Consider the following 56321-nt stretch of genomic DNA (forward strand, 5'->3'; position numbering starts at 1 on the left):
CCGCCGCCCATTCGGCAGCGATGGCCTCGGCGAGTGCCCGCGTCGGCACGACCAGGATCGCCTTGGCGGGCGTCCGCATGGGCTTGCCGTCGAGCAGAACGCGAAAGCCGCCCTCCCCTTCATCGACGCCCGTATCCTTGTAGAAGCGCTTCATTCAGCTCCCGGTCATATCACGATGCGGAATTCACCGTTCTCCTGTCGCATCGTGGCGTCGGGATTACACGCGGTGCGAGGCCGCCGACAAGACCGCGGTTAGCGGCCCTGACTGCGCTGCGGACCGGGGGTGCGCGCTGGCGGCCGGGAGGCCCGCTGACGGACGTCAGACGTGGGCGCCGGCATCTGGGCCCGCAGACCGGGCCGCAGGGCCTCCACGCGAGGCGCCAGCACGGCACAGGCGTTGGCGCCGGCCTGCCGGCCCGCCTGCGCGACCTGTGCCACGAGGCTGGGAATCGGGCCGCCGCCGACCAGCAGCTTGGAGAGGTTGGGATCGACCGCACTCGCCGTGGCCTTGCCGGCGCCGCCCTTGATGCGCATCGGCACGGCGAGGGCCGCGTTCTGAGGGTCGCGTGCCTCGGGCGCCAGGATGAACTCCCAGCCGTCGGTGCGCAGGTGGAAATAGCCACCGCCGACCAGCACGCCGCGCGGCGTGTCGACGACCAGGCGCCGGAGGTTGGCGACACCGCTGCTGACCTCGAAACGTCCGGCGATGCAGTTGAACGGCACGCCGGCATCGGTGCCGCCCAGCAGCCGCTGCGTCTCCGGCGGCCAGTTGGCGAGCTGGCTGTGTGGCCACAGCCCCTTGCCCATGGCCACGTCGATCGAGCCATTGGCCGAGTTCAGGGCATCGCGCGTCGTGCGGCCACCGCCGCGCAGGCGAAGGTCGATATCGGCGACACCGTCGCGCAGGCCGAGGTCCAGTCCCAGCAACGTCGAGAGTTCCCCGAGCGAGACCCGATTGGCCGTGGCCGTCAGCGTGGTCTGCCCGACGCGGCCTGCCGGGTCGTAGACGAGATCGACGCCGGCGGAACCGCCGCCGACGGTGGCCGCCGCCCGGAACGTGAAGCGCGTCTCCCCCGATGCCAGCGTCACCGACGCGTTCTGCATCTTGGCGCCGAGGCCCACCACCTCACCCAGCCTGACGGTGACCGTCAGGGCGGAGCGGCCGAGCCAGTTCGCGACGAACGGCAGGGCCGGGATCAGGCGCGGCGGCTGCATGGGGGCCGTCGCGGGCGCGGGCGGCGCTGCCATCGCCGGCGGGGCCTTCAGTTCCGACACGTCGAGGCGCGTCATGTCGGCATTCACGATGATGATCGGGTGGCCCTTGCGGTCGACGCGGAACAGCGCCTCGCCGGCGGCCTCGCTCGAGCCGACCTTCAACGACGTGACCTCGACCTTGAAACCGTTGCGCTGCGTCGAGGCCTTGCTGTTCATCACATAGGGACCGCCCGCCGGAACGGGCAGGCGGATGTACGGCCCGAACACCGAAACGTCGGGGCCTTCCGAGTTGATCTGCAACGAAGTGCCCTTGGCGTTGACGCTGCCCTTGATCGAAATCCTGCCGCCGTCGAAGCCGCCCTGCAGGTCGATGTTGCCGGGCAATCCGGCCATCCAGCCATTGAACGACCCGGCCGTGCCCGTGAGCTCCATCGCCACGCCCTGCGCCACGCCGAACCGTCCCTCGACCTGCAGCGTCTGGTTCGGCGCCGGCGACTTCAGGGTCGCATTCGCAATCTCGAGCACGACGGGAGGCCGGCCCGCGCCTTCCGAGACGGTCAGCACCGAGTCGCGGACCTCGATGTTGCCGATCCAGGGAAAGGCCGGGGAGGTACGAAGCTTGAGCGAACGGTTCTCGCCGGGATGCGGCCCCGATCCATCGGGCGGCGGCAGCATCTCGAGGTTGCTATCGCCCACCTCGTTGCGCTCGACCAGGATGTCGGCGCCCTCGAGCAGGATACGCCCGATCTTGACCTCGCCCAGAAGCAGCGAAAACGGGTCGAGAAACAGCGTCATGCGGCGTACGCGCGCCAGCTCGGGCCGGGATCCCCAGGCCGCATTGGAGAGCGTGACGCCTTCGGCCACCATGGCCGGCTCGCTGCCGAGCTTCACGGAGAGCGGCACGCGGGCCGCCAGTTCGCGCCCGGTGACCTTGCGAACCTGTTCGGTCATGCGCGCCTGATAGCGCGAAAGGTCCCTGGTCGCGGCCCAGACGACTCCGACGACGGCGGCGATCGGCACCGCCACCGCCGCAATCACCGCCACGCGCTTCCAGGGAATCCGCATCCCGACCGATTCTCGCTCAAACCCCGTCCGTCGAAAAGCCAAATGCCTCGACGGTGCGGCGGAAGTGAGGTGGCGGCTCGGCTTGGGCCTTGAGTTCACCCTTGCCCGACGGATGCGGCAGCGAAAGCCGGCGGGCGTGAAGGTGGAGCCGGCGAGAATCGGCGACCGCCGCCAGCAGCGCTTCCTCGCCGCCGTACTTGCGGTCTCCGAGGATCGGGCAACCGATGGCGGCGCAGTGAACGCGAAGCTGATGGGTCCGGCCGGTGCGCGGCCACAGCGCCAGCAAGGCGGCGCGGTGGCCGGCCCGGTCGATCTCGCGGAAGTGCGTGAGCGCCTTCTGGCCGTTCTCCTCGTCAACCTGCATCAGTTCCCTGTCGAAGGCACCCGGCCGCTTGGCCAGGGGCAGGTTGATTGCGCCCTCCTTCTTGGGCGGCACGCCGACGACGATCGCCCAGTAGAGCTTCTCCGTCTCGCGGTCCCGGAACGACTCGGCCAGCCGCTTGGCCGCCTGGCCGGTCCGCGCGATCAGCAACAGCCCGCTCGTATCCTTGTCGAGCCGGTGGACCAGGCGCGGCCGCGGCTCGAAGCCGAATCGAAGCGCGTCCAGCATCCCGTCGATGTGCTTTTCCGTACCGCTGCCGCCCTGCACCGCCAGCCCCGGCGGCTTGTTCAAGACGATCACGTGATCGTCGCGATGGATCACCATGCTCTGGATCTCGGCGGCATCGCGGTCCGAGACGGTCGACGTCGCCGAAGCCTTGGGCTTGGGCGGCGGTGAATTCGTCACACCCGGCGGCAGGCGAACCGACTGCCCGGGTTCGACACGGTCCTTGCCCTCGGTCCGCTTGCCGTCGATCCGGACCTGGCCGGTGCGCAGAAGCTTCTGCAGCGCGCCGTGGCTCAACTCGGGGAAGTGGCGCTGGAACCAGCGGTCGAGGCGCATCCCGGCTTCGTCGTCGGTGACGGCGCGAGTCTGGACCTGGGTCTGTCGGCTACCAGCGGTCGCGGGGCTTTGGCTCATGGCGCACAAACTACGGGACAAGCTACACAGGGTCCATGGAATCGATGTCCTTCGACACGCTGACGTTCGACCATCCGACGGCCTGCCGACCGGCGCGAATCTCCGCGACCCTGCACATTCCCCACGGGAGGTCCGGTCCGGTGCCGTGCATGGTCATCCTGACCAGCAGCGCCGGCGTGCAGCGCCACCGCGAGCACTATTACGCCGAGCTGCTGAACGCCGCCGGCGCCGCGGCGCTGATCGTCGACAGTTTCCGGAGCCGGGGCGTTCGCCGCACCGTGGCCGACCAGAGCCTGGTCTCGGCGGCACAGATGGAGGGCGACGCCTTTGCGGCCCTCGCGCTGCTCCGCGCCGACCGCCGCTTCGATCCGGAGCGGATCGGCATCATGGGCGTCTCGAAGGGCGGCGTGGCGACGCTCAACGCCGCCCTCGCCGTGCGCCAGACGTGGCGACGCGGTTTCCCGCACCTGTTCGACATCCACGTCGCGCTCTGCCCCGGCGCGACCGCCCAGCATCGCGACGCCACCACACACGGAAGGCCGATGTTCCTCATGCTGGCCGCCAGGGACGACTACACGCCGGCCGAACTGGCGATCGAATACGCCGAACGCATGCGCGCGGCCGGCAACGACCGGATCCGGGTGAAGGTCTATGGCGGCGCCCATCACGGATGGGAATCTCTGGGGCCCGTCTTCGACATCAAGGACGCCGAGAACTGGTCGTGCTGCCGCAACATCATCGAGGATGACGGACGTCACTTCGTGCCCGCGCTGGGGCGGTCGATGGAGGAGCCGGAGTTCCAGGCTTGGGCGCGGCGGCACTGTGTCACCCGCGGCGCCCGTGCGGGCGGCGGGACGGCCGATCTGAAGCAGCGTGCCAGCGCCGACCTTATTGCCTTCCTGGCCGTTCACGGATTCGTGCGCTGATGGACGAATCGGCCTATTCTCATTATACTTGAACTGTGAATCGATCGCATTTTGTCGCCGCTTTCCTGGCGTTCGCGCTTTTCTTTTCGGGAGCATCGTCCTCCTACGCTTCGGGCGTCCTGTGGACCGGATCCGGCCCCGCGACGGCACGTGCCGAGGCCCTGCTGAAGGCACTGCGCAGCGCCGGAGATCACGGGCTGGAGCCCGCCTGGTACAACATCTCCGACGTCGAGAGGGCGATGGCGCCGGGCGCCGATCCGGGCGCTGCCGAAGCCATGTTGTCGGCCGCCTTCGTGGCCTATGCCAGCGACGTCTCGACCGGCCGTGTGCGGGCCAACCGGGTCGACAAGGACATCGACATCATCCAGCGCAAGGCCGACAGGGCCGAGCTGCTGCAGGCCGCCGCCGACGCGCCCGATTTCGCGGCCTATCTCGCCGCACTGCCGCCGAAGGGCGACTATCCGGCGCTGCAGAAGGCGCTGGCGGCCTGGCGCGAAAAGAAGACCAGGACGACCTACACCGCGATGCCCGACGGCAGCGCGTTGAAGCCCGGCATGATCGACGCCCGCGTGCCCATCCTGCGAACGCGCCTGGCCGAACTCGACTTCACGGTGCCGGCGGCCGGCGCCGTCGCCGACCTCTACGACGAGCCCCTGGTTGGCGTGGTCAAGTCGTACCAGGAGATGAAGGGCCTGACCGTCGATGGCGTGATCGGCGCCAAGACAGTGCGCTCGCTCAACACCACGATCGACGAGCGCATCCAGCAGATCGTCGCCAATCTCGAGCGCCGGCGCTGGCTGCCGGAAGATCTCGGCAGCCGCTTCGTCTACGTGAACACCGGCGACTATTCGATGATGTTCGTGAACGAGGGCAAGGTCGCCTTCCAGAGCCAGGTCATCGTCGGCACGCCGAAAGACCCGACGCCCGAGATTCAGTCGACCATGCGCGGCTTCCAGACCAACCCCTACTGGACCGTACCGCCGTCGATCGCCGGCGAGGAGTATCTTCCGATGCTGCGGCGTGACCCCAACGCCCTCGCCGGCAACGGCTTCAAGATCTTCGCGAGCTGGAGCCACGACGAGGAGCTCGATCCCAACACGATCGACTGGAGCTCCATCCATCCCAAGGCATTCCCGTATCGCATCCGGCAGGATTCGGGGGCATCGAACGCGCTGGGCTACATCTTCTTCCCGTTCAACAACAAGTACGGGATCTACATGCACGACACGGCGAGCCGCTGGCTGTTCACCGAGGGCAGCCGCAACTTCAGCCATGGCTGCATTCGCTTGCAGAACCCGCTCGACTTCGTCGAAAAGGTCTTCAACGGCAAGAACGGCTTCAGCAAGGAACGGGTCCTGCAGGTGATCAGGGACGGCCAGCAGGCCCACTACGCCTTCCCCGAGCCGATCACGCTCTACGTGACCTACCGGACCGTCAGCGCCAATCCCGACGGCGTGCCCACCTTCCGCGACGACGTCTACGGCCGCGACCGCAGGGTCGTGCGGGCGATGGCCAAGCCCTGAGGCTCAACGTTTCTTGTCCCTGAGCTTCTTCCAGTACTCGAGCCGCTTCACGATCTCGCGCTCGAAGCCGCGCTCGACGGGCTGATAGAACTCCTCGCGCGCCATGCCGTCGGGAAAATAGTTCTGGCCGGAGAAACCGTCGGCGGCATTGTGATCGTACTCGTAGCCCTTGCCGTAGCCGATCTCCTTCATGAGCTTGGTCGGCGCATTCAGGATGTGCATCGGCGGCGTCAACGAACCGTGTGTCTTGGCGGCGCGCTTGGCGGCACCGAAGGCGACATAGGCGGCGTTCGATTTCGGCGCGGTGCCTAGATAGATCACCGCCTGCGCGATCGCCAGCTCGCCTTCGGGGGAGCCCAGCCGCTCGTACGTCTCCCACGCCGCCAGGGTCTGGGTCAGCGCCTGCGGATCGGCCATGCCTATATCCTCGACGGCGAAGCGCACCAGGCGGCGGGCGATGTATTTCGGGTCCTCGCCGCCTTCGAGCATGCGCGCGAACCAGTAGAGCGCGGCATCGACGTCGGACCCGCGCAGCGACTTGTGCAGCGCGCTGATCAGGTTGTAGTGCGCCTCCTGGGCCTTGTCGTAGAGCGGTGCCCGCTTCTGCAGGAGCGTCGCCAGCCGCGCCGGCGGCACCGGCCCCTTGTCCTTCAGCTGCGCGAGCTGTTCGGCGAGGCCGATCATGTAACGGCCGTCGCCGTCGGCCATGGCGAACAGCGCCTGCCGGCCCGTCTCGTCGACCGGCAGCTTACGGCCGATCGCCTCCTCGACCCTCGCCAGCAGCGTCGACAGCGCCGCGTCGTCGAGGCGGCGCAGGACCAGCACCTGACAACGTGACAGGAGCGCGGCGTTCAGTTCGAAGGACGGATTCTCGGTGGTGGCACCGATCAGCGTGACCGTGCCGTCCTCGACATAGGGCAGGAAGCCATCCTGCTGGGCACGGTTGAAGCGATGGATCTCGTCGACGAAAAGCAGGGTGCCCTTGCCGTCCTTGCGGCGCTGGCGGGCCGCCTCGAACACGCGGCGCAGGTCGGCCACGCCGGAGAACACTGCCGACAGCGGCTCGAAATGGAGATCCACGGCCTCGGCGAGCAGCCGGGCGATGGTGGTCTTGCCGCAGCCCGGCGGGCCCCAGAGGATCAGGGAGCCGAGCTTGCGCGCCTCGAGCATCCGGCCGAGGGGCCCTTCAGGGCCGAGCAGGTGATCCTGGCCCAGGATCTCGCCCAGCGCCTTGGGGCGCAGCCGTTCGGCGAGCGGCGTCGGGGCGAGCGAGGCGAAGAGTTCAGCCGGCACGGCCCGACGCTTTCAGGGATTCAGCGGAACTGGACGGGAAACACCACGCCGTCCCGGCCGACGCTGATGCTGTTGATGCCGCTGGCGACGCGCTTCTTGAGCTCGGCGACGTTCTTCACCTCCTGGCCGTTGACCCCCAGGATCATGTCGCCGGGCCGCACGAAGCGACCGGCATAGGCGCCGGGCTTCACTTCGACGATGATGATGCCGGGACGCCATTCGGCCAGGCCCATCTCCTCGGCGACCGCCGGCGACATGTTGACGACCGAGGCGCCCGACAGGGGTTGCCGGCCCTCGAGCAGCGACAGGTCGCGCGGCGGGTCCTCGGGCGGCGCCGCGAGCTTCATGTCCACGACCACTTCCTTGCCGCCGCGCATGACCTTGACCGGCACGACGGTACCGACATTGAGCGTCGACAGCCTGAACCGCAGCGCCGCCTCGTCATCGATCGACTGCTCGCGAATGCCGACGATCACGTCGTTGCGCTTCAGGCCGGCGGCCGCGCCCGGACCGCCGACGAAGACGTCCTTCACGACCAGGCCCGCCGGCCGCGACAGGCCGAATCCCGCGGCGAGGTCGGGAGTTACGCGCTGCATGCTGACGCCCAGCCATGGCCGCACGATGCGGCCGCCCGTCGTACCGGTCGAGATCATGCGCTCGACGATGTTGGAGGGCGTGGCGAAGCCGATTCCCACCGAACCGCCGCTCTGAGAGTAGATCGCCGTATTGATACCGATCAGCCGGCCGTCGAGCGCAACCAGCGCGCCGCCCGAATTGCCCGGATTGATGGCCGCGTCGGTCTGCAGGAAGAAGTTCGAATCGTTGATGCCGCCGGCGCTGCGAGCCACCGCCGACACGATGCCGCTGGTCACGGTCTGGTTCAGGCCGAACGGATTGCCGATCGCCAGCACCATGTCGCCCACTTCGATCGAATCGGAATCGCGCAGCTCGAGGAACGGGAACTTCTCGTCGGAGCCCTCGATGCGCAGCAGGGCCAGGTCGTAGCGTTCGTCCTGGGTGATGAGCTTGGCCTCGAACTCGCGGCGGTCGGCCAGCACGACACGGATCTCGTCGGCGCCCTTCACAACATGAGCGTTGGTGACGATCAGCCCGTCCGCGCCCACCAGTACCCCGGAACCCAGCGAGTTCTGCACCCGCTCGCCGCCCTGCTGGGGCATGCCGGGAAATGGGAACGGGAGACGGCGCTGCACCCGCGCGGTGGTGGTCGTGTAGATGTTGACCACAGCCGGGGAGACGCGCTTGACCAGCGGGGCGAAGGAATAGGCGAGCTCGCTGCGCGAGTTCGGAAGCCCCTGCGCCATGGCGGCCGGCGCCACGGAAGTCGCCGCACCGCATCCCACGAGAACCGCCGCCAGAACCAGCCGCCGCATCATATAGACATCTCCTTGGTCGGCCCGGATTTGCGGACTCTCATGCGGCAAATCAAGGGCGGATATGCGCTGGCATATCGATTGCAAGGCCCGGGCACAACACGCCAGCCATTGGCGCGAGAGGAAACCGGAGCGCTTCATGAAACTGACCCGCCGTACCGTCCTGGCCGCATCGGCCGCCACCCTGGGCTCTTCGCTGGCCGCGCCCACCGTCAAGGCGAGCCCCGGCTGGCCGACCAAGCAGCCGATCAAGCTGATCGCCACCTTCCCGCCCGGCGGCACCGCCGACACGATTTCCCGCATCCTGGCGCCCAAGCTTTCGGTCGCTCTCGGCACCCAGGTGGTCGTCGAGAACCGGCCCGGGGCCGGCGGCACGATCGGCTCGGACCTGGCCGCCAAGGCCGCGCCGGACGGCTACACGCTCGTGATGTCGCACGCCTCGCCGCTCGGCATCGCACCGGGCATCTACCCCAAGCTGCCGTACAATGTGATCACCGACTTCACCCATGTGACCCTGATCGGCCACACGCCCAACGTCCTGATCGTGCCGGGCGATTCGCCCTACAAGACGCTGGCCGACTACATCGCCGCCGCCAAGGCCAAACCCGGCGAAATCGCCTTCGGCAGCTCGGGGATCGGCTCGAACACCCACCTGATGGGCGAGCTGCTCGGAAGCCTCGCCGGCGTCAAACTGAAGCACGTCCCCTACCGCGGCTCTGCGCCGTCGCTGCAGGACATGCTGGCGGGCACGATTCCCTCGATGTTCGACCCGATCACAACCAACGTGCCGCACATCAACACCGGCAAGGTCCGCCTGCTGGCGGTCAGCTCGGGCAAGCGGCTCGACATGTATCCGAACGCGCCAACCTTCGCCGAGCAGGGCTTCCCCAAGCTCACCACCTCGACCTGGGTCGGCATTTCAGGTCCCAAGGGCATGTCGCCGGACATCGTCGCAAGGCTCTATGACGAATTGCAGAAGGCCTACAAGGCGCCCGAGGTGGTGGAGCGCTTCAAGGAAGTGGTGCTGCTGCCCGGCGACAAGCCGATGACCCCGGCCGAATACACGGTCTTCGTCGGCGAGTTCGCCGCCCTGTGGGCCGGCGTCAGCAAGTCGGCGGGGATCGAACTCGAACTGGGGTGATCAGTTCGCCAGCAAGCCTCGGGTTCGCGCGAAAAGACGCGTGAGCCCGAGCAGGGCATCGATGTTCGGCGTGGGCACGCCGGTGCGCCTGCCGAGTTCGTGTACGACCGTCACGATGGCGTCGAGTTCGATCGGCCTGCCCCGCTCGGCGTCGACCAGCATGGACGTCTTGAAGGCGCCGAGCTCGCGGGTGACGGTGTGGCGGGCTTCCGGGTCTTGGTCGATGACGCATCCGATCCGGGCGCCGATGGCCGAGGCTTCCAACATCGCGGCGGAACAGAAGCCGCGCACCAGCGGATCGTCGAGCACGCGATCGCCGGTGGCGCCCGTGATCGCCGACACCGGGTTCATCGTCATGTTGCCCCAGAGCTTGTACCAGATGTCGTGACGGATCGCGGGCGACGAGGTGACTTCGAAGCCGGCCGTCGCCAGCAACGCTTCCACGCGCCCGAGGCGCTGCGAGGCGGAGCCGTCCGGCTCCCCGATGATCAGGCCCATTCCGCTGCGATGCTGGACGCAGCCGGGCTCGGTAGTGGCCGCGCTGAGATGCACGACACAGCCGATCACGTGGTACAGCGGGATCGCCCTCGAGAGGGCGCCGCCGGGATCGACGCTCTCCAGCGGCTGTGCGTCCAAGCCCTCGAGCCCTTGCGAGAACCACCAGGGCACGCCGTTCATGGCGGGCAGCACGATCGTATCCGGCCTGAGCAGAGGGCCGATCTGTGCCGCGATCGTCGCCAGGGCTGGTGCCTTGACGGCAATGACCACGAGATCCTGCGCGCCGAGGTCCCGCGCGGCCGACGACGCGCGAGCCTTGCCCGTGACGAGCTTGTCGCCCTGCCTGAGCCGCCAGCCGTTCGCGTTCAACGCCTCGAGCGTCTCGCCGCGCGCCAGAGCGCTCACGTCGGCCCCCGTATGTGCGGCGAGCCGCGCCCCGATCAAGCCGCCGATCGCGCCCGCGCCAACGATGCAGACCTTCATCTGGCGCTAGCCGCAGCGCGAGTAGCCGCAGTTCAGGCACACGTCGCAGCCCTCCTGGTGGGTGAGGGCTGCGGCGCCACACTGCGGGCACTGTCCCATCGAGGTGGCTGACCCGCCGCCGGCCGCGGGTTCCGGGGAGCCACCAGCGCCACCCGTGGCGAGGCGCATGCGCTCCTCGATCGCGTCGATCAACCGGGGTGATTCGGTGGGTGCCAGAAAGCCGATCTCGACCAGGTGGCGCTCGATCACACCGCCGATCGCTGCCAGCAGCGACGGCACGTAGCGGCCGCCCATCCACTGGCCGCCGCGCGGATCGAACACGGCCTTGAGCTCCTCGACGACGAAAGAGACGTCGCCGCCGCGGCGGAACACCGCCGAGATCATCCGCGTGAGCGCCACCGTCCAGGCATAATGCTCCATGTTCTTCGAGTTGATGAAGATCTCGAAGGGGCGACGTCGCCCGTCCTGCATCACGTCGTTGACGGTGATGTAGATGGCATGGTCGCTGCCCGGCCATTTGATCTTGTAGGTCCGGCCGGGAAGTTCCTCCGGCCGATCGAGCGGCGGGGCGAGGTAGACGACGTCGCTGTCGCGCGGTGCCACCGCCGCGACCGGCTTCTCGGCTTCCGCCGGCTTCACCTCCAGCACCGCACCGGTCACGTCGTTGGGACGGTAGGTCGTGCAGCCCTTGCAGTTCTGCGCATAGGCTTCCTCGTAGACGCCCTTGAAGGCGTCGAAGGAGATGTCGCGGGGCAGGTTGATGGTCTTGGAGATGGAACTGTCGACATAGTCCTGCGCCGCAGCCTGCATCGCCAGATGATCGGCGGGCGTGAGCGTCTGGGCATCGACGAAGACGTCGGACGGCGGCGCCTCGTTGCCCCTCATCTCGCGCCAGACCCGGAACGCGTAGTCGTCAACACTCTCCTCGCGCTTGGATCCGTCCGGCTGCAGGACATGACGTACGTAGCTGAAGGCGAACACCGGCTCGATGCCGGAGGAGACGTTGTCGGCCAGCAGCGAGATGGTGCCGGTGGGCGCGATCGAGTTCAGCAGCGCGTTGCGGATGCCGTAGCGGCCGATCGCCGTCCGGGCCTCCTCGGGCAAGGCCTTGATCGTCTCACCCGCCAGATACTTGCCGCGCTCGTAGAGCGGGAAACTGCCCTTCTCGGCGGCAATGTCAGCCGACGCCATGTAGGAGAGACGCTGCACGGCTCCCAGCCACTCGCGAGTCAGCCGCACCGCCTCGGGCGAGCCGTAGCGCACGCCGCAGAAGATCAGCGCGTCGGCGAGGCCGGTCACGCCAAGACCGATGCGCCGTTTGGCCTTGGCCTCCTTCTCCTGCTGCGGCAGCGGAAAGCGCGAGACGTCGATCACATTGTCGAGCATGCGCACGGCGAGCGGCACCAGCCGCTCCAGCACCTCGGCGTCGAGAGCGGCCTCCGGCGTGAACGGCGCCTTCACCAGCGCCGCGAGATTGATCGATCCCAGCAGGCAAGCGCCGTACGGAGGAAGTGGCTGCTCGCCACAGGGGTTCGTTGCCTGGATGGTCTCGCAGTAGCGCAGGTTGTTGCGCCGGTTCACGCGGTCGATGAAGATGACGCCGGGCTCGGCCACGTCGTAGGTGGCGCGCATGATACGCTCCCACAGCGCTTTGGCCTTCACCGTCCTGAAGGTCCTGCCGCCGAACACCAGCGGCCAGTCGGCCTCCGCCTCGACCGCCTTCATGAAGGCATCGGTGACCAGCACCGAGACGTTGAACATGCGCAGCCGCTTCGGGTCGCGCTTGGCGTCGATGAAGGCCTCGATGTCGGGATGGTCGCAGCGCAGGGTCGCCATCATGGCACCGCGCCGCGAGCCCGCGCTCATGATGGTGCGGCACATCGAGTCCCACACATCCATGAACGACAAGGGGCCCGACGCGTCGGCGCCGACGCCCACCACGGGAGCGCCCTGCGGGCGAAGGCTCGAGAAATCGTGCCCGATGCCGCCGCCCTGCTGCATGGTGAGGGCCGCCTCGCGCAGGTTCTCGAAGATGCCCGACATGTCGTCGGGGATCGTGCCCATCACGAAACAGTTGAAGAGCGTGACCGTCCGCCCGGTGCCGGCGCCCGCCATCACCCGCCCGGCCGGCAGGAACTTGAAGCCCGACAGAGCCTCGTGGAAACGGCCCGCCCAGAGCTCCGGATCGCGCTCCGGCGCCGCAAGCGCCCGGGCGACACGCCACCAGGTCGCGTCGAGGTCGGCGTCCGGAGTCGCGGCCACGCTGCCACCCGGTGCGCTCTTGAAGCGGTATTTCATGTCCCAGATCCGCTGGGAGACGGGAGCCCATTCCATCTCGAAAACCTAGGCCCAAGGCCCGTCGATATCAACAGATCGTTCTATCTTTGTTCGCGCCTGCGGGCTGCAGCAACGAGCCGGTTCGTTGCCCCCTCGATGCGCTCGCGCAGGGTGGCCATGAACACGTCGCGGCCCAGACCCGGCGGGATCGCCGGCAGGATCTCCACGTCGATGACGCCCGGCCATTTGATGAACTTGCGGCGCCCCCAGAACAGGCCGGAGTTCAGCGCGACCGGGACGACGGGTACGCCGAGCTGTCGGTAGAGCGCCGCCGTGCCCACCTGGTAGGACTTCTCGTCCCCGACGGCGACGCGCGTGCCCTCGGGGAAGATCAGGATCGACCGCCCCTCTTGCAGCGTCGCCTTGGCCTGCTTCACCAGCCCGCGCAGCGCCTTGGCGCCGTCGCCGCGCTCGACGGCGATGTTACCGGCCCGCGCCATCGCCCAGCCGACGATCGGGATCAGGACCAACTCGCGCTTCATCACGGTGGCGGCGCCGGGAAACAGGCGCGAGAAAGCCAGCGTCTCCCATGAGGACTGGTGCTTGCAGGCGAAGATGACCGGGCCCGTCGGCATGTTCTCCAGCCCGCCGACGCGATGCGTCAGCCGGCAGGTGATCCGCAGCCACCACAGGCAGAAGTCGATCCACACCAGCGACCAGGCGACCACGAAGCGCCGCGGCATCAGCAGGATCGGCGAACCGGCGATGGCGAGAATCGTGGTGCCGACATACCAGCCGACATTGAAGAAGAACGAGCGCAGCCGGAGGCCAATCATCTCAAAAGTATTCGCGAGCGAGGTGTTGCTTGTATGCCAACTTGTAGTGGCCTAGTGTCGCCGCGCAAAGGACATCTGGTGGGGCATACCCCGCTCATCATGCAGCTTACCTGTTCCAATTGCGGCGCGCGATACGCCGTCGACCCCTTGGCGATCGGCCCGACAGGTCGCACTGTCCAGTGCGTCCGCTGTAGCCATCGCTGGTTCCAGAAGCCCGATGCGCCGCCGGTTGGCGAATCCCCGTCGGAAGCACCGCCCGCGCCGGCCGTCACCGCGCCCGATATCGTGATCCGGCCCTCGACTCCCGGCGCCGGCCTGCCCGCCCTGACCACGCCCGCTGCGGCCAAGAGGAGGAACTGGGGCACCTGGATCGCCTATGCGATCGTTCTGGTCGTGCTGCTGGGGGGCGCGGGCTATGCCTATCGCGACCAGATCAAGGCACGGCTGCCCGCCTCCTGGCGCGCGATGCTCCATCTCGACGTTGCGAACCCGACGGCCAATCCGTCTCGGGTCGCGCGCGCGCATCTCGGAATCGACATGTCGACCACCAAGATCGATCTCATCGACGGGCGTTATGTCGTCCTGGGCGAGTTGATCAATACCGGCACGGCGCCCGGCTCGACCCGCAGCCTGAAGCTGGTCTTCCGCGCTGGTGAGCAGGTCCTGGCCGAGCGCGCGATGCCGCTGGTCGAGGGGCCGATCGCCCCCGGCGCGCGACGGAGCTTCAGCCTGCCGCTTGACGAGCCCCCCTCGGGTGCGACCAACATCGTGCCAACCGTCGACTAGCGCCCACTGACGAGAGTTCACGTTGCCCGACCGCACCACCTCCGACCGTCCGGTCGTTTCGATCCGCTTCTCCGCCGCCGAGATCGCCGCGCGCGTCGAGGAGATGGCTACCGATCTCTCGGAGAAGCTCGCATCCGACACGCTGGTCGTTTCGGTCCTGAAAGGCAGCTTTGTCTTCGCCGCCGACCTGATCCGCGCGCTGAGCCGTGCCGGCGCCGACTGGTCGATGGATTTCCTCACCCTGTCGAGCTACGGCAGCGGCACCGAGACGAGCGGCAACGTCCGCGTCGTGCGCGACATCGTCGACGACGTGCGGGACCGCGACGTGCTGCTGGTCGACGACATCCTCGAGTCGGGCCTGACGCTCAGCTTCGCCAAGAAGCTGTTGGAGGAACGCGGCGCCCGTCGCGTCTCTATCTGCACTCTGCTCGACAAGCCGGCCAAGCGGCGCATCGATCTGGAGGCCGACTTCGTGGGCTTCGAGGCGGGCGACGAATTCCTGGTCGGCTACGGTCTCGACTGGGCCCACCGCTTTCGAGGCCTGCCCTATATCGGCGTGGTCGAGAAGACGGCAGAGTAGCGGCCTGCCCGCACAGCCGAAGACAGAAGTCCTTTCGTACTGAGCGGAGCGCAGCGCCGTCGAGAGATTCGACTGCGCCGCCCTGAGGGCGGCTTCGCTGAGGCGACGGGGATTCTCCCAGTACAGCACTCACGACGTCATGGATCGCCCGAAGTTCAGCTTCCTGGATACTTGAACTTGGATTCCGGCGGGTCAGCAAGAAATGCGCCCACTTGTGCGAAGAAGGCCGTCGATCGTTGCCACGAGACGCCGCTACTCGGAATGAATTCGTCCATCGGGTCGCAGAGCCTTGAAGGCGAAGGCGAAGCTCAGATCGTGTACGACATCGACAAAGCCGCGGGCCTCATACCGCTGCACGACGACATTGCCGATGTCGCGCCCCTCGCTGGTATCCGCTGTATCCAGGGGCGAACTCTGCCCGGCGACCCATGTAAGCACCAAGTCGGCGTGTTCGATGCGGCCCCTGTTACGCAGCAGTTCCAGGGGCCAAGCGTCGTTTCCGACCGACACCACGCGGGCCAAGGCCGGCACCGGGCCGACATAGTCGCCATAGAAGAGAAACGGCCAGTGTTCGGTGTCGTAGCCGGCATAGGGGTTGCGGCCGTACGGCTTGCCGAGCGCCGGGTCTTCCACGAGAACGCGCCCCGTCGGGAACCGGGCAACGAAGCGCGCACGTGATTCCACACGTACCGGCAACGCACGCAACTTCAATCCGGTCATTTCGCCTGCGATTGCCTCGCCGGCAAACTGTTGCCACCAACTCTCGGTCTGGCGATCGTACATGATCATGTCTGAGTGCCGCAGCAGGCCACTGACGCCGAAGTCCAGAACGCCGCGCACGGTCCGACGGTCGAACACCAACGATGAGTTGCACAGCGGACAATAGGTCACGACGACCGGCACGCCTCCCACCGTGTCGTTGACGATTTCGTGCCACAGGAGAGTTCGCAGCGGATAAGCACGCGCATCACTGCCGATCTCCAGCGCGATCACCGGCTCGGTCGGTGCGAGGCCGGCGTCGGCTGCCGGCTCGAAACGCGGATCGTCGATGGCCGGAATGCCATCGCGCGGTGGACCGCCAGAAAAGATCTCGGACGCGGCGACGGCCATCCGACTGAAGTCGGTGCGCGGCCAAGCATGCCGCATCCACTGAGGGACGGCCGCTGGTTGCGCCTGGGAGTGTTGGCTCAGGAGCGCAGGGGCCAAACCAAGCAGGCCGATCGCGGACCGACGTGTGCATGGCCGTGCCACGGAAGTCTCGCCTGGTTTGCGGTACGCATCTGTGGTGCAAGGGCTTCGCATCATCCCATGTTCCAGCGTTAGCCGTTGTCGGGCGGGCGGCGATGGACATGCCAATCCGACGAAAGTGCTCCGGGACCGTACGCCAACAGGACCATCGGCACCGCAACCCGTCTGGAAAAGGCGCGATGTTTCATGCCCTGATCTCCATCATCGCACTCCACCCGAACCGACTCTCTCCAAATAGCCTTTAGTGTTGAAGAGCTTAGCGTTCTGCCGACCGAATACAGACAGGCAGAGCATGCCACGCGAAGCGTGCAGGCCCGTTCGGCCAGCAAGCCGGTCTCTGGAGTAACACTCGACCCGTTCCACGATCCGTCTGCGAAGTGCAGGCTAATATGTCTTCAGCAGCCGATCGATATAGTCGAGTTCTTCCTTCGGACGCAGCTGCTCGCCGGCGCGGCGGCGCAGCTCATCGAGGATCTCGCGGCTGCGCTGGCGCTCCAGTTCGAGCGGCACCCGGTCGGCGCCGGAGTCGATCGCGTCGCCATAGTTTCCATCGGAGCGGCCCAGCGGGTCGCGGTCCTCGCTCCGGCTCTCGCGCTCCTCGATCTCGGCGATATCCTGATTGTTGCCCGGACCGCGTTGCTGGCGCAGCTGCTCGGCCATGTCGCCCATGCCCTGCTGAAGATTGTCCAGTGCCCGGCGCTGGGCGCGGGACGCCTCGCGCGGGTCGCCGCGACGGAGCGCCTCCTCGGCCTCGCGCATCGAGCGCTCCGCCCGGCCCAGCGATTCCGGCATCTGCAGGCCATTCTCGTCGAGCTTCTTCATGAAGTCGCCCAGCCGGCCGCGCAGGCCTTCCTGCTGGCCGCGCTGCTGATCGCCCCACTGGCCCTGCCCCTGACCGGGTTGGCCCTGGCCCTGCTGGCCCTGCTGGCCCTGTTGTCCTTGCTGGCCCTGCTGGCCGCGCTGACCTTGCTGTCCCTGCTGACCGCGCTGGCCCTGCTGCTGGCGGCCTTCGCGCTCGGACTCGCCCAGTAGCTGGTTCTGCCGGCGCGACAGCTGGTCGAGCTGGTTCATCATCTCGCGGCCCTGCTGGTTGCCCTGGCCTTGCTGGCCGCGCTGTCCCTGCTGCTGACGCTGCTGCTGGCCGTTGGGGTTCGCCATCATCGGGGTGGCGTTCTCCATCATCTTGCGCAGCTCCTCGAGCATGCGCTTGGCCTCTTCGCGCTGGCCGTTCTTCGCCATCTCGCGAATCTTGTCGAGCATCTTCTGCAGGTCGTCGCCGGTGATGGTGTTGTTCGGATCCATCTTCTCCGCCTGCTCTTCCATGCGGCGGCGCTCGTCGGGATCCTTCATCTTCTCTGCCAGCTCACGCTGCCACCGCGCCATGGCGTCATAGAGCTGCTGGATCAGCTTCTCGATCTCCTCGTCACCGGCCTGGCGCTGCATGGCCTCCTGCAGTTCCTGGCGGGCCTGCTCGACGGCGCGCTCGGCGTCGGACGTGGCGCCGCCCTCGAGGCGCATGGCGAGGTCCCAGAGGAGTTTCTGCGTGTCGTCGATCGTCTCCTTGTTGTCGTTCTGCGCGAGCCGCACCGAGCCGATCCGCAGGCCGAGTTGGACGACCGGATCCTCGCGATAGCTCGACGGATTGCCGTGGATCATGCGCATGCCGTCGGCGACATCGATCCGGTAGCCCTTGGGATCGCGGGTCAGCGCCTTCCGCAGCACGATCAGGGCGCGCGCCGTCGGGTCGTTGAACACCCGCTCGGGCAGCAGGAAGGTCTCGACCGAGCTGCGGCCCTTCTGGCCGAGCGCGTCGGTGGCGAAAAGCATCACCGTGACCTTGAGGCCGGCCCACGGATGGCTGGTCAGGTCGCGCACGAAGGTGTCGGAAATCTTCTTGGCGTTGCCTGCGACCGGCAGGTCGATGCGCAGCACTTCCGGCTCCTCGTCGCTGCTGAGCGCATCGTCGCCCAGCACGCTGCCGTGCAGGCGCATCTGGAGCTGGACGCCGGTGATGCCGAAATCGTCGCCGGCGAGGTACTCGACCTTGGTCGACCACTTGTCGACGCCGATCGGGCGGGTGAAGTCGATGGTCGGGGCGAGGTCGGGAATGACGTGGAGCTTCCAGCGCGCCTGCTCGTCACCGCGCGCCTGCAGGGTGATCTGTTTACCCTCGGTGATGACCTCCTCGACCTGGTACTTGCCCTTGCTGACGGTCGAGAATTCGGTGGCCTTGCCGTCGATCGAGAGCTGGGGCGGCTTGCGGCCCCGCACATCGTCGACGAAGCCCGCGATCTTGCTGCCGGCGGGAACGCGCAGCACCTTGTCGGGATCGGCCATGTCCAGATAGACCGGCGGCTTGCCGGTATAGGCCGGCGGCGCGATCCAAAGGTTGGCGACGACCGGCGGCGGCGGCGGGAAGGCCGGCGTCACGGCGGCGGCCATGCGGTCGCTGCGCCAGCCGCCCGCCACGGCGATGGCGACGACCAGGGCCAGAAGCGGCACGAAACGCAGGGCCCATTTATCGAGGCTGGCGAGGCCCGGATGGGCCGGCCGGTTGCTCAGGCCGGCGAGGCGCCCGGCCTCGCGGCGGCGATGGGCCTCCCACAGGGCCACGGCCATCGGGTCGGCATTGCCGGCGGCCAGATGGTCCTGCATGGCAACGAGAGGACGATGCGGAATGTCGCTGTCGCGCTCGAGCCGGCGGATCGACGCTTCCCGCGTGGGCCAGGCGAAATCACGCAGGCGCCACCAGGCGAGACCGGCGAAGGCGATCGCGATGGCGGCCAGGATGCCGGTATGCACCCACGGATCCAAGCCGGCGAACAGGTCGAGATGGGCCGAGGCAACGAACAACGCCACGAACGAAAGAAGTGGCACGAAACGCGGCCACAGGCCTTCCCATGCCAGAGCCGCCCGCGCCAAACCGATCTTGCGTCCCAGCCCTGGGGCCTGGATCGTCGGGGTGGTCTGGCTGGCGTCCATCGACGTCCTTTCGTTCAGGCCTTTTTCGGCTCCATCCAGGGCGGGAACCGCTCGGCGGAGATCATCTCTTCGACAGTGGGCCTCGGTCGCGTAACCGCAAACCTCGTGCCATCCACCATCACTTCGGGCGCCAGCGGACGGCTGTTGTAGCTGGAAGCCATCACCGCCCCATATGCACCCGCCGACCGTACCATCACGAGGTCGCCCGCCGCCAGCGGCGGCAGATCACGATTCTGCGCAAGGAAGTCGCCGGATTCACAGATGGGACCGACAATGTCGCAACGGATCGTGGCGGCATCGGGGCGTGGCTGGCGCACCGGCAAGATATCGTGCCAAGCCTCATAGAGGGTGGGCCGGATGAGGTCGTTCATCGCCGCATCCACGATGACGAAAGTCTTGGCGGAGCCGGGCTTCACGAGGATGACCTCGCCGACCAGCACGCCCGCCTCGCCGACCAGCCGGCGCCCCGGCTCGAAAGCCAGTTCGCAGCCCAGCCCTTCGGTCTCGCGCGCCACGACGGCCATGAACTCGGCGATCGAGGGCGGCTTCTCGTCGGCATAAACGATCCCCAGCCCGCCGCCGATATCGAACCGGTCGATCGTATGGCCGTCCTGGCGAAGCTGCGCGATCAGCTCGCGAACCCGCACGATGGCGTCGCGATAGGGCGTGAGCGACGTGAGCTGCGAGCCGATATGCATGGCCACGCCCACGACATTCAGGTTCGGCAGCCGGCCGGCCAGCGCAAATGCCTCGCGCGCCAGGTCGATATCGATGCCGAACTTGTTCTCCTTGCGGCCCGTCGTGATCTTGGCGTGCGTCCTGGCGTCGACGTCGGGATTCACGCGGATGGTGATGTCGGCCTTGAGGCCGAGCTGGCCCGCGACGGCGTTCAGTGTCTCCAGTTCGGCCGAACTCTCGACGTTGATCTGGCCGACGCCCGCTTCCAGCGCCGCCATCAGCTCCGACGGCTTCTTGCCGACGCCGGAATAGATGATGCGCTTTGCCGGAATGCCGGCCGCCAGCGCCCGCTTCATCTCGCCCACCGACACGATGTCGGCACCGGCGCCCATCTCGCCGAACAGACGGATGACGGCCAGGTTGCTGTTGGCCTTCATCGCGTAGGCGACACTGGCGTTCATCCCCTTGATGGCGTCGGCGAACTCCTTCCAGCCGGTGCGCAGCGCCGACGCGGAGTAGCAATAGAACGGCGTGCCGACCTGGGCCGCGATAGTGGCGAGCGCAACGCCCTCGGCGTGCATCTCGCCATCCTTGTAAGCGAAGAAGCTCATACTCAGCGTCCCCCGGCCTTGCCCAGGAAGCGACGCCGCGCTTCGGCCACGGCACGCTCGACATTGGCGGGCGCGGTACCGCCCAGGCTCTTGCGGGCGTTGACCGAGGCCTCGACGGTCAGCACGCGATAGACGCTGCGGTCGATCTTGGGCTCGACCGCCTGCATCTCCTCGAGCGACAGCTTGTCGAGGTCTATCCCCTTGTCCGCAGCGATGCCGACCAGGCGTCCGGTGACGTGATGGGCCTGACGGAACGGCAGGCCGACCTTGCGCACCAGCCAGTCGGCGAGATCGGTCGCCACGGAATAGTCGGCTGAGGCCACGGCGCGCATGCGCTCCGGACTGGCCTTTAGGTCGCGGATCATGCCGGTCATCGCCGCGATGCCGAGCTCCAGCGAATCCGCAGCGTCGAACAGCGGCTCCTTGTCCTCCTGCATGTCCTTGCCGTAGGTCAGCGGCAGGCCCTTCAGGATCGTGCAGAGCGCCACGAAGGCGCCGACGATGCGGCCGACCTTGGCGCGCGTCAGCTCGGCGGCATCGGGGTTGCGCTTCTGCGGCATGATCGAGCTGCCGGTCGTGAAGGCATCCGACAGCGCGATGAAGCGGAAAGGCGCGGAGCACCAGATCACGATTTCCTCGGAGAGGCGCGACAGGTGCACGGCGGTCGTCGAGGCCGCCGAGATGAACTCGATGACGTAGTCGCGGTCGGACACGGCGTCGAGCGAATTGGCCATCGGACGATCGAAGCCCAGCGCCTTCGCCGTCTTGCGCGGATCGATCGGATGCGGCGAGCCCGCCAGGGCCGCGGCGCCCAGCGGCGATTCATTGAGACGCGCGCGGCAGTCGGCGAAGCGGCTGCGGTCGCGACCGAACATCTCGACATAGGCCATCAGGTGATGGCCGAAGGTGATGGGCTGGGCCGTCTGCAGGTGGGTGAAGCCCGGCATGATGGTCGAGGAATACTCGTCGGCACGATCGATCAGCGCGGCCTGCAGGTCCTGCAACATCGCCTCGACCTTGTCGATCGTGTCGCGCACCCAGAGGCGGACATCGAGGGCGATCTGGTCGTTGCGCGAGCGCGCGGTGTGCAGGCGCCCGCCGGCCGGACCGATGATGTCGGTGAGCCGCTGCTCGACGTTGAAATGGATGTCCTCGAGCTTGGTCGAGAACTTGAACTTGCCGCTCTCGATCTCGGCCTTGACCTGGGCCAGCCCGCGCTTGATGTCGCGGCCGTCCTTGGCCGTCAGGATTCCCTGGGCCACCAACATGTCACAGTGCGCCACGGAGCCGGCGATGTCCTGCGCGTAGAGCCGCCGGTCGAAACCGATGGAGGCGTTGATCTTCTCCATGATTTCCGCGGGACCGAGCTTGTAGCGGCCGCCCCACATCGTGTTGGAGCGACGATTGGAGCCACTCTTGGCCGCTCGCGCAGTCGTGTTCTTCCGTGCCATGAATTCAGCCATATATGCTTTTAGGAACGCGGCTTATGGCACATCCTGTCCCCAATTTCCTCCTTGGCCGGCGCTACATTCTTTGCGGCGCTCTGGCGGCGGTCGCGCTCCCCGCCACAGCCACACCGAGCCTGGCGGGCGTGAAACCGGACATGGCCAAGGGCGCCATGGAGCGATTCAAGCTGGCGAAGACACCGAAGGCCCTGCCGGACCTCGAGATCCAGAACGCCGATGACAAGCCGCTGAAGCTCAGCGACTTCAAGGGCAAGGTCGTTCTGCTGAACTTCTGGGCAACCTGGTGCACCCCCTGCGTGAAGGAAATGCCGAGCCTCGACCGGCTGCAGGCCGCGTTCCCGAAGGACAAATTCCTGATCGTGCCGCTGTCCATCGATGGCCCGACCAAGCCGAAGGTCGCGCCCTTCTACAAGGACCAGAAGCTCGCCAATCTCGGCATCTATTTCGACAAGGGGCGCAAGACCATGCAGGGTCTCGACGTCACCCTGCTGCCGACCTCGATCCTGGTCGATGCCCAGGGTCGCGAGCTCGGCCGCATCGAGGGCGACGCCGACTGGGACATGCCCGAATCGATCGCCCTGATGAAGGCAGCGATGGGCAAGGCCAAGGGCTGAAGGGACGCCCGGTCGCGCTGCCTTCGTGCATAATGCGGCCGACATGACGCCGCCTCCCGCGCCCTCCGACGCCGTAGCCATCGAACTCAATGCGGTGCTGGTCGCCCTGACGGCGAACCAGCCGCTGGTGCTCACCCTGGAAGACGGCACGCTCCTGCCGTCGGGACCCTTCGCCACCGAGCATCCGACCCTTCAGAGCGGCCTGCGCGCCTGGGTCGAGCGGCAGACAAATCATCCGCTGGGCTATGTCGAGCAGCTCTACACCTTCGCCGACCGCAACCGTCCAGGCTCCGACGGGCGCCAGCGCGTCGTGTCGATCAGCTATCTCGGCCTGACCCGCGAGCGCCTGTCGGCCGGCGCACGCGATCCGGAATGGCGGAGCTGGTATCGATATTTCCCTTGGGAGGACTGGCGGACTGGCCCCTCGCCGCTGATCGCCCAAACCATCCTGCCGAAACTCGCGACATGGGCAGAGGCCGGCGGCGACGCGGCGAGCCGCCATGAACGGCGGCAGCGGGTCGAGGTGAGCTTCGGCGACGGCGCTGAGAGCTGGAACGAGGATCTTGTCCTGCAGCGCTACGAGCTGCTCTACGAGGCCGGCCTGGTGCCCGAGGCGAAACAGCCGGCGGCCGATCCCGTGCCGGGGATGCCCATGCGCCACGACCATCGCCGGATCCTCGCGACCGGCATCGCGCGGCTGCGGGCCAAGATCAAATACCGACCGGTCTTCTTCGAGCTGATGCCGCCCGAATTCACGCTGCTGCAGCTCCAGCGCACCGTCGAGGCGCTGGCCGGCCGGCCCATGCACAAGCAGAACTTCCGCCGGCTGATCGACGCGCAGGGGCTGGTCGAGCCGACGGGCGCTTCCAGCGCAGAAGCGCGCGGGCGTCCGGCAAAGCTGTTCCGCTTCCGCCGCGAGGTCGTCCTCGAACGCGCCGTGCTGGGCAGCAAGCTCCCCCTCTCCCGCCCCATTTGAAAGCTTGACCGCTGTAATGCTCATTCTTAGTATAAATCATTAATACTCGATATGAGCATATACGAGGTGTAAGATGTCGCTTTCAGCTTCGCCCGGCCTGATGGCCCGCACGGCCCCGCTCTATGATCGCGTGAAGAGCGTCATCCCGTCGATCGAATGGCCGGCCTTCGCCGAGGACATCGACGCCATCCTGGCGCTCAAGCGCGAGCGGGATGCCGTGATCCTCGCGCACAACTACCAGACGCCCGAGATCTTCCATTGCGTGGCCGACATCGTCGGCGACAGCCTGGCGCTGGCCCGCGAGGCCATGAAGGTCGATGCCGGGGTGATCGTCCTGGCCGGCGTCCACTTCATGGCCGAGACCGCCAAGCTCCTGAACCCGGCCAAGCGGGTGCTGATCCCCGACCCCGGCGCCGGCTGCTCGCTCGCCGCCTCGATCACCGCCGCCGACGTCCGCCTGCTGCGCCAGCGCTATCCCGGCGTGCCCGTCGTCACCTATGTGAACACGTCGGCCACCGTGAAGGCCGAGAGCGACATCTGCTGCACCTCCGGCAACGCAAAGAAGATCGTCGAGAGCCTCGGCGTGCCGAAGGTCATCATGCTGCCCGACGAGTACCTGGCGCAGAACATCGCCGCCGAAACCGGCGTCGAGATCGTCACCTGGGCCGGCCATTGCGAGGTGCACGAGCGCTTCACGGCACAGGACATCCGCCAGCTTCGTGCCGGCCATCCCGGCCTCGTGGTGCTGGCCCATCCCGAATGCCCGCCCGAGGTGGTGGGAGAATCCGATTTCACCGGCTCGACGGCGGCGATGATCGACTATGTCGATGCCAAGCGACCGGCGCGGGTCGTGCTCGTGACCGAATGCTCGATGAGCGACAACGTCGCCGTCCAGCATCCCGAGATCGAGTTCATCCGGCCGTGCAACCTCTGCCCGCACATGAAGCAGATCACCCTGCCGAAGATCCGCCGGACGCTCGAGACCATGCAACACGAGGTGACGATCGATCCCGCGGTGGCGGCGCCGGCGCGCCGCGCCGTCGAACGCATGCTGGAAATCTGAGGCTCCGCTGATGATTCCCGCCCTTCCCGATCTCATGGTCGAACCGGTCGTGCGCGCCGCCCTCCTGGAGGATCTCGGCCGCGCCGGCGACCTCACCACCGACGCGATCGTGCCGGCGACGGCACGGGCAAGAACAGCCCTGGTCGCGCGCCAGCGCGGCGTCGTTGCAGGGCTCGGCGCGGCGTCGATGGCGTTCCGCCTGGTCGACCCGTCGATCGTGATCGCCATCGAGCGGCCCGACGGCACGCCGCTCGCGCCCGGCGACCGCATCGCCACGATCGCCGGACCGGCGCGGGGCATGCTGACCGCCGAGCGGGTCGCGCTGAACTTCCTCGGGCATCTCAGCGGCGTGGCCAGTGGCGCCGCCATGCTGGTCGAGGCCGTGCGCGGCCACAAGGCGCACATCTGCTGCACGCGCAAGACGATGCCGGGCCTGCGGGCCCTGCAGAAGTACGCCGTGCGCGTGGGCGGCGGCATGAACCACCGCTTTGGCCTAGACGATGGCGTTCTCATCAAGGACAACCATGTCGCCGTGGCGGGCGGCATCCGGCCGGCGATCCTCGCCGCCCGCCGCGGCGTCGGCCATCTCGTGAAGATCGAAGTCGAGGTCGATACGCTGGATCAGCTCGAGGAAGCGCTGGCGACCGGCGTCGACGCGGTCCTGCTCGACAACATGACGCCCGACCAGCTCGCCACCGCGGTCCGCATGATCGACGGACGCGCGCTCGCCGAGGCTTCCGGCCGCATCACACCGCAGACGGCGCCGGCCATCGCGGCCAGCGGCGTCGACCTGATCTCAGCCGGCTGGCTGACGCACAGCGCCAGCGTCCTCGACATCGGCCTCGACTGGCAGGCCTAAAAAACCCCTCACCCTGATCAGGATGAGGTCGTGGAGGTCCTGCGATCAGTTACTGACTTCGCAGTGCTTGCCCATTTCCTTGCAGACCCGCAGCACCGCCTGCACCACCATCGAAGAGGTCGAGCCTTCGCCCGGGCCGGCATGGCCGGCGATCAGGAGCTGCGAGACGTCGTCGTTGAAGGGCACCACGTTGAGCGTGGCGGTGCGGTCGCCCTCGGCGATCTGGATGCGAAGTGCCCCGGGATCCTGCATCAGGATGCGGACCGAGGGATTCTTCCGCGCGAGATCGAGCGCGGTCGAGAAGATCTTGTCGGCATGGGCATCGAGCAGGACTGTCGCGAAATCGTAGCCGGGACGACCGTCCGGCTGGCCGCCTTCGGTCATCTGGTGGATGCGTCCCAGTGCCTTGCGGGCGACAAATACCCATTGCGCCTCGGCCGGGGCGAAGGGCAGCGCCAGGCTGGCGAGGACGGCCACCGCGACGAAAGGCTTGAAGTACGGGCGCATGCAACGACTCCCTTTTGGGAGCGACATTTTACGCGAGTGTCGCCAGCGATGAAGCCGAGAATGGTGCCAGGTCGGCGAAGCGTCCCTCGCGCACCTTGGTTGCCCATTGCGGATCGGCCAGCAAGGCGCGACCGACTGCCACGAGATCGAACTCCTCGCGCTCCAGCCGGGCTTCCAGCTCGCCCAGATCGCCGATTTCGGAATCCTCGCGCGTCCGGAACGTCTGCACGAAGTCCGCGCCCTTGAGGCCGACCGAACCCACGGTGATCGTGGGCTTGCCGGTGAGCTTCTTGGTCCAGCCCGCGAGGTTGAGCGTCGAGCCCTCGAATTCGGGCTCCCAGAAGCGGCGCGTCGAGCAGTGGAAGATGTCGGTGCCGGCAGCGGTCAGCGGCTCGAGGAAACGCGCCAGCTCGTCAGGCGTCAGCGCCAGTCTCGCCGTGAAGTCCTGCTGCTTCCACTGCGAGAATCTGAAGATGATGGGATAGGCCTCGCCCACCCGCGCCCGGATCGCCTTCACGATCTCGGCGGCAAAGCGCGTGCGCTGGACGAAGTCGCCGCCCCACCCGTCGCCGCGCTTGTTCGCGCCCTCCCAGAAGAACTGGTCGATCAGGTAGCCGTGGGCGCCGTGGATCTCGACGGCATCGAACCCGATTTCCTTCGCGACACCGGCGGCACGGGCGAAGGCGTCGATCGTGTCGGCGATGTCGGCCTCGCTCATCGCCGGACCGACCTGCTTGCCGGACGCGGACAGGCCGGACGGACCATCGGACGGCGCCTCGGGATGATGGCCGGTGCCGGTCTTGCGCATCATGCCCTGGTGCCAGAGCTGCGGCGCGATCTTGCCGCCGGCAGCGTGCACTTCCTCGACCACGCGCCGCCAGCCCGCGAGACTGGCCGGCGAATGGAAATCGGGCACGTTGGTGTCGTTGGAAGCGGCCGGCCGATCGACCGTGGTGCCCTCGGTGACGATCAGCCCGACACCGCCTTCGGCCCGGCGGCGATAATAGGCCGCGACGTCGGTGCCTGGGATGCTGTTGGGGCTCTTGGAGCGCGTCATCGGCGCCATCACCACACGGTTCGGCAGCGACAGCGACTTGGTCGAGAAGGGTCGGAAGAGCGGGCTGGTCATGGACGTCTCGCTTGCGGGAAATCTACGTCGCCGTAGGGATAGAAGTTCTTCAGATCGACGTTGCGATAGGGCAGTCCGTCGAGCCGCACCGTGCCGAGGAAGGGCTCGACCGGCTCAACCAGCAGGATCGTCCTGGCGAAGCCGCTATCGTCGAAGCCGCGGCGGAAGTGCACGCGCGACTTGATGGCGATCGCCTTGAACCGCGCGAGATCGAAGGCCGGGCCCGCGAGCTCCGACGGCTCGACGATCTGCGTGAGATAGCGGCTGATCAGCACGACGTTGCCGCGGCCGAAGGCGACGCTCACCCACAGGGTGCCGTGGGCTTCGTGCGCGCCGATCACCGTACCGGTGACGCGGACCGGCTGCCCGGCGGATTCGTCGGCGAGGCCGCCGATCTCCCGGTCGAACGGGTCGTCCACTTTCACGCCTTCGGCCTTCAACTCATCGATAACCTTGGCATCGGCGATGGTGGCGATCAGCACATCGGACAGATCCTGCGCGATCACTTCCCTGAGAATCCAGGTCGCATAGCCCGACCGGTCGCTGTGGTCGGCCAGCACGACCGGAGTCTCGCCGCGTGCCATGGCTTCCTTGGCGAGCCGGACGCCCTCGGGGATCGGATGGACCTTCGCAGTGTCGAGCAGTTCCTTACGTCGACGCCAGGCCCAGGACGACATGTCGTCGGCGACCTTCTGGGCCAGCGCGGCATCGCCGTTGGTCATCACCTGGAAGGTCAGGCCGACATCCGGCACGTCGGCGAAGGGAAAGCCGAAGAAGACGTTCAGGTAGACATCCGGCTCGCGCGCCTCCCAGACCAGGGCGCGCTGCACCAGGTCCATCCACGGCGAGGCGCCGGTCCATTGCAGGACGGTCGGCGTGATGATCGGCACCTTGACCGTCACCGTCTCCGGGACGTAGTCGCCGCGGATGGCGCGCACCAGCATGCGCGCCGCGCGCTGGCCCTGCAGGTGGCTGTCGTAGTGCGGGAAGTATTTGACCGTGAAGGCCATGTCGGCCTGGGCCAGGAACTCGGCGTCCTCGTTGCCGTGCGGATCGAAGGTGCCGACGATGAAGGCCTTGCGCCCGACCACCTCGCGGACGCGTCGGGCGATGTCGGCCTCCGGTCGCGCCACGCCGCGCACACCCATCGCCCCATGCAGGCTGAGATAGACGCCGTCGAACGGCCGCTGCTCCTTCAGGCCGGCGACCATCCGGCCGAGGAAAGTCTCGTAGGCTTCCTGGGTGATCCAGCCCGAACCGGTGCCGGTGCGCGGCCAGAGCGGCGATTCGATGCCGACCAGTTCGACACCGTCATACTCGCGCGCCACTTTCACGAACCCGCCCATGTAGGACCTGGGATCGTGCGCCAGCAGCTTTTCGCCGCTGGCGGGTGAGCCGGGGTAGGTGAAATCGGCGAGCGTCGTGTCGTTCGGAAGGAACGTCACCGTCTCGTGGGCAAAATGCAGGACGGCGATACGCATCGGCGCCGCCCGCCTTCCCTAGCGGGTCGGAACCGGGCGCTCGCCGGAGTAGTCGTAGAAGCCGCGCTTGACCTTGCGCCCGATCCAGCCGGCCTCGACATACTTCACGAGCAGCGGGCACGGCCGGTACTTCGAATCGGCCAGACCCTCGTGCAGCACCTGCATCACGGACAGGCAGGTATCGAGGCCGATGAAGTCGGCCAGTTCGAGCGGGCCCATCGGATGGTTGGCACCGAGCTTCATGCCGGTGTCGATCGCCTCGACGTTGCCGACGCCCTCGTAGAGCGCATAGACCGCCTCGTTGATCATCGGCAGCAGGATGCGGTTCACGATGAAGGCCGGGAAGTCCTCGGCATTGACCGGCTTCTTGTCGAGCTTGACGACGACCTCGCGCACCGTGCGGAAGGTCTCCTCCTCCGTGGCGATGCCGCGGATCAGCTCGACCAGCCCCATCAGCGGCACCGGGTTCATGAAGTGCATGCCCATGAACTTGCCGGGCCGGTCGGTGACGGCGGCAAGCCTCGTCACCGAGATCGACGAGGTGTTGGTGGCGAGCAGGACGTTGGCCGGCAGGCCCTCGCAGACCTTCTTGAAGATCTCGCGCTTCACGGCCTCGTTCTCGGTCGCCGCCTCGACGATCAGATCGCAGTCGGCGAACGCCTTGTAGTCGGTGGACGTGGTGATTCGGTTGAGCGCCGAATCCTTGTCCTCCGGTCGGATCATGCCGCGGCCGATCTGCCGGTCCATGTTCCGAGAGATCGCGTCGACGCCCTTGTCGAGATGGGCCTGGTCGACATCCGCGAGTCGGATGTCGAAGCCCTTCAACGCACAGACATGGGCGATGCCGCTGCCCATCTGGCCGGCACCGATGACACCGATGCGCTTGATCATGATGGGTACCCTCGGGTTACTTTACTTTTTCTCGATCGCGGCAGTGAGCTCGGGAACGAGCTGGAACAGATCGCCCACGAGTCCGTAGTCGGCCACCTGGAAGATGGGGGCCTCCTCGTCCTTGTTGATCGCCACGATCGTCTTGCTGTCCTTCATGCCCGCGAGATGCTGGATGGCACCGGAGATGCCGATGGCGATGTAGAGGTCGGGCGCAACCACCTTGCCGGTCTGGCCGACCTGGTAGTCGTTCGGCACGTAGCCCGCATCGACCGCGGCGCGGCTGGCGCCGAGACCGGCGCCGAGCTTGTCGGCCAGGGTCTCGAGCATCTTGAAGTTCTCGCCGCTCTGCAGGCCGCGACCGCCGCTGACGACGATCTTGGCACTGGTCAGTTCGGGACGCTCGCTCTTGGAGAGCTCGGCGCCGGCGAAGGACGAAAGGCCCGCGCTGCCCGTGCCCTCGATCTGCTCGATCGCGGCCGAACCGCCGCCGACCGCCGCCTTGAAGTTGGTCGGCCGCACGGTGACGATCTTGATCTTGTCGGCGCTCTGCACGGTGGCCATCGCGTTGCCGGCATAGATCGGGCGCACGAAGGTGTCCGGCGAGACGACCTGGATCGCCTCGGAGACCTGCGCGACATCGAGCATCGCCGCGACGCGCGGGGCGATGTTCTTGCCGACCGAGTCGGCGGCCATCACGACGTGGCTGTAGTTCGGGGCCAGCTTGACGACGAGCGGCGCGATGTCCTCGGCCAGCCAGTTGGCGTAGGCCGCATCCTCGGCCTGCAGCACCTTGGCGACACCCTGGATCGCGGCCGCCGACTGGGCAGCCTCGCCGGCATTGCTGCCGGCCACCAGCACATGGACCTCGGGACCCATCTGGGCCGCGGCGGCTACGGCGTTGGCGACATTGGCGCGAACGGTCTTGCCGTCATGCGCGGCGACAACGAGGACGGCCATCTCAGATCACTCCCGCTTCGTTGCGCAGCTTCTCGACCAGCTCCGCGACGGTCTTCACCTTGATGCCCGACTTGCGCTTGGGCGGCTCCTCGACCTTCAGCGTCTTCAGGCGCGGCGCGACGTCGACGCCCAGCGCGTCCGGCGCCAGCGTCTCAATCGGCTTCTTCTTCGCCTTCATGATGTTGGGGAGCGAGGCGTAGCGCGGCTCGTTCAGGCGCAGGTCGGTGGTGATCACCGCCGGCATCTTGATCTTGATGTTCTCGAGGCCGCCGTCGACCTCGCGCTTCACCTCGACCGTGCCGTCGGCGACGTTCAGCTTGTTCGCGAAGGTGCCGACCGACCAGCCGAGCAGCGCGGCCAGCATCTGGCCGGTCTGGTTGGAGTCGTCGTCGATCGCCTGCTTGCCGACGATCACGAGGCCGGGCTGTTCCTTGTCGACCACGGCCTTCAGCAGCTTGGCGACGGCCAGCGGCTGGAGCTCGGCGTCACTCTGCACCAGGATGCCGCGGTCGGCACCCATGGCGAGCGCCGTGCGGATCGTCTCCTGACACTGGGCCGGTCCGGCGGAGAAGGCGATGACTTCGGTCGCAGCGCCCTTCTCTTTCATGCGGATCGCCTCTTCCACGGCGATCTCATCGAAGGGATTCATGGACATCTTGACGTTAGCCGTCTCGACACCCGTGTTGTCGGCCTTGACGCGGATCTTGACGTTGTAGTCGATGACCCGCTTGACCGCGACCAGCACTTTCATCGCGTTGCGCCTATCGGTGAGTTGCGGCCGGACTGACCCGTCCGGCGAAGGGGTTTTCGTGTAGGGGTGTTGAGCCGATCATGTCAAGGCTATGGCGCACTGCACAAGACCGCAGGGTGGAAGCTTTTTTCCCAGTTTTTCAACAGCTTGCCGGTTAGCGCGCGCCGCCCGGCACCCACAGCACATCTGCCGTGCCATTGTCGTTGAGCCGCCGGCCCAACACGAACAGGTGATCGGACAGGCGATTGATGTACTTGATCGCCTCCGGGTTGATCTCCTGCTCGGCCGCCAGATGCGTCATGCAGCGCTCGGCGCGCCGCGCTACCGTCCGGGCGAGATGCAGCCACGAGGCGGTTTCGCTGCCACCCGGCAGGATGAAGGACTTGAGCGGCTGCAACTCGGCGTTCATCGCATCGATTTCGTGTTCGAGGCGTTCGACTTGCGAGGCCACGATGCGCAGCGCCTGCTCGTCGCGCTTCGTCTTGCCTTCGGGCGTGCAGAGATCGGCACCGAGGTCGAACAGGTCGTTCTGGATTCGGGCCAGCATCGCATCGGCTTCAGCCAGGCGGGGATCGCCGCCGCCGGCGCGCGCGATGGCGCTGCGTGCCAGGCCGATCACCGAATTGGCCTCGTCGGTCGTCCCATAGGCTTCGACGCGGATGTCGTGCTTGGCAACGCGCTCGCCACGGCCGAGCGACGTCATGCCGGTGTCGCCGCCGCGCGTGTAGATGCGGTTGAGGGTGACGGCCATGGGCTAGCTCCTGCTCGCGAAGTACCAAAGAAGGATCAGGAAGACGGTGAGGAGCTGCAGGCGCACGCGCCACCACATCATGCGGTTGCTGCGACGGCTGCCCTCAATGTTGCCGTCCTGGTTGCGACTCATGTTGATCAGACCGGCGAACAACGTGCCGAGCGTCGCGAACGCAGACACCAGCACGAGGACGAAAAGCACATTGGCGAGAGTCATGGGCTTTTATCCCGCATTGTGCCGGCCCGCGCCAGTACGGGCCCCCGCCCAGGGTCGCGCGACGCGCGCGGCTGCCGTGCCGGTCGCGAGGCGGAAGATCGTCTCGGCCGTCTGTTCGGCCGACCACAGCGCCGCATGTACGGTGCCATACTCGACCGGCTCGGTCGCCTCGCCGGCGAAGAACACGCGATTTCCGAGCGGTCGCGCATGTTCGGTGCAATCGTCGGGGTCGCTGCCGACTCCCGGATACGAATAGCCGCCGCGCGACCACGGATCGCTCAGCCAGCGCGGGAAGACCATCGCCTCGGGCTCGGGAATGTCGTCGCCGAACATCGCGCGCAGTGACTTCATGGCGACGTCGATCACCTCCCGGTCGCTGGCCTCGCGGTCGAGATAAATCGCGGTGTGGCCGTTGCAGAAACTGAGCAGGATCGGCAGGCCGGTCTCCTGCTGGTGACTGACCCAGGTGTTGAAGCCGCCACGTCGCACCGGCGAATCGGGAAGCCGCCCGAACCATTTGGGCGAGTCCGGCCAGAATCGATGGGGGAAGCGCAGGTAGATCTTGCCGAGGATGCCTGCCCCGTAGCCGATCCGGCCGATCGCCGTCCGTTGAAGGTCCGGCGGAGCGGGATCGAGCGCCGGCAGGCCGGCGCGCAGCAGCCCGACCGGCACAGCGATCACCGCACGATCCGCCACGATGCGCTCGCCGCCCTGCAGGATCGCCGTGACCCCCTCGCCCGTCCAAACGACCCGCTCGACCGCCGCGCCCTGGCGGATGTGGAACCCGTGCGCCACGTCGTCGATCAGGGACCGGTAGCCGCCCCGGGGCTGAGCATTGCGTTCGAGGCCTTCGGTGGGGAACCACTCCTCTGCCGCGACCGCGTCCCAGGGCGCGCTCTGCACGCCCTCGCTCATCTCGACGAAGGTCGCCACCACCAGCCGGTCGATCTCGGGCAGCCAGGAGGTAGTCAGCAGCGGCTCGACCGCCTCGCGCACCGAGATCGATCGCGGCCCGCGGACGCGGGTCAGCGCCTTGCTCTTCCAACCCGCCCACTCGATCGCCGCCTTGAAGGCGAGCCGTCCCAGCACTGCGCGGCGGCGCTGGCCCTCCCGCGTCGGCGAGGTCGCCCGCTTGTCGATCAGCAGCCGCTCGCCCTGCGACTCGACCAGGTCGATGCCGAGCTTCTCGCACCAGAGGGTGAGTGGATTGCCGTCGACCCCGTGCACCCAGGAGCCACCGAGATCGACCGGCGCCCCGACGCGATCGTCCGTCCAGGTCCGGCCCCCGATACGTTGACGCGCTTCGAGCACGGTGACGATAAAGCCCGAATCGTGCAGCAGCCTTGCCGCGACCAGGCCCGCCATACCGGCGCCGACCACGACGATGCGCTCCCCGTTGCCCGCTCCCATCGACCAGGAGCCGGTCCGGCTCACCGTCCGGCCCATGCCAGCATCGGCAGCGACGACATCGACTCGAAAGTCCGGCCGCCCGCCGCCTGCAGCGCCGCGACGTCGCTGTGCGTCGCCCCGACATAGGCCAGTGCGCGCATGCCCGCGGAACGGGCCGCCTGAATGCCGGGCAGCGAATCCTCGACCACCGTGCAGTCGAAGGGCTGCTCGTTCATTTGAATGGCAGCGTGAAGGAAGAGATCCGGGAACGGCTTGCCGCGGGGCACCTGGGTCGAACTGAAGATGCGGCCCTCGAAGCGCGACCAGAGGCCGGTGATGCCGAGCGTAACCCGCATCTTGTCCAGACTGCCCGAACTCGCGACGCAGGTGGCGATGCCCGCCGCCTCGATCGCATCGATGGCTTCGACGACCCCGGGGACGGCCTTGAGCGGCGCGTCGTGAAAGGCCTGCAGGGTGTCGGCCTGGAGCCGGTCGACGAAATCGGCCGGCAGGGCGCGGCCGAGTTCGCCCTCGACGATCTCCACGCAGGATTTCATCGAGCGTCCCATCAGGCGGCGCATCGTCTCCTCGACATTCCAGTCGAGGCCCTCGCGCTGAAGCGCACGGGCAAAACAGGCGTTGGCGACGGGTTCGCTGTCGACCAGCACCCCGTCGCAATCGAATATGACCAGCACGCCCCGAGGAGTATCAGTAAGGCTTGTCGCCTGCCACCGTGACCCGGTTGCCGCTGCGCGTGTGCGGCCAGTAGTCCCACATCGCGCGATGCTGGACGCAGCGATTGTCCCAGAAGGCGATGGAATTCTCCTGCCAGCGGAAGCGGCACTGGAACAGCGGGTTTTCCATGTGTTCGTAGAGGTACCGCAGGATCGCGTCGCTCTCGTCACGCGGCAGGCCGACCAGCGAGCGGGTGAAGCCGCGATTGACGTACAGGCCCTTCTTGCCCGTCACGGGATGGGTCCGCACCACCGGGTGGATGGCGCGCGGATACTCCGGCTTGTCGGCCACGTTGAAGTTCTTGTAGAGGCCGCGATAGACCGATTCGCCGTCATGGACGGCGGTCAGCCCGTCGAGATAGGTCTTCATGCGATCCGACAGCGCCTCGTAGGCGGCGTACATGCTGGCGAACAGCGTGTCGCCGCCCTTGGGCGGGCACGTCTTGATGTAGAGGATACTGCCCATCGGCGGCTCGAGATCGCAGCTCACATCGGTGTGCCAGCCTTCGCCGTTGGCACGCGGCGAGTCCTTGTCGGCATGGATGATCATCAGTTCCGGCTTACCGGGTTCGCTCGGCGCCGCGGGATGGGTGTGCAGGTCGCCGAACAGCCGGCCGAAGGCCAGGTGCTGATCCTGGCTGATGTGCTGGTCGCGGAAGAAGATGACCAGGTTCTCCGCCAGCGCTCGATGGATCTCGTCCTGCTGTCGGTTGGACAGCGGCTGGCTGAGGTCGATCCCGCTGATCTCCGCGCCGAGGATCGGCGTCAGCTTGTCGAGGGTGATGGTCTCGTACGGCGCGCTCTCGTCGGCAGTGTGCCGGTAGCGCGGCCCGGCATTGGCGTTCAAGGATCCTGTCATGGGTCTCTCCTACTCAACCTTGATGTTGGCGCGACGGATGATCTGCCCCCAGCGCTCTTTCTCGGCGCTGGCGAAGGCCGCGAACTCGGCCGGACGCATGAGCTTCGGCGTGCCGCCCAGCGCCGCGAGGCGCTCGACGACTTCCGGCATCGCCGCCACGGTGTAGAGATCGGCGTTGATGCGATCGACGATCTCCGCCGGCGTTCCCTTGGGCGCATAGAAGCCCGTCCAAGTCGTCAGCAGAACCTCGGGTAGCCCCGCTTCGGCGGCCGTCGGCATGTCGGGCACGGCGGCATAGCGTTCGCGGTCGGTGACGAACAATCCCTTCAGCGCGCCGCGGTCCATCGCGATCTTGGCGTTGACCGTGTCGATCATCATGAAGGTGAGCAGACCGCTCTGGACGTCGGGGATGGCCTGCGGGTTGCTCTTGTAGCCGACATAGACCGCGTCGACGCCCGCCGCCATCTTGTAGAGTTCGGAGGCCACGCGGGCCGGCAAAGCCCCCGCGCCGTAGTTGTGCTTGCCGGGTTCCGCCTTCAGCTTCGCCGTCAGTTCGGCCGCCGAGTTGATCGGGCTGTTCCTGTCGACCAGCAGCACGAAGGGCGAGGTGCCCATGCGCGAGATCGGCGCGAAGTCGGCGATCGGGTCGTACGGCAGCTTGTCATATATCGCCGGATTGACGACCTGAGTCATGGCCGAGGTGGCGAAGAGCGTCAGCCCGTCCGGCCTGGCGCGCGCGACCGATTCGGCCGCTGGAATTCCATTCCCGCCGCCCTTGTTGTCGATCACGACGGGCTGGCCCCACAGCGCCGAGAGACGCTCGGCGTAGATGCGGGCGCTGATGTCGGTCGCCGCGCCGGCCGGAAACGGCACGACCATGGTCACCCGACCGGCGGGATACTTCTGCGCCTGCACGATCGCCGGTGCCGCGAAGGCCGCCGCGCCCAGCCCCATCCCGAACTGCCGTCTGCCGATCATGTTTCCTCGCCTTTTCTTGTTGGCGCCAGATTAGACCCGTTTGACGGGTGCCGCCTCGTCCAAGTCGACATAATCCGTATTACGGAATAGCGTCAGCCATGGCCATCGAGCCCGTCCGCCGCAGCTTCGAGATCCTCGAGGCGCTGAGCCGGCGCCCTCACGGCACCATCGCCGTGCTGGCGGAGGAGACCGGCATGCCCCGCCCCACCGTGGCGCGCCTGCTGAACGGGCTGATCGAACTGGGCTACGTAGCGAAGGTATCCCGCCTCATAGGCTATCGCCTGACCGACCGCGTGCTGGGCCTGGCCCAAGGCATCCGCTTCATCGATCATTTCGTCGACGCGGCCGCGCCGCACATGCAGCGGTTCACGCAGGAACACGGCTGGCCGCTCTACCTCGGCTCGATCAGCCACAGGGCGATCACGATCCGCTACTCGACAGCGGCGGAAAGCCCGATGTCGTTCGAGCGTACCGCCCTGCAGCGCCGCAGCCCGATCCTGTCGGGCGCCCTCGGCCGTGCCTGGCTCGCCTCCTCCGCGGAGGAAGAGCGTCGCGCGATCCTCCGCGACCTCGGCGTGCGGTACGACGCGAAGCTGGCCGCAGACTTTGCCCGCATACGCCGGGATGGCCACGCCTTCTCGGTCCTGACGCGGCCGGCCCGCCTGCAGGGAATCGCCGTCGCCATTCAGACGAACGACCGCGTGCTGGGGTGCATCTCGATGCGCTTCACCCGCTCCGCGATGAGCGAGGCCGAGGCTGGCGCCCGCTATGGCCCGCCGCTCACTGTGCTCGCGCGCGCCATCGCCATCGACGCCGCAAGCGGGTAGTTTGCGCGCAATTCAACGGAGGAAACATGCCGGCATTCGACGCCATCGCAGCCCAGACCGTGCGCAAGGCAAACCATCTCGAACCCGCTTTCGTGCACAAGGAAGACGTCGAAGCCGCAGCGCGAAAAATCGCCGCCCGAAAGAAGAAGCCCAACATCCTGATCTATCTGATGGACGATGTCGGCTGGGGCGATTTCGGCTGCTACGGCGGCGGTGTCGCCGTGGGTGCACCGACGCCCAACTTCGACAGGATCGCGCGCGGTGGGCTGCAGCTCACCTCCTGCTATTCCGAACCCTCCTGTTCGCCGTCGCGCGCCACGCTGCACACCGGCCGCGTTCCGAACCGTCATGGGCTGCATCGCCCGCCGATGTACGGCGAACCCGGCGGACTGCAGGGCGAGATCACCCTGCCCATGCTCCTCAGCCAGGCCGGCTACACGACACAGGCCGTCGGCAAGTGGCATCTCGGCGAGAATGTCGAAAGCCAGCCGCAGCACGTCGGCTACGACGATTTCTACGGCTTCCTCTCCGTCTCCGACATGTACACCGAGTGGCGCGACCCGCACTTCTTCCCGGAGATCGTCTATTCGGACGCGCGCACCGAGTGGATCAAGAACATGCCCTTCAACCGCTGCTTCGTGCACGCGACCAAGGGCAAGGAGCTGACCAACGTCGAGGAGGTGACGATCCCCGTCCTCTCCGAACTCGACGAGAAGTGGTGCAAGTACTCCGAGGCCTTCATTGAGAAGCAGGCCAAGTCGGACAAGCCGTGGCTGCTCTATCACTGCACGCGCGGCGCCCACTTCGACAACTATCCGGGCGAGAAGTTCCTCGGCAAGTCGCCGGCCAGGCATCCCTACAAGGACACGCTGCTCGAACTCGACGAGATCATGGGCCGTCTCGTCGAGGCGCTGCGCAAGTCGGGCCAGCTCGAGGACACGCTGATCTTCATCTCGTCCGACAACGGCCCGCACATGGAAACGTGGCCGGATACGGCTTTCACGCCGTTCCGCTGCGCCAAGGGCTCGACCTGGGAAGGCGGCGTGCGCGTCCCCGGCCTGATGTACTGGCCGGGCACGATCGAGGCCGGCCGCCAGAGTGACGGGCTGTTCGACTTCAACGACATCGTGCCGACCGCGCTGGGCCTGGCCGGCGCCTCCGACCTGCTGCCGTCCGACCGCTACATCGACGGCGTCGACCAGAGCTCGTTCCTGCTCGCACCCGACGGCCTGTCCAACCGCAAGTATCACTACTATTGGCTCAGCCAGACCTTCTCGGGCATGCGCTGCGGCGAATACAAGATGGTACTGTCGGCCACGAGCGACAACGCGACGGACGCGTTCGGCACCGGCGGCTTCACCGGCGTGCTGGAGCGCTACACCTATCCGAAGCTGTTCAACCTCTATCTCGACCCGAAAGAGCAGCACAATTACCTGACGCGCAAGCTGGCCTACATCGAGGCCTTCCAGCTCGGCATGCGCAACCATCTCGGCACCTTCAAGAAGTACCCCGCCAAGAAGATCATGGGCATCAAGGTGGAGGACAAGCGCGAATAGCCGCTTGCCGGATCGATGACCTATAGCGCGGTCACCACGGCACCGGATCGCCGCGGTGATCGAAGAAGCCACCACTGCTGCCGGGCGGAAGGCGATCGATCACCTCGAGCAGACGCCCGGCCGCCTGGGTGGGCGTCTGCACGTCGAGACCCGCCTTGACGAAAGGCGACGAGAGCGACGTTGCCACCGTCCCGGGATGGAGCGCCACGCAAAGCGCGGCAGGCTGGCGGCGGCCAAGCTCGATGGCCGCCGTGCGCACGAACTGATTGAGCGCCGCCTTCGAGGCGCGGTAGCTGTACCAGCCACCCAGCCGGTTATCGCCGATGCTGCCGACCCTGGCCGACAGCGTGGCGAACACCGACCGCCCCTGACGCGGCAGCAACGGCAGGAAGTGCTTCATCAGCAGAGCCGGGCCGATGGCATTCACGGCGAAGGCCCTGGTCATCTGTGTTGCGTCGAGATCGCGCCAGCTCTTTTCGGGTGACAGCCCATCGCCATGCAGGATTCCGCTGGCGTCAATGATGAGGCGCACATCTGCTCCAAACCCCGCAACATGACGAGCCGCTCCGGCAATGCTCGCCTCGTCCGTCAGGTCGAGCGGCGGTGAGCTTGTTCGACCCAGTCCCAGCACAGCGCTGAAGCGGGACTGCGTCGAGAGGCGTTCATGCAGGGCGCTGCCGATACCTCCCGACGAGCCTATGACTATGGCGATGCCTCCTGCTGGAAGCGCTCCGCCTTCACCATTCCCCGAGTCCGCGTCAATGTCGGCGCGATGGAGGGATTTCATTCTCTGCCCTTCGTGGTCACAGACACCGTACGCGACCGGACCGGCCGCGGATCATGTCCCCGCGCCTGTGGGCGCCCCGCGCACGCGCTAGTTGCGCCCCTCGATCAGGCCGCGGCAGACGACCTGGGCCTGGATCTCGGCTGCACCCTCGAAGATATTGAGGATGCGGGCGTCACAGAGGACGCGGCTGACCGGATATTCCATCGCGTAGCCGTTGCCGCCATGAATCTGGAGCGCATTGTCGGCATTGCTCCAGGCGACCCGCGCGGCCAGCAGCTTGGCCATGCCCGCCTCGATGTCGCAGCGACGGTCGGAATCCTTCTCGCGCGCAGCGAAGTAGGTGAGCTGGCGGGCGATCATGGTCTCGACCGCCATCCAGGCGATCTTCCCGGCGACGCGCGGGAAAGCATAGAGCGGCTTGGCGAACTGGATGCGGTCCTTGGCATAACGCAGGCCCAGTTCGAGCGCGTTCTGCGCCACGCCGACGGCGCGGGCGGCGGTCTGGATGCGCGCGCTCTCGAAGGTCGCCATGAGCTGCTTGAAGCCCTGGCCTTCCTTCTCGCCCAGCAGGTTGGCGGCCGGCACCTCGAAACCGTCGAAGCCGATCTCGTATTCCTTCATGCCGCGATAGCCCAGCACTCTGATCTCGCCGCCGCTCATGCCCTTGGCCGGGAATGGATCGGCGTCGGTGCCGCGCGGCTTCTCCGCGAGGAACATCGACAGGCCCTGGTAGCCGGGCTTCGAGGCATCGCTTCGCGCGAGAAGCGTCATGATGTCGGCGCGCGCGGCGTGGGTGATCCAGGTCTTGTTGCCGTTGATCCTGTAGGTGTCGCCCTCGAGCACCGCGCGCGTGCGCAGGCTCGCCAGGTCCGAGCCGGTGTTGGGCTCGGTGAACACCGCCGTGGGCAGGATCTCGCCCGAGGCGATGCGCGACAGGTACTTCTGCTTCTGCGCCTCGGTGCCGCCCGCGCGGATCAGCTCGGCCGCGATCTCGGAACGCGTACCCAGCGAGCCGACACCGATGTAACCGCGCGAAAGCTCCTCGGTGACGACGCACATCGCGAGCTTGCCCATGCCCAGCCCGCCCCACTCCTCGGGGACAGTCAGGCCGAAGACGCCGAGATCAGCCATCTGCTGCACCACCGGCAGCGGGATGAGCTCGTCGCGCAGGTGCCAGCCATGCGCATGCGGCGCCACCTCGGTGTCGACGAAGCGGCGGAACTGCCGGCGCACCTCTTCGAGCGCCTCGTCATCCAGCCCCAGCTCGCCGAAGCCGCCGGTGTCGAGACCGTCCGAAATGAGTTCGGCGATGCGGCCGCGCACCGCCGGCGTGTTGCCGGCGATCAGCTTGGCAACGGCCGGCGTCTCGAGCGCCGAACCGTCGAGCCCGAAATCGCCCGGCCGCACGATCTCGACCTGGCTGATGGCGATGCCGCCCTTGAGCTGCGCGAGATATTCGCCATAGGCCGACTGCAGGATCAGACTTTCGAGTTCGCCGCCCGCCCCCGCCTCGGCCCAGCGCCGCATCTGGCGCAGCGCCGCCACGTAGGTGGCGATCCAGGCAAAGCCGTGCGCCGCGAACTGCTCGCGCTCCAGCAGCTTCGGGTCGACCTTGCCGTGAGGCGCCACCAGCGCCCGCACCGCTTCGCGGGCCGCGGTTTCATGGCGTCCGGCCGCGTCCTCGGCTTCGGCGCAGAGAGAAAGAAGGTCGTTCAGCAGCACGGCTCGTCTCCAGTCACGAACTCCTCTCCGCCACGAAGTGGGGGAGAGGAAGGGGCCCATTGCGCAGCAATGGGAAGGTGAGGTGGTGGATCGTTCAGCAGGGACGGGCGGGCCGGCAATCGAAGACCCACCTCACCCTCCCCGCGCTGCGCGGGCGCAGAAGGCGCAATCGCGGAAGGAGCCTTACTCGTCCAGCGCGTCTTCGAGCGTGCGCAGGCCGGGGCGCTTGGCGGAGACCAGCACGGCCATGTTTCCGGGCTTGTGCTGGTTCTTCCACATCTTGGTGTGGGCCTTGGGAATGTCGGCCCATTCGAAGACTTCGCTCATGCACGGGTCGATGCGGCGCTCGATCACCAGCTGGTTGGCCTGGCTGGCCTGCAGCAGGTTGGCGAAGTGGCTGCCCTGGATACGCTTCTGGCGCATCCACACGAAACGCGCGTCCATCGTCAGGTTGAAGCCGGTGGTGCCGGCGCAAAAGACCACCATGCCGCCGCGCTTCACGATGAAACAGGAGACCGGGAAGGTCTGCTCGCCGGGATGCTCGAACACGAAGTCGACGTCGTTGCCCTTGCCGGTGTGTTCCCAGATCGCGGCGCCGAACTTGCGGCACTTCTTCATGTACTCGGCATAGCCCGCCTGGTCGTCGACGTCGGGAAGTTGCCCCCAGCAGTCGAAGTCGTTGCGGTTGATGACGCCGCGCGCGCCGAGCGACATCACGAAATCCTTCTTCGACGGGTCGGAGATCACGCCGATGGCATTGGCGCCGGCCGTCGCGATGAGCTGGATCGCCATTGAGCCGAGGCCACCCGCCGCGCCCCACACCAGCACGTTGTGGCCGGGCCGCAGGATGTGCGGACGATGGCCGAACAGCATGCGGTAGGCGGTGGCGAGGGTGAGCGTGTAGGAGGCACTCTCCTCCCAGGTGAGGTGCGCCGGACGCTTCATGAGCTGGCGCGCCTGGACCTTGCAGAACTGCGCGAACGAACCATCGGGCGTCTCGTAGCCCCAGATCCGCTGGCTGGTGGAGAACATCGGATCGCCGCCGTTGCACTCCTCGTCGTCGCCATCGTCCTGGTTACAGTGGATGACGACCTCGTCACCGACCTTCCAGCGCTTCACCTTGGCGCCGACCGCCCAGACGATGCCCGAGGCATCGGAGCCGGCGATGTGGAAGGGCTGCTTGTGCACGTCGAACGGAGAAATCGGCAGGCCGAGACCCGCCCACACGCCGTTGTAGTTCACGCCCGCCGCCATCACGAGGACCAGCACCTCGTCCTCGCCAATCGTGTGAGTCGGCACGACCTCGAGCTGCATGGACTGCTCGGGCGGCCCGTGACGGTCGCGCCGGATGACCCAGGCGTACATGTTCTTCGGCACATGTCCGAGCGGCGGAATTTCCCCGACCTCGTAGAGATCCTTCTTCGGCTGGTTGGCCGTGGGATGTGGGCGAGGCGCGAAAGCGACGACGGACATGGCAACTCCTCCTGCGTTGCAGCGAAACTATTGCTGCATTCGCGAGAGTGCAATGCACAAATACTATTCGGAACGGTTGGCACAGGGGAAAAACAATAAAATTACTCACTCCCTGTGGAAATTCCGGATTGCAGGCCTCTCGGAGTCGCGGCAGGCTTGCGAGGTAAACGGTCGTTTACCAAGCAGCTCGAGTTTAGGGAGAGCGCACCATGAAACTCATGTGGTTCCACCTCATGCCGTACACGGAGCTTCCGGAAGACTTCAACCGGAAGCACCCGTCGGTGTGGGTCGACATCCATTCCTCGCTGTTCGACCCCAAGCGTGCGCATCACATGTACAACGACTTCATGGACGAGCTCGAATATGCCGCCGAGCTCGGCTACGACGCGGTCTGCGTCAACGAGCATCATTCCAACGGCTATGGGCTGATGCCCTCGCCCAATCTGATCGCCTCGTCGCTGGCGCGCCGCACCACCGACACCGCGCTCTGCGTCATGGGCAATTCGCTGGCCCTCTACAATCCGCCGACGCGCGTTGCCGAAGAGTTCGCGATGATCGACTGCATCTCAGGTGGCCGGCTGATCGCGGGCTTCCCGGTCGGCTCGCCGATGGACACCTGCTACGCCTACGGCCAGAATCCGAGCCTGCTGCGCGAGCGCTATCTCGAGGCGCATGACCTGGTGAAGCGGGCCTGGACCGAGAAGGACACCTTCGCCTTCAACGGCCGCTACAACCAGCAGCGCTACGTCAACATCTGGCCGCGCCCCATCCAGAACGACCCGCACCCGCCGATCTGGATTCCCGGCGGCGGCTCGGTCGAGACGTGGCGCTGGTGCGCCGAGATGGACTACGTCTACTGCTACCTCTCCTACTACGGCTACAAGGCCGGCCTCACGACGATGCAGGGCTTCTGGAACGAGATGGAGAAGCTCGGCAAGGACCGCAATCCGTACCGCGCGGGCTTCCTGCAGTTCGTCGGCGTGGCCGAGAGCCGCCAGCAGGCGCTCGACCTCTACACCGAGCCCGCCGAGTATTTCTACGGCCGGTGCCTGCATGTCGACGCGCGCTTCGCGACGCCGCCCGGCTACACGACCGAGGCGACGCAGCGTGCCGGCATCCAGAGCATGGTGAGCAAGGCGGCCAACACCGCGAGCTATTCGAGCAAGCTCAGTCTGAAGGCCACCAACATGAAGGACATCGTGGACGGCGGCTACGTCATCGTCGGCTCACCCGACGAGGTCGTGGAGCAGATCCGCCACGTGGCCACCAGCCTCAACGTCGGCCATCTCATGCTGCTGCTGCAGTACGGCAACATGAGCAAGGACACGACCAAGTACAATACGCGGCTGTTCGCCGAGAAGGTGATGCCGAAGGTCAAGGACCTGTTCGGCGACTGGGAGGACAAGTGGTGGCCCAAGCCGATGGACAAGGGCCAGCGCGCCGCGGTTCCCGCCTTCCGGCCGCAGACCGTCGCCGCGGAGTAGAGCCTTGCCCGAACCCGTGACCACGACGATCGACGTCAACGGCCATCCCTGCCGCGTCTGGACCAAGGGGAGCGGCCCCCGGATGGGCTTCCTGGCGGGCCTCGGCGGCCTGCCTCGCTGGCTGCCCTTCCTCGACAGGCTCGCCGAGAGACGGACGGTGATCGCCCCGTCCCTGCCCGGGTATCCCGGTGCGACGGGACACACCGAGCTCGACACCCATCTCGACTGGATATTGGCCATGCGGCAGATCGTCGATGGAGCGGGCCTCGCCGGGGCCGATCTCGTGGGCGCGTCGGTTGGCGGCGCCTTTGCCGCCGAAATGGCGGCCATCTTCCCCGGCCACGTCCGGCGACTCGCGCTGATCGCCCCCTTCGGCCTGTTCGACGACCAGGAGCTGGCGGCGGACCCCTGGGCGCAGCGCAAGGACGTGCTGCCCGGGCTGATGTGCGCGGATGGCGCCAACTGGAACGAGCTGGTCGCCGCGCCGGAGGGCGCCAATTCGGTGGAATGGCCGATCGAAATGACCCGGGCCTCAGAAGCCGCCGCGCGGGCCTTCTGGCCGCTCGGAAACACGCGCCTCGAGAAGCGGCTGGGGTTGATCTCGGCGCCGACCCTGATCCTGTGGGGCGACCGCGACGCCATCCTGCCGCCCAGCTATGCCGGCAAGTTTGCCCAGGGGATCAACAATGGGATCAACGGCGCGGCCCGGGTCGAAACCGTGGAGAATGCCGGCCATCTGGCCTATCTCGACCAGCCCGATGCGGTCGCGAGGGCCGTATTGGGCCATTTTGCCTGAGAGGCTCACGCCCTTGGTGGTTGCTTCGCCGGTTCGGATCGCTATTGTCCGGCGCGTTGGGGTTTTGCGAGGTAAACGGCAATGACGATCCGTTCGATGAAGATGACCGCAGGCGCTTCCCTGTTCGCCGCCGTTCTGGCGATTGGCGCGAGCCTGCCCGAGCGCGAGGCATCGGCCCAGGTGAGGCCCGTGCCGCGCGAGGGCGTGGCCTTCAACGACGTGGTCACCCAGCGGGTCAAGATCGAGTCGGTCGACACCGAGAGCCGCACCGTGGCCTTCACCCTGCCGAACGGCCAGCTCGTGATTCTGCCCGCGGCCGACAGCGTCAAGAACCTGGATGCGATCGACGACGGGTCGATGGCCAACATCACCTATTCCGAGGTGGTGACCATGCTGAACCTGCGCCAGAAGGGGCCCGGCTCCCAGCTCGCCCGCAAGGACCAGATGGGTCAGACCGCGAACCAGACCGACGTCGAGGCCGGCCGCTTCACGCTCACGGTGGTCGGTGTCGACCTCGCCAAGAACATGGTCTCGGTGATCGACGGCCGCGGTGGGCTGGTGCGCACCTATACGGCCAACTCGATCGCCAAGCAGGACATGCTGAAGAAGATCAAGGTCGGCGACGTCGTGATCGGCATGACGACCCCGCTGACGATCACCGCCCTGTCGCCGGCGCGCTAGACGCTCCCGACTGAAGTTCAAACGGCCGGCATTCGCCGGCCGTTTTCTTTGGGAGTGTCAGCGAATGCTGACGTCGTTCCAGAAACCGATCCAGCGATCGACCGGCTTCATCTTTTCCTGCGGCGCCTCGTAGGACCAGGCGGCGCGCGGGCTGCGCGTCTCGCCCTCAACGAGATCGTAGAACCGAACGCCATGCGGACACTGCAGGTCACTGCCCGTCCTGGGCATCTGCCTCAGCACGTCCATGCGGACCGCTTCGCGCGGGAAGTAGTGGTAGCCATCGACCTCGAGCGTGCGGTCGCTCTCGGCGATCACCTTGCCCTGCCACACGGCCTTCATGGCTGCCTTCCCTTTCTCAATACTGGTCGCGGCGCTTCACCCAGTCCATCATGAAGGGAAGCTCCGACTCGTCCCGGCCCTTCGAGGTCAGATCCAGCAAGTGGTAAGCGCCGTTCAGCATGTCAACGCCGCGCGCGTAGGTCGAATAGGTGTGATAGACGGCGCCGTCGTCGCCGCGGCGGAAGGCGCTGAACCCGGGCCTCTCTCCCGGGCCGACCTTCATCGTCCCGAAATTGTAGTCCATCCCGGCTTCACCGGGCCGCGAACTCACGGCGTAGTCGAAGTTGAACTCATTTTCTCTGGACGATGCCCAGCGGAAGCTCCAGCCCATCCGTCTGCGATAGGTTTCGAGCGTGGTGAACGGCGCACGTGAGACCGCGACCAGCGCCGTGTCGCGATGCGCGAGATGCACGTCGATGCCGTTGAAGTTGTCGGCCCAGAAGGAGCAGCTCCTGCAGGCCTCGGTCCAGTCCGGGCCGAACATGAGGTGATAGACGAGGAGCTGGCCGTGACCGCCGAACAGGTCCGCCAGGGTCGCGCGGCCTTCGGACGTTTCGAAGGTATACTCCTTCTCAACTCTCTCCCAGGGCAGTTCGCGGCGCTGGCGAGACAGCGCGTCCCGCAGCCGGGTGAACTCCTTCTCCTTGGCAAGGAAGTCGCGGCTGGCGGCGAGCCATTGCGCGTGGGAGACGACGGGGTGAGCGGTCATGCCGTCCTCCCGAGAAAGGCGACGAGCTTGTCGAAGGTGCCGACCCAGCCTTCGTGGTGACAGGCGAAGTCTTCGGAATCGACAAACGGGCCGTGGATCAGGGTGAGCTCCGTGCGGTCGCCCAGGGCACGCAGCTCGACCCTCACCGTCGTCTCATCGCCGCGCACCCGGTTGTGGTCGCCATCGGCATGGTGCGCCCAGGTGAAGACCAGCCGCTCGGGCCGGGCGACCTCGAGGTAGACGCCCGACGAGGCAAAGACGCCGCGCTCGTTGCGTCCATCGATGCGCCAGGCCCCGCCTCGCCTCGCATCGACTTCGCACAAGGTGATCTCCACGCCGGGCGGACACATCCAGCGCACGAACTGGTCGCGGTTCACCCAGGCGTCGAAGACGCGGTCGCGCGGGGCGTCGAAGATCCGGCTGAGGTGCAGTGTGCTGTTATCGAGCCTTGCGTCGGGCATCTGACTTTCCTTTCGTCGGCTTGGATTCGGGTTCGGTGCTCTTCAGGAATGCGTCGAGCCGGTCGAAGCTCGCCTCCCAGAACCTGCGGTAATGCTCGATCCAGTCCGCCGCCGCGCGCAGCCCCTCGCCGCGCAGCTCGCAGCGGCGCCACTGCGCCTCGGTATGCCGTTCGATCAGCCCGGCCTCCGTCAGCACCTTTAGATGACGCGACACCGCCGGCAGCGACATGTCGAACGGCGCGGCCAGTTCGCCGACCGTGGCGCCGCCGCTGGCGAGCCGCGCGAGGATGGCGCGTCGCGTCGGATCCGCGAGGGCCGAGAAGGTCTGGGAAAGTGCATCCATATTTAACTAATATGTTAAATACAAGAGATCGTCAAGCCGATTGCGGCCCGAGATTGCAGGTCGTGGCGGCGGCACCTATGAAAGCGCGCGCCACACGGAGCTGAAGCGAATGGAGTCTATCTACCGCGTCGAAGGCGCCATTGCCGAAACGAGCGCGTTCGCCGGGGGGGCCGTGGAGCCCCAAGCTGCAGCACGGCGCGGCGCCTTCGTCGCTGATCTGCTGGGCCGTCGAACACCTGCCGTCACCGGTGCCCATGCGCGTCGCCCGCCTCACCGTCGATCTGATGCGGCCGGTGCCCGTGGCACCTCTCACGATCGAGACCGACATCGTCCGCGAAGGCCGCAAGATCCAGCTCGTGTCGGTGCGCCTGCTGTCCGACGGCACCGAGGTCGTGCGGGCAAGCGCGCTGCGCATCCGCATCGATCCCAAGGAGATGCCGGCAATCGCCAACGGGCCGCCGATCAAGCTTCCGATGCCCGAGCACTGCAGCCCGCCCGACTTCTTTGCGACCGAAACGCCATTCCTCAAGGGCATCGAGATGCGCACGGCCAAGGGCGGCTTCCGCATCCCCGGCCCCGCCGCCGTCTGGTACCGCGCGGCGCGGCCCCTCGTGGAGGGCGCGGAGATCTCGCCGTTGATACGGGCGGTCATCGCCGCCGATTTCTGCAACGGCACCTCGTCGGTCTTCGACATGAGCGACTGGACGTTCATCAACGCCGACCTGACCGTCAGCCTCGGTCGCGAGCCGGTCGGAGAGTGGGTTCTGCTCGACGCCGAGACCTGGATCGGCCCGGACTCGGTCGGCATCGCCGCCGCGCGGCTCGCCGACGGCCAAGGCTATTTCGGCCGCGCCGTGCAGAGCATCATTTTCGAGAAGCGCTGAGGCTCATCGGAGCGCGCCAGCGCGCGCTCCGATGACTAACCGCGTTTCCAACTCGTTCCCTTCGGCCCGTCCTCGAGGATCACGCCTTTGGCCTTGAGGTCGTCGCGGATGCGGTCGGATTCCTTGAAGTCCCTGGCCTTGCGCGCGGCCTGACGGGCCTTGATGGCGGCCTCGATCTCAGGATCGGAGGGACCATCGGCAGCCGCGGCCGGCGTCCAACAGAACCAGGCGTCCGGATCCTGCTGCAGCAGGCCGAGCGCGGCGGCGCCCGCCTTCAGCTCCGACGGATCGCGCAACTGGTGCAGCGCGCTGATGGCGAGCGGCGTGTTGAGATCGTCCGACAGCGCGTCCTCGACCGGCGCAGGAATGGGCTTCTCCTCCAGCCCCTTGCCGCGCAACAGCCCATACCAGCGATCGAGCGTGCCCTTGGCCTGCGCCAGCCCCTCATGCGTGAAGTCGAGCGGCTGGCGATACTGCGCCGACAGCAGCAGGAGCCGGATCACCTCGCCTGGATACTGGTCGAGCAGCTCGTGCACGGTGAAGAAGTTGCCAAGCGACTTGCTCATCTTCTCGCCGGAGATGTTCAGGAAGCCGTTGTGCATCCAGTACTTCGCCATGATGGCGTGACCGGAGGCGCAGCGGCTCTGCGCGATCTCGTTCTCGTGGTGCGGGAAGATGAGGTCGAGGCCACCGGCATGGATGTCGAAGGTCTCGCCAAGCAGCGCGCCGCTCATGGCAGAGCACTCGATGTGCCAGCCCGGACGGCCGCGGCCCCACGGGCTCGGCCAGCCCGCCTGGGCGTCGTTCGAGGGCTTCCACAGGACGAAGTCTGCCGCGTCCTTCTTGTAGGGCGCGACCTCGACGCGGGCGCCGGCGATCAGCTCGTCATGCGAGCGGCGCGACAGCCGGCCATAGTCTTCCATGCTCGGCACGTCGAACAGCACATGGCCTTCCGCTTCGTAGGCATGGCCGCGGGCGACCAGCCGCTCGATCAGCGCGATCATCTCGCCCACGTACTTCGTGGCACGCGGCTCGACGTCGGGCGACAGCGCCCCGAGGCGGTTCATGTCGCTCTGGTAGGCGGCGGCCGTACGCTCGGTCAGCGCGTCGATCGACTCCTCGTTCTCGGCGGCGCGCACCATGATCTTGTCGTCGATGTCCGTGATGTTGCGGACATAGGTCACGCGCGGGTAGCGGCGCTTCAGCAGCCGGTACAGAACGTCGAACACGACGACGGGGCGCGCATTGCCGATATGGACGTAGTCATAGACCGTGGGGCCGCAAACATAGAGGCGGACATGCGACGGATCGAGCGGCAGGAACGGCTCTTTTTCGCGCGACAGCGTGTTGTAAACGACGAGGGACATCGCCCCTTCTCCCGACTCAAAAACGAACGAAGGCTACTGCGGCCCGCTGGGCCTCAGGCCTCGATACATCGCGCGAGGGACGCGCCCGGAAGAAAGAACTGCGACATGGCGGCAATCTATACGAGGGGTTCTTGCCGCGCAATTCGCCGCCCATGGCAGTGCATTCCAGGCGTCTCGCCCGTGAAGCCGGTCGTTCGCCCGTGACCGGCCGATCAACGGCAGCAGCTTCGCCATCACCGGCGGGATCGGCCCGCACACGATCCCGGCCCACAGCCGGGCGTCGTCGAGCCTTTCGAGATTGCCATGGCGGCGGCTTGTGGCGGCGGGTCGTTGGCGGGTCAAGCTGCCTCCGCTAGTCTCCGGATCAAAGCGGAGGAAACCAGCGAACATGCGCACCGAGGATATCGAGTATCGGGCCGACGGCGTCCGCATGGTCGGACAGTATGTGGTCGACGACAGCAAGTCAGGTCCGCGCGCCGGGGTGCTGGTCTGTCACGAGGGACCGGGCCTCACGGACCACACGAAGAAGATCGCCGCCCGGCTCGCCGGCCTGGGCTACGCCGCCTTCGCGATGGATTATCACGGCGACGGCAAGCCGCTCTCCGATCCCAGCCAGACCATGGCGCGGCTGCAGCCGTGGATGGCCGATCCGACGGGCATCCGCACCCGTGCGCTGGCGGCGCTCGACGTGCTGAAGGCGCAGAAGGAAGTCGATCCGGCGCGCCTCGCCGCCATCGGCTACTGCTTCGGCGGCACGACGGCGCTCGAGATCGCGCGCAGCGGCGCTGACGTGAGAGCGGTCGTGGGCTTCCATTCGGGTCTTGCGACCGCGCGGCCGCAGGACGCGGTGAACATCAAGGCCCGGGTGCTCGTCTGCATCGGCGCCGACGATCCGATCATTCCGCCCGAGCAGCGTCTTGCCTTCGAGAAGGAAATGAAGTCCGCCGGCATCGACTGGCGGCTGCAGCTCTATGGCGGGGCCGGTCACAGCTTCTCCAATCCGGCCGCGGATTCGCGTGGCATGAAGGGCTTCTTCTATCATGAGGCCACCGACCGCCGCTCCTGGAACGCCATGATCGAGCTGTTCGACGAGACCCTGAACTAGAACCAACGACAAGGGAGGAAGAAGGATGAAACGCCGCCAACTGATCGTGGCGGGCGCCGCAGCACTTGCCGCCCCGTCGATCGCCCGCGCGCAGGGCAAGTTTCCCGAACGGACGATCCGCTTCGTCATCCCCTTCGCGCCGGGTGGTCCCACCGACATCATAGGTCGCATGGTCGCGGACAAGCTCACCGCCATCCTCGGCCAGCAGGTCATCGTCGACAACAAGGCAGGAGCTGCCGGCTCTATCGGTGCGGTGGACGTGAAGAACGCCAAGGCCGACGGCTACACGCTGCTCTGTGCGCCCTCCTCCACCCATGCCATCAATCCGACGGCCTTCGTGAAGCCGGCGTACGATGCGGTGAAGGACTTCACGCCGATCGCCTCGGTCTGCGTCAACCCGCTGGTTCTGGTAGCCCGGCCCGACATGCCCGACACGGTGATGGGCCTGGTCGAGCTGATGAAGAAGAACCCCGGCAAGTACTCCTACGGTTCCTCGGGCGCCGGTTCGATCATCAATCTCGCCGGCGAGTACTTCAAGCGCGAGGTCGGCGGCATGGATGTCGAGCACATTCCCTACAAGGGATCGATGCCGGCGCTGCAGGACATGATGGGCGGCCAGACGGCCTGGATGTTCGAAACCTTCAGCACCACGCTGCAGCTCCACAAGGCCGGCAAGGTCCGCATCCTCGCCTATGCCTATTCCAAGCGCGCGCCGATCGCGCCGGAGATCCCGACCATGATCGAGGCCGGCGTGAAGGGCTACGAAGCCTACACGTTCAACCTGATCCTGGGTCCCGCCAACGTGCCGAAGCCAGTGGTCGACGTTCTGGATCAGGCCTCGCGCCGGATGATGAAGGACCCTGCCACCATCAAGTTCCTGGAGAACATCGCCGCGGTGCCGACGACCGACACCTCGCCGGAAGTCACGGCGCGTTTCATCAAGGACGAGATCGCGAAATGGGCGCCGGTCATTCGCGAAGCCGGCGTCAGGATCGAGTAGAGGGGTCGCCCGGCTTAGCGGTAGCCGGACGGCGGCGGCACGTTGCCCGGCGCCGGCGCGATCGGCGCCTGCTGCGGCATCTGGGCCGGCGTCGGCACGTTCATGGCGCCGGGGCCCGTTCCCACCCCCGAGCCCGCGCCTTCGCTGGGTGAGGCGACACGGCCGGGAGCATCCGCCCCGATGTTGCTGATGTAGTAACCGGCCACGGCGTTCGAATTGTCGCCGGCGGTCTTGGCCGGGACGTCGATGATCCCGACCCGGGCACCGCTCTTGTCGATCCGGTAGCCTTCCGGATCCATCTGGAAGCCTTCGTTGTCGATGCGTACGCCGCCAGGCTGGACCCGATAGGCCGGCGGCGGCGTCGTCTCGCTATAAAGGGGCTGGGGCAGCGGATCGCAGGCCGCGAGCAGCGACACGCCGAACGTCGTGGCCATAAAACGTCTCGCAGCCATCAAGCCCCCTCATCGTGTGGTCGACTGCGGGCTGATGATGTTGCCGTTGCGGTCGAGCCGGTTTCCCTGACCATCATAGCGGAAACCATACTCGTCACGGAAGGCCTCGACGCCAGCCGGCGGCGTCGGCTGAGGAGCCACGGGCGGGGTACTGTAGGTGGTGGTCGAGACCGTCGTAGCCGGGCCGTAATAGGTCGGGGCGGCAGGCGCCGTCGTGTAGTAGGTGGTGGTCGAGTAGCCGGGGGCCGGCGCCGGGGCCGGAGTTCCGTAGGCCTGGTCGCGGTAGCGACGGGCGTCGATCTCACGCCCCACGCACCGGTCGTACATCGAGGTGCCCGGCGTCAGGCCGTAGGAGTAGCACGCGTTGCGGGCGTCGGCGTCGAGGCTCGCGACTGTGTAGCTCACAGGGACGCGGCCCTGGGCGCGGGCGGTGGCTTCCCGCGAAACGCAGCGGTTATAGTTGTCGGTCCCGACGCGGAAGCCGTAGTCCACGCAGGCCTGCTCGGAGCTGCTCACCCGATAGGGTGCGCTGGCCGTGCGGGTTTCGTAGGTGGTGCTGCTGCAGGCGGCGGCGGACAGGACGAGGGCTGTCGCGGCTAGTATTTTGGTGGCGGTCATTGGGGTCCTCCGGGAAACTGGTGGCCAAGGAACGTGGCCAGCCCCCGAGGGTTGCAGGTTCCCTGCAAGAGTTACGCCGCCTTCTTGACCACTCCGTCCCGCAATTCACGGCGCAGAATCTTGCCGACGTTGCTCTTGGGCAGCTCGGCCCGGAACTCGATGTACTTCGGCCGCTTGTAGCCGGTCAGCTCCTGGTGGCAGTAGGCGTCGAGGGCTTCCCTGGTGAGTGAGGGGTCCTTCTTCACCACGAACAGCATCACCGCCTCGCCCGAGTTCGCATCCGGTACACCGACGGCCGCACATTCGAGCACACCGGGATGGGCCGCCACCACAGCCTCGACCTCGTTGGGATAGACGTTGAAGCCCGACACAAGGATCATGTCCTTCTTGCGATCCACGATGCGGGTATAGCCGCGTTCGTCCATGATCCCGATGTCGCCGGACTTGAAGAAGCCATCCGCCGTCATGACCTTTGCTGTCTCTTCGGGCTGCTGCCAGTAGTCGCGCATGACCTGCGGGCCGCGGATCGCGATTTCCCCAGCCTTGCCGATCGGGACGTCCCTGCCGCTGTCATCGAGGATGCGAATCTCGACGTTCGGCAGCGGCAGCCCGATGGTTCCCGTGTAGGTCTCCGAGTCGGTGGGATTGCAGGTGACGCCGGCGGAGGTTTCGCTGAGGCCATAGCCTTCGCAGATCGGGCAGCCGGTGATGGCCAGCCACTTCTTCGCGACCGCCTCCTGCACCGCCATGCCGCCGCCGTTGGAGATGACCAGCTCCGAGAAATCGAGCTTCGCAAACGCCGGATTGTTCGCGAGCCCGTTGAACAGCGTGTTCACCGCCGGGAACACGTTGATCCTGTGTTTGGCCAGATCCTTGATCGTGCCGGCCATGTCGCGCGGGTTAGGGATCAGGACGTTCAGCGCGCCGGTGCGCAGCCCCAGCAGGCCGCAGGTCACGAAGGCGAATACGTGATAGAGCGGCAAGGCGCAGGCGATCGTGAGCTGGCCGGTGATCTTCCGGCGGTTCAGGCCGGGCTGCATCCAGGCCTCCGACGCCAGCAGGTTCGCGACCAGGGTGCGATGAAGCAGCGTGGCGCCCTTGGAGACCCCGGTCGTGCCCCCCGTGTACTGCAGGACCGCGACGTCGTCCGGGCCGAGCTGCGGTTTCGCCAGGACCATGCTGCGCCCAGCCCTGAGCGCGTCGTTGAACTTCACATGGCCCGGCAGCGACCAGGCCGGCACCATCTTGCGCATGGTGCGCACGACGAAGTTGACGATCAGGCCCTTGGGGAACCCCAGCAGGTCGCCCATCGAGGCGACCACGACATGCTTGATGCCCGTGTGCCCCTGGACGCGCTGCAGGATGGTCGCGAAGTTCTCGAGGATGATGATGGCCTCGGCACCGGAGTCCTTCAGCTGGTGCTCGAGTTCGCGGGCGGTGTAGAGCGGATTGACGTTGACCGCGATGAACCCCGCCCGCAGCACCGCGGCGACGGCCACCGGATACTGCAGGACGTTCGGCATCATGATTGCAACGCGCGCGCCGCGCTTCAGGCCGCGTCCCTGCAACCACGCGCCGAGCGCCATGGAGAGCGAGTCGACCTCGCCGAAGGTCAGCGCCTTGTCCATGCAGACATAGGCGCGGCTGTCGCGATGCCTGGAGAAGCTCTCCTCGAAAAGTGACACGACGCTGGGGTAGGCCGACGGATCGATGTCTGCCGGCACGCCCGGCGGATAACTCTTGAGCCAGAACCGGTCCACGACGTCTCTCCCGGAGTCTCTCAGGCGCCCGTGGGGTGGCGCGCCCGCTTGCGCGCCGCGCCACCTGCGGTTGCTCTCTTATTCGCTACGACTTCTTCTCGACCGAAGCGCGGATTTCCTCGTAGGACTCCTTCATCCGGTCCTGCACGATCTTGAAAGCCTCGGTGCTCGACTTCTGGACCAGTTCGGCAATGTCCCGCGTGTTGGCGATCGCCGCCTCCATCGCCTTCTTGGCGAATTCGGCCTGCTTGGCCATCACGTCCTGAGGATTTCCGCCCGGCTTGTAGGACTGCGCCATCTCGGCCATGTCCTTCATGGCGGCCTCGAAGATTTCCTTCTGCTTGTTCGCGATCCCGCTCGCGCCCTGGGCCATCGACTGCCAGGACTTCGTCATGGCTTCCAGGTTCTTCTGGTGGTGCTCCATGATCTTCGTCATGTCGAAGGGCTGCACCTTGAGCTGCTCGCCGAATTTCTTGAACATGTCGGTGAAGTTCTGCGCTGGATCGGCCATCCGAACCTCCTGTGGTTACAGGTGCAGCTTCAACCCCTGCTCCAGCGCGTGCAAGGCCAAACCGGCCAGCCCACCGATCATCGCCCCGTTGAACCGGATGTATTGCAGGTCGCGTCCGACCGTCAGCTCTATGCGGCCGATCAGCACATCGATGTCCCAGGACTTCACCTGATCGGCGATGAAGCGCCCGACGCCGCTCTTCTGGCGCTGCACGAAATCTGCGAGCAGACGCACCATGCCGCGATTGATCTCGGCGCGGATTGCCGGATCGCGCGCCAGCTGGCTGCCGACATCGACCAGCATCCCTTCGAGATGCCGGCGAACCTGGCTGTCCTCGGCCTGGGCGTCGTGTTCGAGGAAGGACCGCACACTTTCCCAGGCGCCCTCCGCCAGGCTCGCGATCTCCGGTCGCGCCAACAGGTCTTGCTTCAGACTCTCGGCGCGTCGCGCGAAGGATCTGGACGTCCGCAGGCGCTCGATGAAGCCCGTAACGAAACTGTCGAATTCCTGTCGCAGGGGATGGCTGCCGTCTGAGCGCGCATCCTTGATGAAGGCCGTGGTCGAGGCGACGATCTTGCGCAGCAGGTAGGCGTCGGCGCGATAGAGATTGAAAAGCGCAGGCAGCTCCTGCCGGATCTTCTCGCGCAGCGCCGCCAGCGTCTCCTCATTGGCCAGCACCTTCTCCAGTGCCACCAGCAATTCGTCGAGCAGGCGCTGATGACGGCCTTTCTCGGTGACCGCGCTCAACAGCCCGGCCGCCAGGGGGGCGAGTTCTATTCGCTGCAGTTCCGACATCGCCCGCTGGCCGAGGAACCGCTTCAGGCCGGACTGGTCGACCGCCGACAAGGCCTGCGGCACGAGACGCAGGATGAAGCCGGCAAGGGCTGCACTTCGCGTACGGTCGCTCAGCCAGTCGGCCACGAGGGCGGCGAAATCGACTTCGCGCAGGCGCGCCTCAACCGGCTCGGGCGCGAGGAAGTTCGTCTCGATGAACTCACCGAGATTCTCCGCAATTCGGTGGTGATTGCGCGGCACGATCGCGGTGTGCGGGATCGGCAGACCGAGCGGGCGGCGGAACAGGGCAACGACGGCATACCAGTCGGCCAGCCCGCCCACAGTGGCCGCTGCGGCAAACGCCGCGACGTAACCCCAGGCCCAGTGAAGCGGCTCGTAGTGCCGGGCCACCACGAACAGCGCGGCCGTGGCGACGAGCAACAGGGTGGCCGCGAGCTTGACCGTTCGCAGGGAACGGGCGCGTTCGGCGTCGCGGT

General features: G+C 66.8%; 54 protein-coding genes (2 of these 54 running past the window's edge). 17 read left to right on the forward strand and 37 right to left on the reverse strand.

Annotated elements, in window-relative coordinates:
- The 3 genes from Q7V45_RS00975 to Q7V45_RS00985 form a co-directional block, all read right to left on the reverse strand.
- Window positions 1-154, reverse strand: the 5' portion of a protein-coding gene (locus Q7V45_RS00975) for an ATP12 family chaperone protein (RefSeq protein WP_304845494.1). The gene continues 563 nt to the left of window position 1, outside the view; 154 of the gene's 717 nt are visible here — the first part of the coding sequence; its start codon is at window positions 152-154; its stop codon lies off the left edge, out of view.
- 98 nt (window positions 155-252) lie between these two features.
- Window positions 253-2280 (reverse strand): AsmA family protein, encoded by a 2028-nt coding sequence (locus Q7V45_RS00980; RefSeq protein ID WP_304845498.1) that lies wholly within the window; start codon window positions 2278-2280, stop codon window positions 253-255.
- Between the two features lie 16 nt (window positions 2281-2296).
- Complete coding sequence (locus tag Q7V45_RS00985) at window positions 2297-3301, reverse strand: RluA family pseudouridine synthase (protein WP_304845500.1); 1005 nt, start codon at window positions 3299-3301, stop codon at window positions 2297-2299.
- A gap of 35 nt (window positions 3302-3336) precedes the next feature.
- On the opposite strand from Q7V45_RS00985, the gene Q7V45_RS00990 reads away from it, so the two are divergent.
- The gene (locus Q7V45_RS00990; RefSeq protein ID WP_304845503.1) at window positions 3337-4227 is read left to right on the forward strand and encodes a dienelactone hydrolase family protein; all 891 of its coding nucleotides are present in this window, start codon (window positions 3337-3339) and stop codon (window positions 4225-4227) included.
- A 35-nt stretch (window positions 4228-4262) separates the two neighbouring features.
- Window positions 4263-5750 (forward strand): murein L,D-transpeptidase, encoded by a 1488-nt coding sequence (locus Q7V45_RS00995; RefSeq protein WP_304845506.1) that lies wholly within the window; start codon window positions 4263-4265, stop codon window positions 5748-5750.
- Between the two features lie 3 nt (window positions 5751-5753).
- Here Q7V45_RS00995 and Q7V45_RS01000 read toward each other — a convergent pair whose 3' ends face one another.
- A complete protein-coding gene (locus tag Q7V45_RS01000) occupies window positions 5754-7043 on the reverse strand; it encodes a replication-associated recombination protein A (protein ID WP_304845509.1) in 1290 nt (429 codons plus the stop codon).
- Between the two features lie 20 nt (window positions 7044-7063).
- Complete coding sequence (locus tag Q7V45_RS01005) at window positions 7064-8437, reverse strand: Do family serine endopeptidase (protein ID WP_304845512.1); 1374 nt, start codon at window positions 8435-8437, stop codon at window positions 7064-7066.
- A gap of 136 nt (window positions 8438-8573) precedes the next feature.
- On the opposite strand from Q7V45_RS01005, the gene Q7V45_RS01010 reads away from it, so the two are divergent.
- Complete coding sequence (locus tag Q7V45_RS01010) at window positions 8574-9575, forward strand: tripartite tricarboxylate transporter substrate binding protein (RefSeq protein ID WP_304845515.1); 1002 nt, start codon at window positions 8574-8576, stop codon at window positions 9573-9575.
- Here the strand turns inward: Q7V45_RS01010 and Q7V45_RS01015 are convergent, their stop codons facing one another.
- The 3 genes from Q7V45_RS01015 to Q7V45_RS01025 form a co-directional block, all read right to left on the reverse strand.
- Window positions 9576-10556: a 2-dehydropantoate 2-reductase gene (locus tag Q7V45_RS01015; RefSeq protein WP_304845518.1), complete on the reverse strand. Its 981-nt coding sequence runs from the start codon at window positions 10554-10556 to the stop codon at window positions 9576-9578.
- A gap of 6 nt (window positions 10557-10562) precedes the next feature.
- On the reverse strand, window positions 10563-12854 hold the full coding sequence (locus Q7V45_RS01020; RefSeq protein WP_304845521.1) for an adenosylcobalamin-dependent ribonucleoside-diphosphate reductase: 2292 nt from the start codon (window positions 12852-12854) through the stop codon (window positions 10563-10565).
- Window positions 12855-12934: 80 nt separating this feature from the next.
- Entirely contained in the window at window positions 12935-13669 is a 735-nt protein-coding gene (locus Q7V45_RS01025; protein WP_304845526.1) for a 1-acyl-sn-glycerol-3-phosphate acyltransferase, read from the reverse strand.
- Between the two features lie 78 nt (window positions 13670-13747).
- Here Q7V45_RS01025 and Q7V45_RS01030 point away from each other — a divergent pair, with 78 nt between their 5' ends.
- Window positions 13748-14455 (forward strand): zinc-ribbon domain-containing protein, encoded by a 708-nt coding sequence (locus Q7V45_RS01030; RefSeq protein WP_304845528.1) that lies wholly within the window; start codon window positions 13748-13750, stop codon window positions 14453-14455.
- A 22-nt stretch (window positions 14456-14477) separates the two neighbouring features.
- A complete protein-coding gene (gene hpt / locus Q7V45_RS01035) occupies window positions 14478-15035 on the forward strand; it encodes a hypoxanthine phosphoribosyltransferase (protein ID WP_304845530.1) in 558 nt (185 codons plus the stop codon).
- A 252-nt stretch (window positions 15036-15287) separates the two neighbouring features.
- Here hpt and Q7V45_RS01040 read toward each other — a convergent pair whose 3' ends face one another.
- The 4 genes from Q7V45_RS01040 to argH all read right to left on the reverse strand — a co-directional run bounded on the left by Q7V45_RS01040 (window position 15288) and on the right by argH (window position 22005).
- On the reverse strand, window positions 15288-16145 hold the full coding sequence (locus Q7V45_RS01040) for a DUF3179 domain-containing protein (protein WP_304845533.1): 858 nt from the start codon (window positions 16143-16145) through the stop codon (window positions 15288-15290).
- 522 nt (window positions 16146-16667) lie between these two features.
- A complete protein-coding gene (locus tag Q7V45_RS01045) occupies window positions 16668-19265 on the reverse strand; it encodes a TIGR02302 family protein (RefSeq protein WP_304845536.1) in 2598 nt (865 codons plus the stop codon).
- Window positions 19266-19279: 14 nt separating this feature from the next.
- Window positions 19280-20554 (reverse strand): diaminopimelate decarboxylase, encoded by a 1275-nt coding sequence (gene lysA, locus Q7V45_RS01050; RefSeq protein WP_304845540.1) that lies wholly within the window; start codon window positions 20552-20554, stop codon window positions 19280-19282.
- 2 nt (window positions 20555-20556) lie between these two features.
- The gene (gene argH, locus Q7V45_RS01055; protein WP_304845543.1) at window positions 20557-22005 is read right to left on the reverse strand and encodes an argininosuccinate lyase; all 1449 of its coding nucleotides are present in this window, start codon (window positions 22003-22005) and stop codon (window positions 20557-20559) included.
- Between the two features lie 35 nt (window positions 22006-22040).
- Here argH and Q7V45_RS01060 point away from each other — a divergent pair, with 35 nt between their 5' ends.
- From Q7V45_RS01060 to nadC, 4 genes are all read left to right on the forward strand, one after another.
- Complete coding sequence (locus tag Q7V45_RS01060) at window positions 22041-22634, forward strand: TlpA disulfide reductase family protein (protein WP_304845546.1); 594 nt, start codon at window positions 22041-22043, stop codon at window positions 22632-22634.
- Between the two features lie 43 nt (window positions 22635-22677).
- Window positions 22678-23610 (forward strand): hypothetical protein, encoded by a 933-nt coding sequence (locus tag Q7V45_RS01065; protein ID WP_304845549.1) that lies wholly within the window; start codon window positions 22678-22680, stop codon window positions 23608-23610.
- A gap of 73 nt (window positions 23611-23683) precedes the next feature.
- Entirely contained in the window at window positions 23684-24673 is a 990-nt protein-coding gene (gene nadA, locus Q7V45_RS01070) for a quinolinate synthase NadA (protein ID WP_304845552.1), read from the forward strand.
- Window positions 24674-24683: 10 nt separating this feature from the next.
- Complete coding sequence (nadC, locus tag Q7V45_RS01075) at window positions 24684-25532, forward strand: carboxylating nicotinate-nucleotide diphosphorylase (RefSeq protein WP_304845555.1); 849 nt, start codon at window positions 24684-24686, stop codon at window positions 25530-25532.
- 45 nt (window positions 25533-25577) lie between these two features.
- Here the strand turns inward: nadC and Q7V45_RS01080 are convergent, their stop codons facing one another.
- The 12 genes from Q7V45_RS01080 to Q7V45_RS01135 all read right to left on the reverse strand — a co-directional run bounded on the left by Q7V45_RS01080 (window position 25578) and on the right by Q7V45_RS01135 (window position 36175).
- Window positions 25578-26039 carry a hypothetical protein gene (locus Q7V45_RS01080; RefSeq protein ID WP_304845557.1) on the reverse strand — a complete coding sequence of 154 codons (462 nt, stop codon included), beginning with the start codon at window positions 26037-26039 and terminating at the stop codon, window positions 25578-25580.
- A gap of 28 nt (window positions 26040-26067) precedes the next feature.
- Window positions 26068-27168: an NADH:flavin oxidoreductase gene (locus Q7V45_RS01085; protein WP_304845560.1), complete on the reverse strand. Its 1101-nt coding sequence runs from the start codon at window positions 27166-27168 to the stop codon at window positions 26068-26070.
- Window positions 27165-28649 carry a M81 family metallopeptidase gene (locus Q7V45_RS01090; RefSeq protein ID WP_304845563.1) on the reverse strand — a complete coding sequence of 495 codons (1485 nt, stop codon included), beginning with the start codon at window positions 28647-28649 and terminating at the stop codon, window positions 27165-27167. The genes Q7V45_RS01085 and Q7V45_RS01090 overlap by 4 nt, the downstream gene beginning before the upstream one ends.
- An 18-nt stretch (window positions 28650-28667) precedes the next feature.
- On the reverse strand, window positions 28668-29540 hold the full coding sequence (locus Q7V45_RS01095; protein ID WP_304845566.1) for a 3-hydroxybutyryl-CoA dehydrogenase: 873 nt from the start codon (window positions 29538-29540) through the stop codon (window positions 28668-28670).
- A gap of 21 nt (window positions 29541-29561) precedes the next feature.
- Window positions 29562-30497 (reverse strand): electron transfer flavoprotein subunit alpha/FixB family protein, encoded by a 936-nt coding sequence (locus Q7V45_RS01100; RefSeq protein ID WP_304845568.1) that lies wholly within the window; start codon window positions 30495-30497, stop codon window positions 29562-29564.
- 1 nt (window position 30498) lies between these two features.
- Window positions 30499-31248, reverse strand: a complete 750-nt coding sequence (locus Q7V45_RS01105) for an electron transfer flavoprotein subunit beta/FixA family protein (RefSeq protein WP_304845570.1) — start codon at window positions 31246-31248, stop codon at window positions 30499-30501.
- Window positions 31249-31402: 154 nt separating this feature from the next.
- On the reverse strand, window positions 31403-31999 hold the full coding sequence (locus Q7V45_RS01110) for a cob(I)yrinic acid a,c-diamide adenosyltransferase (protein WP_304845573.1): 597 nt from the start codon (window positions 31997-31999) through the stop codon (window positions 31403-31405).
- 3 nt (window positions 32000-32002) lie between these two features.
- Window positions 32003-32215 carry a twin transmembrane helix small protein gene (locus Q7V45_RS01115; protein WP_304845576.1) on the reverse strand — a complete coding sequence of 71 codons (213 nt, stop codon included), beginning with the start codon at window positions 32213-32215 and terminating at the stop codon, window positions 32003-32005.
- A gap of 6 nt (window positions 32216-32221) precedes the next feature.
- A complete protein-coding gene (locus Q7V45_RS01120; RefSeq protein WP_304845579.1) occupies window positions 32222-33661 on the reverse strand; it encodes an NAD(P)/FAD-dependent oxidoreductase in 1440 nt (479 codons plus the stop codon).
- Window positions 33646-34299 carry an HAD family phosphatase gene (locus tag Q7V45_RS01125; RefSeq protein ID WP_304845582.1) on the reverse strand — a complete coding sequence of 218 codons (654 nt, stop codon included), beginning with the start codon at window positions 34297-34299 and terminating at the stop codon, window positions 33646-33648. The genes Q7V45_RS01120 and Q7V45_RS01125 overlap by 16 nt, the downstream gene beginning before the upstream one ends.
- A 13-nt stretch (window positions 34300-34312) precedes the next feature.
- Entirely contained in the window at window positions 34313-35197 is an 885-nt protein-coding gene (locus Q7V45_RS01130; RefSeq protein WP_304845585.1) for a TauD/TfdA family dioxygenase, read from the reverse strand.
- A 9-nt stretch (window positions 35198-35206) separates the two neighbouring features.
- Window positions 35207-36175, reverse strand: a complete 969-nt coding sequence (locus tag Q7V45_RS01135; RefSeq protein ID WP_304845588.1) for a tripartite tricarboxylate transporter substrate binding protein — start codon at window positions 36173-36175, stop codon at window positions 35207-35209.
- Between the two features lie 98 nt (window positions 36176-36273).
- Between Q7V45_RS01135 and Q7V45_RS01140 the strand changes: the two genes are divergently transcribed.
- Together Q7V45_RS01140 and Q7V45_RS01145 are read left to right on the forward strand one after the other, a co-directional pair.
- Window positions 36274-37002, forward strand: coding sequence for a helix-turn-helix domain-containing protein (locus Q7V45_RS01140; RefSeq protein ID WP_304845591.1), 729 nt, complete (start codon window positions 36274-36276; stop codon window positions 37000-37002).
- Window positions 37003-37028: 26 nt separating this feature from the next.
- Window positions 37029-38558, forward strand: a complete 1530-nt coding sequence (locus Q7V45_RS01145) for an arylsulfatase (protein ID WP_304845594.1) — start codon at window positions 37029-37031, stop codon at window positions 38556-38558.
- A 31-nt stretch (window positions 38559-38589) separates the two neighbouring features.
- On the opposite strand, the gene Q7V45_RS01150 is transcribed toward Q7V45_RS01145, so the two are convergent.
- The 3 genes from Q7V45_RS01150 to ccrA form a co-directional block, all read right to left on the reverse strand.
- Window positions 38590-39345 carry an SDR family NAD(P)-dependent oxidoreductase gene (locus tag Q7V45_RS01150; protein WP_304845597.1) on the reverse strand — a complete coding sequence of 252 codons (756 nt, stop codon included), beginning with the start codon at window positions 39343-39345 and terminating at the stop codon, window positions 38590-38592.
- An 87-nt stretch (window positions 39346-39432) separates the two neighbouring features.
- Window positions 39433-41067 carry an acyl-CoA dehydrogenase family protein gene (locus Q7V45_RS01155; RefSeq protein ID WP_370692534.1) on the reverse strand — a complete coding sequence of 545 codons (1635 nt, stop codon included), beginning with the start codon at window positions 41065-41067 and terminating at the stop codon, window positions 39433-39435.
- 183 nt (window positions 41068-41250) lie between these two features.
- A complete protein-coding gene (gene ccrA, locus Q7V45_RS01160) occupies window positions 41251-42540 on the reverse strand; it encodes a crotonyl-CoA carboxylase/reductase (protein ID WP_304845604.1) in 1290 nt (429 codons plus the stop codon).
- 209 nt (window positions 42541-42749) lie between these two features.
- Here ccrA and Q7V45_RS01165 point away from each other — a divergent pair, with 209 nt between their 5' ends.
- The 3 genes from Q7V45_RS01165 (at window position 42750) to Q7V45_RS01175 (ending at window position 45501) form a co-directional block, all read left to right on the forward strand.
- Window positions 42750-44024: an LLM class flavin-dependent oxidoreductase gene (locus Q7V45_RS01165; RefSeq protein WP_304845607.1), complete on the forward strand. Its 1275-nt coding sequence runs from the start codon at window positions 42750-42752 to the stop codon at window positions 44022-44024.
- A 4-nt stretch (window positions 44025-44028) separates the two neighbouring features.
- On the forward strand, window positions 44029-44820 hold the full coding sequence (locus Q7V45_RS01170; RefSeq protein ID WP_304845610.1) for an alpha/beta fold hydrolase: 792 nt from the start codon (window positions 44029-44031) through the stop codon (window positions 44818-44820).
- A gap of 81 nt (window positions 44821-44901) precedes the next feature.
- Window positions 44902-45501, forward strand: coding sequence for a hypothetical protein (locus Q7V45_RS01175; protein WP_304845613.1), 600 nt, complete (start codon window positions 44902-44904; stop codon window positions 45499-45501).
- Window positions 45502-45558: 57 nt separating this feature from the next.
- Here the strand turns inward: Q7V45_RS01175 and Q7V45_RS01180 are convergent, their stop codons facing one another.
- Genes Q7V45_RS01180 through Q7V45_RS01195 form a run of 4 tightly spaced genes read right to left on the reverse strand, consistent with a single transcriptional unit; the run spans window position 45559 to window position 47353 of the window.
- Window positions 45559-45840, reverse strand: coding sequence for a DUF427 domain-containing protein (locus tag Q7V45_RS01180; RefSeq protein ID WP_304845616.1), 282 nt, complete (start codon window positions 45838-45840; stop codon window positions 45559-45561).
- Between the two features lie 16 nt (window positions 45841-45856).
- Window positions 45857-46549, reverse strand: a complete 693-nt coding sequence (locus Q7V45_RS01185; protein ID WP_304845619.1) for a DUF899 domain-containing protein — start codon at window positions 46547-46549, stop codon at window positions 45857-45859.
- Window positions 46546-47010, reverse strand: a complete 465-nt coding sequence (locus tag Q7V45_RS01190; RefSeq protein WP_304845622.1) for an SRPBCC domain-containing protein — start codon at window positions 47008-47010, stop codon at window positions 46546-46548. Before Q7V45_RS01190 ends, Q7V45_RS01185 begins: the two co-directional genes overlap by 4 nt.
- On the reverse strand, window positions 46988-47353 hold the full coding sequence (locus Q7V45_RS01195) for a helix-turn-helix transcriptional regulator (protein WP_304845625.1): 366 nt from the start codon (window positions 47351-47353) through the stop codon (window positions 46988-46990). Before Q7V45_RS01195 ends, Q7V45_RS01190 begins: the two co-directional genes overlap by 23 nt.
- A 140-nt stretch (window positions 47354-47493) precedes the next feature.
- Here Q7V45_RS01195 and Q7V45_RS01200 point away from each other — a divergent pair, with 140 nt between their 5' ends.
- The gene (locus tag Q7V45_RS01200; RefSeq protein WP_370692535.1) at window positions 47494-48237 is read left to right on the forward strand and encodes a thioesterase family protein; all 744 of its coding nucleotides are present in this window, start codon (window positions 47494-47496) and stop codon (window positions 48235-48237) included.
- 35 nt (window positions 48238-48272) lie between these two features.
- Here the strand turns inward: Q7V45_RS01200 and cysS are convergent, their stop codons facing one another.
- Window positions 48273-49604: a cysteine--tRNA ligase gene (gene cysS / locus Q7V45_RS01205; protein ID WP_304845628.1), complete on the reverse strand. Its 1332-nt coding sequence runs from the start codon at window positions 49602-49604 to the stop codon at window positions 48273-48275.
- 388 nt (window positions 49605-49992) lie between these two features.
- Between cysS and Q7V45_RS01210 the strand changes: the two genes are divergently transcribed.
- Window positions 49993-50709 carry a dienelactone hydrolase family protein gene (locus Q7V45_RS01210; RefSeq protein WP_304845630.1) on the forward strand — a complete coding sequence of 239 codons (717 nt, stop codon included), beginning with the start codon at window positions 49993-49995 and terminating at the stop codon, window positions 50707-50709.
- 25 nt (window positions 50710-50734) lie between these two features.
- Complete coding sequence (locus Q7V45_RS01215) at window positions 50735-51709, forward strand: tripartite tricarboxylate transporter substrate binding protein (RefSeq protein WP_304845632.1); 975 nt, start codon at window positions 50735-50737, stop codon at window positions 51707-51709.
- 14 nt (window positions 51710-51723) lie between these two features.
- Here the strand turns inward: Q7V45_RS01215 and Q7V45_RS01220 are convergent, their stop codons facing one another.
- The 5 genes from Q7V45_RS01220 to Q7V45_RS01240 form a co-directional block, all read right to left on the reverse strand.
- Window positions 51724-52143, reverse strand: a complete 420-nt coding sequence (locus Q7V45_RS01220) for a hypothetical protein (RefSeq protein ID WP_304845633.1) — start codon at window positions 52141-52143, stop codon at window positions 51724-51726.
- Between the two features lie 27 nt (window positions 52144-52170).
- On the reverse strand, window positions 52171-52653 hold the full coding sequence (locus tag Q7V45_RS01225) for a hypothetical protein (RefSeq protein WP_304845637.1): 483 nt from the start codon (window positions 52651-52653) through the stop codon (window positions 52171-52173).
- 197 nt (window positions 52654-52850) lie between these two features.
- Window positions 52851-54539, reverse strand: coding sequence for a long-chain-fatty-acid--CoA ligase (locus Q7V45_RS01230; protein WP_304845641.1), 1689 nt, complete (start codon window positions 54537-54539; stop codon window positions 52851-52853).
- An 85-nt stretch (window positions 54540-54624) separates the two neighbouring features.
- On the reverse strand, window positions 54625-55050 hold the full coding sequence (locus Q7V45_RS01235) for a phasin family protein (RefSeq protein ID WP_304845643.1): 426 nt from the start codon (window positions 55048-55050) through the stop codon (window positions 54625-54627).
- 15 nt (window positions 55051-55065) lie between these two features.
- Window positions 55066-56321 carry the 3' portion of a DUF445 domain-containing protein gene (locus tag Q7V45_RS01240; protein WP_304845645.1) on the reverse strand. 16 nt of this gene lie beyond the right edge of the window, so only the last 1256 of its 1272 coding nucleotides appear in the window; its start codon lies off the right edge, out of view; its stop codon occupies window positions 55066-55068.

The sequence above is a fragment of the Reyranella sp. genome (assembly GCF_030651995.1).
Classification (GTDB): Bacteria; Pseudomonadota; Alphaproteobacteria; order Reyranellales; family Reyranellaceae; genus Reyranella.

Coding starts and splice junctions, on each gene's coding strand:
- Q7V45_RS01100 (WP_304845568.1), bottom strand. CDS start 30,497: ATGGCCGTCCTCGTTGTCGCCGCGCATGACGGCAAGACCGTTCGCGCC.
- Q7V45_RS01140 (WP_304845591.1), top strand. CDS start 36,274: ATGGCCATCGAGCCCGTCCGCCGCAGCTTCGAGATCCTCGAGGCGCTG.
- Q7V45_RS01105 (WP_304845570.1), bottom strand. CDS start 31,248: ATGAAAGTGCTGGTCGCGGTCAAGCGGGTCATCGACTACAACGTCAAG.
- Q7V45_RS01065 (WP_304845549.1), top strand. CDS start 22,678: ATGACGCCGCCTCCCGCGCCCTCCGACGCCGTAGCCATCGAACTCAAT.
- Q7V45_RS01005 (WP_304845512.1), bottom strand. CDS start 8,437: ATGATGCGGCGGCTGGTTCTGGCGGCGGTTCTCGTGGGATGCGGTGCG.
- Q7V45_RS01180 (WP_304845616.1), bottom strand. CDS start 45,840: ATGAAGGCCGTGTGGCAGGGCAAGGTGATCGCCGAGAGCGACCGCACG.
- Q7V45_RS01215 (WP_304845632.1), top strand. CDS start 50,735: ATGAAACGCCGCCAACTGATCGTGGCGGGCGCCGCAGCACTTGCCGCC.
- Q7V45_RS01015 (WP_304845518.1), bottom strand. CDS start 10,556: ATGAAGGTCTGCATCGTTGGCGCGGGCGCGATCGGCGGCTTGATCGGG.
- Q7V45_RS01235 (WP_304845643.1), bottom strand. CDS start 55,050: ATGGCCGATCCAGCGCAGAACTTCACCGACATGTTCAAGAAATTCGGC.
- Q7V45_RS00980 (WP_304845498.1), bottom strand. CDS start 2,280: ATGCGGATTCCCTGGAAGCGCGTGGCGGTGATTGCGGCGGTGGCGGTG.
- Q7V45_RS01220 (WP_304845633.1), bottom strand. CDS start 52,143: ATGGCCACGACGTTCGGCGTGTCGCTGCTCGCGGCCTGCGATCCGCTG.
- Q7V45_RS01090 (WP_304845563.1), bottom strand. CDS start 28,649: ATGCGTATCGCCGTCCTGCATTTTGCCCACGAGACGGTGACGTTCCTT.
- argH (WP_304845543.1), bottom strand. CDS start 22,005: ATGGCACGGAAGAACACGACTGCGCGAGCGGCCAAGAGTGGCTCCAAT.
- Q7V45_RS01175 (WP_304845613.1), top strand. CDS start 44,902: ATGACGATCCGTTCGATGAAGATGACCGCAGGCGCTTCCCTGTTCGCC.
- Q7V45_RS01185 (WP_304845619.1), bottom strand. CDS start 46,549: ATGACCGCTCACCCCGTCGTCTCCCACGCGCAATGGCTCGCCGCCAGC.
- Q7V45_RS01115 (WP_304845576.1), bottom strand. CDS start 32,215: ATGACTCTCGCCAATGTGCTTTTCGTCCTCGTGCTGGTGTCTGCGTTC.
- cysS (WP_304845628.1), bottom strand. CDS start 49,604: ATGTCCCTCGTCGTTTACAACACGCTGTCGCGCGAAAAAGAGCCGTTC.
- Q7V45_RS01085 (WP_304845560.1), bottom strand. CDS start 27,168: ATGACCAGCCCGCTCTTCCGACCCTTCTCGACCAAGTCGCTGTCGCTG.
- Q7V45_RS01110 (WP_304845573.1), bottom strand. CDS start 31,999: ATGGCCGTCACCCTCAACCGCATCTACACGCGCGGCGGCGACACCGGC.
- Q7V45_RS01210 (WP_304845630.1), top strand. CDS start 49,993: ATGCGCACCGAGGATATCGAGTATCGGGCCGACGGCGTCCGCATGGTC.
- Q7V45_RS01025 (WP_304845526.1), bottom strand. CDS start 13,669: ATGATTGGCCTCCGGCTGCGCTCGTTCTTCTTCAATGTCGGCTGGTAT.
- Q7V45_RS00985 (WP_304845500.1), bottom strand. CDS start 3,301: ATGAGCCAAAGCCCCGCGACCGCTGGTAGCCGACAGACCCAGGTCCAG.
- Q7V45_RS01130 (WP_304845585.1), bottom strand. CDS start 35,197: ATGACAGGATCCTTGAACGCCAATGCCGGGCCGCGCTACCGGCACACT.
- Q7V45_RS01095 (WP_304845566.1), bottom strand. CDS start 29,540: ATGATCAAGCGCATCGGTGTCATCGGTGCCGGCCAGATGGGCAGCGGC.
- Q7V45_RS01010 (WP_304845515.1), top strand. CDS start 8,574: ATGAAACTGACCCGCCGTACCGTCCTGGCCGCATCGGCCGCCACCCTG.
- Q7V45_RS01040 (WP_304845533.1), bottom strand. CDS start 16,145: ATGGCCGTCGCCGCGTCCGAGATCTTTTCTGGCGGTCCACCGCGCGAT.
- lysA (WP_304845540.1), bottom strand. CDS start 20,554: ATGAGCTTCTTCGCTTACAAGGATGGCGAGATGCACGCCGAGGGCGTT.
- Q7V45_RS01145 (WP_304845594.1), top strand. CDS start 37,029: ATGCCGGCATTCGACGCCATCGCAGCCCAGACCGTGCGCAAGGCAAAC.
- Q7V45_RS01135 (WP_304845588.1), bottom strand. CDS start 36,175: ATGATCGGCAGACGGCAGTTCGGGATGGGGCTGGGCGCGGCGGCCTTC.
- Q7V45_RS01195 (WP_304845625.1), bottom strand. CDS start 47,353: ATGGATGCACTTTCCCAGACCTTCTCGGCCCTCGCGGATCCGACGCGA.
- ccrA (WP_304845604.1), bottom strand. CDS start 42,540: ATGTCCGTCGTCGCTTTCGCGCCTCGCCCACATCCCACGGCCAACCAG.
- nadC (WP_304845555.1), top strand. CDS start 24,684: ATGATTCCCGCCCTTCCCGATCTCATGGTCGAACCGGTCGTGCGCGCC.
- Q7V45_RS01020 (WP_304845521.1), bottom strand. CDS start 12,854: ATGAAATACCGCTTCAAGAGCGCACCGGGTGGCAGCGTGGCCGCGACT.
- Q7V45_RS01150 (WP_304845597.1), bottom strand. CDS start 39,345: ATGAAATCCCTCCATCGCGCCGACATTGACGCGGACTCGGGGAATGGT.
- Q7V45_RS00990 (WP_304845503.1), top strand. CDS start 3,337: ATGGAATCGATGTCCTTCGACACGCTGACGTTCGACCATCCGACGGCC.
- Q7V45_RS01120 (WP_304845579.1), bottom strand. CDS start 33,661: ATGGGCCGGACGGTGAGCCGGACCGGCTCCTGGTCGATGGGAGCGGGC.
- nadA (WP_304845552.1), top strand. CDS start 23,684: ATGTCGCTTTCAGCTTCGCCCGGCCTGATGGCCCGCACGGCCCCGCTC.
- Q7V45_RS01060 (WP_304845546.1), top strand. CDS start 22,041: ATGGCACATCCTGTCCCCAATTTCCTCCTTGGCCGGCGCTACATTCTT.
- Q7V45_RS01080 (WP_304845557.1), bottom strand. CDS start 26,039: ATGCGCCCGTACTTCAAGCCTTTCGTCGCGGTGGCCGTCCTCGCCAGC.
- Q7V45_RS01045 (WP_304845536.1), bottom strand. CDS start 19,265: ATGGACGCCAGCCAGACCACCCCGACGATCCAGGCCCCAGGGCTGGGA.
- Q7V45_RS01165 (WP_304845607.1), top strand. CDS start 42,750: ATGAAACTCATGTGGTTCCACCTCATGCCGTACACGGAGCTTCCGGAA.
- Q7V45_RS01190 (WP_304845622.1), bottom strand. CDS start 47,010: ATGCCCGACGCAAGGCTCGATAACAGCACACTGCACCTCAGCCGGATC.